The organism is bacterium, from assembly GCA_019912885.1.
In the GTDB taxonomy this organism is placed as follows: Bacteria; Lernaellota; Lernaellaia; order JACKCT01; family JACKCT01; genus JAIOHV01.
This window is the reverse complement of record JAIOHV010000102.1, coordinates 1-41176: the sequence shown is the minus strand read 5'-3', so window position 1 is coordinate 41176 and position 41176 is coordinate 1. Positions and strand designations below refer to the sequence as shown.

34 protein-coding genes and 1 tRNA gene are annotated in these 41176 nt (G+C 64.1%); 17 read left to right on the top strand and 18 right to left on the bottom strand.

Features of this window, described 5'->3' with window-relative positions; genetic code table 11:
- Positions 1 to 196 precede the first annotated feature (196 nt).
- On the bottom strand, positions 197 to 1705 hold the full coding sequence (locus K8I61_08795; protein ID MBZ0272121.1) for an MFS transporter: 1509 nt from the start codon (positions 1703 to 1705) through the stop codon (positions 197 to 199).
- Between the two features lie 338 nt (positions 1706 to 2043).
- Positions 2044 to 3312 (bottom strand): 6-phospho-beta-glucosidase, encoded by a 1269-nt coding sequence (locus K8I61_08790; GenBank protein ID MBZ0272120.1) that lies wholly within the window; start codon positions 3310 to 3312, stop codon positions 2044 to 2046.
- A 264-nt stretch (positions 3313 to 3576) separates the two neighbouring features.
- On the opposite strand from K8I61_08790, the gene K8I61_08785 reads away from it, so the two are divergent.
- Positions 3577 to 4680, top strand: coding sequence for a saccharopine dehydrogenase NADP-binding domain-containing protein (locus K8I61_08785; GenBank protein ID MBZ0272119.1), 1104 nt, complete (start codon positions 3577 to 3579; stop codon positions 4678 to 4680).
- 320 nt (positions 4681 to 5000) lie between these two features.
- Entirely contained in the window at positions 5001 to 5219 is a 219-nt protein-coding gene (locus tag K8I61_08780; protein ID MBZ0272118.1) for a hypothetical protein, read from the top strand.
- A 304-nt stretch (positions 5220 to 5523) separates the two neighbouring features.
- On the opposite strand, the gene glmS is transcribed toward K8I61_08780, so the two are convergent.
- The 12 genes from glmS to K8I61_08720 form a co-directional block, all read right to left on the bottom strand.
- Entirely contained in the window at positions 5524 to 7350 is a 1827-nt protein-coding gene (glmS, locus tag K8I61_08775; GenBank protein MBZ0272117.1) for a glutamine--fructose-6-phosphate transaminase (isomerizing), read from the bottom strand.
- Positions 7351 to 7628: 278 nt separating this feature from the next.
- On the bottom strand, positions 7629 to 8228 hold the full coding sequence (locus tag K8I61_08770) for a four helix bundle suffix domain-containing protein (GenBank protein ID MBZ0272116.1): 600 nt from the start codon (positions 8226 to 8228) through the stop codon (positions 7629 to 7631).
- Positions 8229 to 8278: 50 nt separating this feature from the next.
- The gene (gene thyX, locus K8I61_08765) at positions 8279 to 9130 is read right to left on the bottom strand and encodes an FAD-dependent thymidylate synthase (protein ID MBZ0272115.1); all 852 of its coding nucleotides are present in this window, start codon (positions 9128 to 9130) and stop codon (positions 8279 to 8281) included.
- Positions 9131 to 9533: 403 nt separating this feature from the next.
- Positions 9534 to 11216: a hypothetical protein gene (locus tag K8I61_08760; GenBank protein ID MBZ0272114.1), complete on the bottom strand. Its 1683-nt coding sequence runs from the start codon at positions 11214 to 11216 to the stop codon at positions 9534 to 9536.
- 162 nt (positions 11217 to 11378) lie between these two features.
- Positions 11379 to 11771, bottom strand: coding sequence for a hypothetical protein (locus K8I61_08755; protein ID MBZ0272113.1), 393 nt, complete (start codon positions 11769 to 11771; stop codon positions 11379 to 11381).
- Positions 11772 to 12105: 334 nt separating this feature from the next.
- A complete protein-coding gene (locus tag K8I61_08750) occupies positions 12106 to 13368 on the bottom strand; it encodes a hypothetical protein (GenBank protein ID MBZ0272112.1) in 1263 nt (420 codons plus the stop codon).
- Positions 13369 to 13370: 2 nt separating this feature from the next.
- Complete coding sequence (locus tag K8I61_08745; protein ID MBZ0272111.1) at positions 13371 to 13961, bottom strand: FMN-binding protein; 591 nt, start codon at positions 13959 to 13961, stop codon at positions 13371 to 13373.
- Positions 13958 to 14512 carry a hypothetical protein gene (locus K8I61_08740; protein ID MBZ0272110.1) on the bottom strand — a complete coding sequence of 185 codons (555 nt, stop codon included), beginning with the start codon at positions 14510 to 14512 and terminating at the stop codon, positions 13958 to 13960. Before K8I61_08740 ends, K8I61_08745 begins: the two co-directional genes overlap by 4 nt.
- Positions 14513 to 14708: 196 nt before the next feature.
- Positions 14709 to 14879, bottom strand: a complete 171-nt coding sequence (locus K8I61_08735; protein ID MBZ0272109.1) for a FeoB-associated Cys-rich membrane protein — start codon at positions 14877 to 14879, stop codon at positions 14709 to 14711.
- Positions 14880 to 15051: 172 nt separating this feature from the next.
- Entirely contained in the window at positions 15052 to 17259 is a 2208-nt protein-coding gene (feoB, locus tag K8I61_08730; GenBank protein ID MBZ0272108.1) for a ferrous iron transport protein B, read from the bottom strand.
- An 11-nt stretch (positions 17260 to 17270) separates the two neighbouring features.
- Positions 17271 to 17534, bottom strand: a complete 264-nt coding sequence (locus K8I61_08725; GenBank protein MBZ0272107.1) for a ferrous iron transport protein A — start codon at positions 17532 to 17534, stop codon at positions 17271 to 17273.
- Between the two features lie 220 nt (positions 17535 to 17754).
- Positions 17755 to 18270, bottom strand: a complete 516-nt coding sequence (locus K8I61_08720; protein ID MBZ0272106.1) for a transcriptional repressor — start codon at positions 18268 to 18270, stop codon at positions 17755 to 17757.
- Between the two features lie 176 nt (positions 18271 to 18446).
- Here K8I61_08720 and K8I61_08715 point away from each other — a divergent pair, with 176 nt between their 5' ends.
- The 8 genes from K8I61_08715 (at position 18447) to K8I61_08680 (ending at position 23038) form a co-directional block, all read left to right on the top strand.
- A complete protein-coding gene (locus K8I61_08715) occupies positions 18447 to 18716 on the top strand; it encodes a hypothetical protein (GenBank protein ID MBZ0272105.1) in 270 nt (89 codons plus the stop codon).
- A gap of 83 nt (positions 18717 to 18799) precedes the next feature.
- A complete protein-coding gene (locus tag K8I61_08710) occupies positions 18800 to 19741 on the top strand; it encodes a hypothetical protein (protein MBZ0272104.1) in 942 nt (313 codons plus the stop codon).
- A gap of 100 nt (positions 19742 to 19841) precedes the next feature.
- On the top strand, positions 19842 to 20204 hold the full coding sequence (locus K8I61_08705; GenBank protein ID MBZ0272103.1) for a four helix bundle protein: 363 nt from the start codon (positions 19842 to 19844) through the stop codon (positions 20202 to 20204).
- A 112-nt stretch (positions 20205 to 20316) separates the two neighbouring features.
- Positions 20317 to 20389, top strand: a tRNA-Cys gene (locus K8I61_08700).
- 102 nt (positions 20390 to 20491) lie between these two features.
- Positions 20492 to 21253 carry a hypothetical protein gene (locus tag K8I61_08695; GenBank protein ID MBZ0272102.1) on the top strand — a complete coding sequence of 254 codons (762 nt, stop codon included), beginning with the start codon at positions 20492 to 20494 and terminating at the stop codon, positions 21251 to 21253.
- A gap of 26 nt (positions 21254 to 21279) precedes the next feature.
- Positions 21280 to 22260 carry an SGNH/GDSL hydrolase family protein gene (locus K8I61_08690; protein ID MBZ0272101.1) on the top strand — a complete coding sequence of 327 codons (981 nt, stop codon included), beginning with the start codon at positions 21280 to 21282 and terminating at the stop codon, positions 22258 to 22260.
- Between the two features lie 173 nt (positions 22261 to 22433).
- Complete coding sequence (locus tag K8I61_08685; GenBank protein ID MBZ0272100.1) at positions 22434 to 22721, top strand: helix-turn-helix domain-containing protein; 288 nt, start codon at positions 22434 to 22436, stop codon at positions 22719 to 22721.
- The gene (locus K8I61_08680) at positions 22718 to 23038 is read left to right on the top strand and encodes a hypothetical protein (protein MBZ0272099.1); all 321 of its coding nucleotides are present in this window, start codon (positions 22718 to 22720) and stop codon (positions 23036 to 23038) included. The genes K8I61_08685 and K8I61_08680 overlap by 4 nt, the downstream gene beginning before the upstream one ends.
- A 111-nt stretch (positions 23039 to 23149) precedes the next feature.
- Here the strand turns inward: K8I61_08680 and K8I61_08675 are convergent, their stop codons facing one another.
- The 3 genes from K8I61_08675 to K8I61_08665 all read right to left on the bottom strand — a co-directional run bounded on the left by K8I61_08675 (position 23150) and on the right by K8I61_08665 (position 27696).
- On the bottom strand, positions 23150 to 25525 hold the full coding sequence (locus tag K8I61_08675) for an integrin alpha (protein MBZ0272098.1): 2376 nt from the start codon (positions 25523 to 25525) through the stop codon (positions 23150 to 23152).
- Positions 25526 to 25734: 209 nt separating this feature from the next.
- On the bottom strand, positions 25735 to 26400 hold the full coding sequence (locus K8I61_08670) for a dihydrofolate reductase family protein (GenBank protein ID MBZ0272097.1): 666 nt from the start codon (positions 26398 to 26400) through the stop codon (positions 25735 to 25737).
- A 126-nt stretch (positions 26401 to 26526) separates the two neighbouring features.
- Positions 26527 to 27696 (bottom strand): transglutaminase-like domain-containing protein, encoded by a 1170-nt coding sequence (locus K8I61_08665; protein ID MBZ0272096.1) that lies wholly within the window; start codon positions 27694 to 27696, stop codon positions 26527 to 26529.
- Positions 27697 to 27988: 292 nt separating this feature from the next.
- Here K8I61_08665 and K8I61_08660 point away from each other — a divergent pair, with 292 nt between their 5' ends.
- A complete protein-coding gene (locus tag K8I61_08660) occupies positions 27989 to 28426 on the top strand; it encodes a hypothetical protein (GenBank protein MBZ0272095.1) in 438 nt (145 codons plus the stop codon).
- Positions 28423 to 28860, top strand: a complete 438-nt coding sequence (locus K8I61_08655; protein ID MBZ0272094.1) for a type II toxin-antitoxin system VapC family toxin — start codon at positions 28423 to 28425, stop codon at positions 28858 to 28860. Before K8I61_08660 ends, K8I61_08655 begins: the two co-directional genes overlap by 4 nt.
- Positions 28861 to 29274: 414 nt before the next feature.
- Here K8I61_08655 and lon read toward each other — a convergent pair whose 3' ends face one another.
- The gene (gene lon / locus K8I61_08650) at positions 29275 to 31662 is read right to left on the bottom strand and encodes an endopeptidase La (GenBank protein ID MBZ0272093.1); all 2388 of its coding nucleotides are present in this window, start codon (positions 31660 to 31662) and stop codon (positions 29275 to 29277) included.
- Positions 31663 to 32057: 395 nt separating this feature from the next.
- Between lon and K8I61_08645 the strand changes: the two genes are divergently transcribed.
- The 5 genes from K8I61_08645 to K8I61_08625 form a co-directional block, all read left to right on the top strand.
- Entirely contained in the window at positions 32058 to 33131 is a 1074-nt protein-coding gene (locus K8I61_08645) for a fatty acid desaturase (protein MBZ0272092.1), read from the top strand.
- Between the two features lie 7 nt (positions 33132 to 33138).
- The gene (locus K8I61_08640) at positions 33139 to 34986 is read left to right on the top strand and encodes a hypothetical protein (protein ID MBZ0272091.1); all 1848 of its coding nucleotides are present in this window, start codon (positions 33139 to 33141) and stop codon (positions 34984 to 34986) included.
- 419 nt (positions 34987 to 35405) lie between these two features.
- The gene (locus K8I61_08635; protein MBZ0272090.1) at positions 35406 to 38072 is read left to right on the top strand and encodes a hypothetical protein; all 2667 of its coding nucleotides are present in this window, start codon (positions 35406 to 35408) and stop codon (positions 38070 to 38072) included.
- A gap of 178 nt (positions 38073 to 38250) precedes the next feature.
- The gene (locus tag K8I61_08630) at positions 38251 to 40701 is read left to right on the top strand and encodes a GH92 family glycosyl hydrolase (GenBank protein MBZ0272089.1); all 2451 of its coding nucleotides are present in this window, start codon (positions 38251 to 38253) and stop codon (positions 40699 to 40701) included.
- 194 nt (positions 40702 to 40895) lie between these two features.
- Positions 40896 to 41176 (top strand): DUF2723 domain-containing protein (locus K8I61_08625; GenBank protein MBZ0272088.1); only part of this gene is annotated, 281 nt, incomplete at its 3' end.

The following is a 41176-nucleotide window of genomic DNA, read 5'->3' as shown; positions in this document are numbered from 1 at the left end:
CGGAGCGGGGGCCTGCGTTTGCGGCCCTGACATCGCGAACGCGGTGCCGACCGCGCACTCCGGCCCCGCTCGGAGCGGGGGCCTGCGTTTGCGGCCCTGACATCGCAAATGCGGTGCCGACCGCGCACTCCGGCCCCGCTCGGGGCGGGGGCCTGCGTTTGCGGGCCTGACATCGCAAATGCGGTGCGCCTCTCGACTACGTCTCGATCCGGTAATATTTGAACGCCCACCACGCGAGAAACAGCATGACGCCGCCGATGAGACCGCCGGCGACGCCGCCCCACGGGCGCTCGGCGGTGATGCCGAGGTATTGGTTGAGCAGCGGCACGATGAAGGCGGCCATTCCCGCGGCGAACTTGGTGATCAGCCCTTCCATGCCGTTGTACATGGCCTCGCGCCGGTAGCCGGTGAGCTTCTCGTCGTGGTCCATGACGTCGGCATAGATCGGGCGCGGCAAAACGAGCGCGGTCGCGATGGGGAACGAGATGAGGAACATGACGCCCAGGCAATGCGCGAACATGATCCATGAATTCGAGAGCGGAGCGCCGAACAGGCTCGCCACGAAGGACACGATCCAGCCGATGAACGGCGCGTGATAAAACGACGAGAGCATCACGAGCCCGAACCCGAAGCCGGCGAGGCCGATGGAGAAGATCTTCTTTTTTCCGTGCCTGGCCGCGAGTTTCGAGACAAGCGGAAACAGAACGGCCGCGGCGATGACGATGACGCCCTGCAACCCGCCCGCGAGGCCCTCGCCGAATCCCATGACGTTGATGACCATGAACGGGATCAGCGCGACGACGATGTCGATCCCCAGGCGCAGGAACGAGACGGAGATGACGTAGGGCGGAAACGCCGGGTTCTTGATCGATTCGATCATCGCCTGAAGGAACTTGAACGGCACCGCCTTCGACGCGCTCCACTCCGTTTCGCGCACCAGCGAGATGGAAATGAAAAAGCAAAGCGTGAAGATGACGGCCAGGATAATGCCCGCGACCTCGTAGCCGTTGTCGAGCGTGATCGGGCCGATCGTCAGCCCCGCGCCGAACGCCTCGAGGATCGCGCCGAGCCCGATCGTGCCGATGACCATCGCCACGACGTCCTGATACGCCATCGCCTCCGAGACGCGGATACGCTCGCGGTTAAACGGCGTGATCTCCGGCAGCAGCGCGAGGTACGGCGCGACGACCACCGTGTAGAAAAACCAGAAGCCCGACAGCATGAACGCGATCCACAAAAAGTTCGGCGTCACCGCGAGCGGTCCGACATTGAACCACACCGTGCCGATTCCGCCGGACTCCGGCGGCATCCAGATGAGGATTGAAAACAGCGCGAGAAGCGGCGTGCCCCAGAGCACCCAGGGTATGCGCCGGCCGCGCTTGAAGCGCCACTTGTCGGAGTAGTAGCCGACCAGCGGATCGGCAATCGAGTCGACAAGCCGCCCGAACAGGCCGAGGAACGCGATTCCCCACGCGGAGACGAGGAACATCGGCGCCTGTTGCGTCAGGACGATGCCGGTCATTGGCACGGCCGCGGAGCCGGCGTCGGCCATGCGGCCGGTGTAGAAATAGATCAGCCAGCCCGCGACGATCGCCGGCGACAACGATACGCCAAGCTCGCCGAACGAGTACGTGAACATCTCCGCGAACGAGAGCTTGCGCCCGTTCTCGTGATCAAGCTCCGGCCGCACGTCGCCGTCGGTCATGGTTGCCCCTGGGTATGCACGCGAAATCGGGGAACGCTAGCACAAGGGACGCAAAGAGTTGATAGCCGCCCCGCGTGCGTCGTGGGCCGGCTGTTGGGAAACGCGACATCGCATTCGAAGCAGGTGAGGACACCTGCGGTCCCAGGGAGTCGCCGCGCGGTGTCGACGGGGGGCGTGGTATTTGGGGGCGTGTCGGGATGGCGGAACTTTTTTACGAAGCAGGTGAGGACACCTGCGGTCCCAGGGAGTCGCGCTCGAAGCAGGCGGGACGCCTGCGCTCCCAGGCTTGTTGCGATGATTTTTCAGACTTCCAGACTTCCAGACTTCCAGACTATTTCTCAGACGTACTCCAACCCGTTCGTCGCGAGAATGTCGTCCAGCACCGCCTTCGCGTTTTCCGCCTTCGGCCCCAGCGGGTTCGTGATCAGCGCGCGGAACGCGGCGCCGTACGACTTGTTCAGCGCCGCCTCGATCGTCAGCTCCTCGTACGCCTTCACCGACTGCACGAGCGCGCGGATGTGCGGCTCCATCGGCGCGGTGGGAATCGTGTGCGCGCCGTTCGCGTCGATCTTCGCCAGCACCTCAACCACGCTCGCGTCGGGCAGGTCCGGCATCGCGCCGCCGTTGTGCGTGTTGACGGTGTGCTCCGCGCCGGTGTCGTGCACGATCGCGTCGATCAGTTCCACGGCGATCTTGGAATAGTACGCGCCGCCCCGCTGGTCGAGCTCCGCGGGCTTCGTGACGACCGACTCGTCGCGGTACTTCGCAAGAAGCGCGTTTTCGATCTCCATCACCTCCTCGGCGCGCGTTTTCGTTTTCGACTTCAACTCCGCGATGACGGAATCCGTGTTGTAGAAATAGCGGCAGTACCAAAGCGGCAGCGCGCCAAGCGAATGCAGCAGCTCCGGCGCGATCTGCAGGTCGGGGATGTTTTTGGGTCCATCGGCGCCTGCGAGCACCTCCATGACGCGCGGCAGGATGTTCTCGCCGTCCACATCCACGCGGCGCACCCACCCCAGGTGGTTCAGGCCGACGGACTCCATGCGCACGCGCGACTCCTCGATGCCGAGGTATTTGGCGATATTCATCTTCATTTCGATCGGCACGTTGCAAAGCCCGACGCACCGCTCGGCGTCGGTGTGGTTCAGGATCATCTCGGTGATGAGGCCCGACGGGTTCGTGAAATTGATGATCCACGCGTCCCGGGCGACCTTGGTGACGTCGCGGCAGATGTCGAGAATGACGGGGATCGTGCGAAGCGCCTTGGCCATGCCGCCGACGCCGGTCGTCTCCTGGCCGACAAGCCCGTGACGCAGACCGAGCTTGATATCTTCGTGTCGCGCCTTCTGCCCGCCGACGCGAAACTGCGTCAGCACGAACGCGGCGCCGTCGATCGCGGCGCGCCGGTCGTTTGTCGTCGTGACCGCGAATTTGCCGCCCGCGTGACGCACCATCCGCCGCGAAAACTCACCGACGACGTCAAGCCGCGTGTTGTCGATATCCTGCAGGACGATTTCGGAAAGACCGAGCGCGCCCGCGCGCCCGATCAGGCCGTCGATGACCTCCGGCGTGTATGTGCTGCCGCCGCCGATGATGCAGATTTTCATGCTCTCCCCCTGAGACCGCCGAGCACCAGCTCGGCATGCGTCCGCGCGCGCGCATTATGAGGTTTCACCGCGAAGACGCAAAGGGCGGAAAGGAGCCGGGAGCGCCGAACGCCGGTACGATCCTGGGACCGCGGGCGGCTCGCCCGCTTATGCCGCAAACGGCAAACGACCCGGCATGCATTTTCAATCGGCGAAATCGGCGTAATCTGCGGATACAAAAAAGTTGCGAAGCGGGCGAGCCGCCCGCGGTCCCGGGGGTGACGCATGCGAATCCTGTTTCTTGGCGGGGCGGGCGAGATGGCCGTCGCGATGCGGCGGCTGATGGCGGCGGACGCCGGCATCGAGCACGTCTCCATTGCCGACATCGATCGCACGCGCGCCGAGGCGGCGGCCAGGGAGCACACGAAGTTCGCGCCGCGCGTCGTCGACGTGACGGATCGCGCCGCGCTCGCCGGCGCGATGCGCGAGTACGACGCCGCGATCAGCTTCGTCGGGCCGGCGTATCGCTTCGAGCGCCTCGTCGCGCAAGCGGCGATCGACGCGCGCAAGCCCGTCGTGACGATCGCGGACGATTACGACGCATTCCTTTCCGTGTACGAGCTCGACGGCGCCGCGCGCGAGGCGGGCGTGTTGATGCTGACCGGATTCGGGAACTCCCCCGGGCTGACGCAGGCGCTCGCGAAGGCCGGCTGCAATACGATGGACGCGCCGCGCGATGTCGACATCTTCTGGGCCGCGGGCGCGAACGAAAACGTCGGCCCGGCGAACATCCTGCACGTGATGCACCTGATGACCGGCGACACGCTGCAATGGCGGGACGGCCGCGAGGTGCGCGTTCGGTGCGGAACCGGCACGAAGATGGCGCGCATGCCCGAACCGCTCGGCGACGTGCCGTGCGTTTATACGGGGCACGCCGAGTCGGTGACGCTGCCGCGATTCATCCCCGGCCTGCAAAACGTGTGGCTTCGCGGCGGGTGCGTTCCCAGGTGGATATTTCCGTTTGTCGCGCGGCTGGCGCGGCTCGGGCTGACGAAAACGGAGCGCCGGCGCAAGGTTCTGCTTTCAATCTTCAACCCGATCATCCCGCTGTTCGCAAGCAAGAGCGATCCGGACATCTCCGCCGGGCGGGTCGAGGTGCGCGGAACGCGAAACGGCGCGGAAGCGAGTTGGACCGCGCTGTACTCCGGGCACATCGCGCACATCACGAGCGCGCCGTGCCTGGTGGCCGCGAAGATGGCGGCGGCCGGCGAATTCGCGGATTTGCCGGGGGGCGTTTATCCTCCGGAGCGCCTCTTGTCCGACCCGCGCGACTTCCTTAAGCGCGTTCGGGCGCTCGATGTACAGATCATCGAAGATATAAAAGAATAACGTCAGGGAGTCCGCGCGTTTGCGCGTAGTTATTTCGGTGTCGTTGTGAGCCGTCCCACCAACGCAAAAAAAATAGCGCCCACCTGAAAAAAATCGGGACATTCGGATCGATTTGCGCTATATTCACTTTTGGTGCAGCAGCGCCGTTAAGAGCAGGCGTTTTAGAAGTATTAGAAGCGAGTTTCGTTGCCATCTTGCCGCCGGTTTTTTTGGCGGTTTATGTTGGAGTTTGTAAAATGCGGAAAAAAGAATTCATCGTTTCGGCGGTCCGTTATGACGCAACGCGTCATCAAGTAAAAAGACTGAAACTTCACGAGCGGATGGGCGCGGTTCTCGGCGCGGAGTACGTTCTGGACAAGCTGTCCGTGCTGGCGCTTTTGACGGGCGGATACCCGGTTTACACGGCGTTTTCCGACGCGGCCGGCACGGTCAAAAAGGGCGATCCCCTCCACCGCGTGTTCAGCGACGAGAACATTTTTCTGTCGCGCAATCCGCGCGAACGCGCGCGGGACGACGTGGGGATGCTGCCGGAGTTTTAGGACGGGTCGCGGATCGCCCGCGATACCCGCGCACTCCCGCCACGCCTTTGGCGTGGCGTCCGTTTGTGGCTTCGACGCCGCACGACGCGTGCGTTGCTCCGGGGAACGCCGAACCCCCGTTCGGCATGATCCCGGTGGCGCCGAACCCCCCGGCGGCGTCGCGTTATTGCCGATGCGATCCAGCCCGCTCCCTGACGGTCGCGGCTCTGACGGAAGCGGCCCCTCCTGAGCGCGTGCCAATGATGGGTCCGAGGCTATTCAGATTGCTGACGGCTGATGGCTGATTGCTGACGGCCTTCCACCCTCACTCCACCGTCACGCTCTTGGCCAGGTTTCTGGGCTGGTCCACGTCCGTGCCTTGCAGGTCGGCGATGTGATACGCGAGCAGTTGCAGGGGCAGGACGGTCAAAAGCGGCGAGACGATCGCGGGGCAGGTCGGGATTTCGATGACGTGGTCGCTGCGGCGCGCGACGGCCGTGTCGCCCTTGGTGACGATCGACAGCACGCGCCCTCCGCGGGCCTTGGTTTCCTCCACGTTCGACAGCATCTTCTCGTAGGTCGGCGCTTTGGGCGCGATGGCGACGACGAGCATCTCCTCGTCGATCAGTGCGATCGGGCCGTGCTTCATTTCCCCCGCGGCATAGCCCTCCGCGTGCAGGTAGCTGATCTCCTTGAGCTTCAGCGCGCCCTCGAGCGCGATGTAGTGCTGCACGTGCCGGCCCAGGTACAGGTAACCTTTCGCGTTGCGCGCCGTGCGCGCGATCTCGCGGATCTTTTCCTCGCCCGCGAGGATCTGCTGCATGCGCACCGGCATGCGCGCCAGTTCCGAAAGGTGCGTCGCCGCGTCCTTTTCCGACAAAAATCCGTTGCGCCGGCCAAGCCAGATCGCCACCAGCATCAGCACCGCGAGCTGCGTCGTGAAAGCCTTGGTCGAGGCGACGCCGATCTCCGGGCCGGCGTGCGTGTAGCAGACCGCGTCGGCCGTGCGCGCGATGGACGACTCCTGCACGTTGCAGACCGCGATCGACCTTGCGCCGCGCGATTTGGCTTCGCGAAGGCTCGCGAGCGTGTCGGCGGTCTCGCCGGACTGCGAAACGACGACGCACAGCGCGCCGTTTTGCACGATGGGATCGCGGTAGCGGTATTCGCTGCCGAGATCGACCTCGCAGGGGATGCCGGCGAGCGTTTCGATGAAAAAGCGGCCGATCTGCGCGGCATGCCAGGCGGTTCCGCAGGCCAGCAGGGTGACGCGCTGGACGTCCGCGGCGTTGATGGCCTCGAGGCCGCCGCCGTCGAAATAGACGTTTCCCTCGGGCAGGGTGAAGCGTCCCTCCAGGCTCGAGATGATCGCCTGCGGCTGCTCGAAAATCTCCTTGTGCATGAAGTGCTTGTGGCCCTCTTTTTCCGCGGCCACGGGATTCCACGCGATGACGCGGGACGGGCGCTCGACTTCGGCGTCGCCGTGGAACACGCGGACGCCGTCGCGCTTCACAATCGCGATATCGTCGTCCTCCAGGTACACGATCTTGTTGGCGTGATTGAGGATCGCCGGGACGTCCGAGGCGACGAAGTTTTCGCCGTCGCCGAGCGCGACGATCAGCGGGCTCGCCTTGCGCGCGACGATCATGCGGTCGGGCTCGTGCCTGCTGACGACCAAAAGCGCGTACACGCCCTCAACGTGCGTGAGGGCTTCCTTGACCGAGTCGAACAGGTTCAGGCCGCGATCGTGCGCGAGCCGGATCAGATGCGCGACGATCTCGGTGTCGGTGTCGCTCGAAAAGACGCACCCTTTTTTCGCCAGCTCGTCGCGCAGGTCGGTGTGGTTTTCGATGATGCCGTTATGGACGATGGCGATGCCGTCGACGACGTGCGGATGGGCGTTTTGCTCGGTGGGGCGGCCGTGCGTGGCCCAACGGGTGTGCCCGATGCCGAGCGTGCCGTCGATCGGCACCTCGGCGAGGCTGGATTCCAGGTTGATGAGCTTGCCGACGGAGCGGCGAAGGCGAAGCTCGCCGTCATGGACCAGCGCGACGCCGGCCGAGTCGTAGCCGCGGTATTCGAGCTTTTTGAGCCCGTCGATCAGGATGTCCCGCGCGTCCTTGCCGCCGATGTAGCCAATAATTCCGCACATTTTAAAAAAACTCCGTTTTTTCAAAAAACCATGTCGGTCATCGTTATCTATCGGCGTTTTGGCGTAAAGCTGGAATATCCTGAAAGGGAAGGAAGGCTACAGGGTGGACGAAATGGACCGAATGGACTGAATGGACATGATGGACGGGTTATTGGAAGTGCGTCGCGGGCAGGACGGATTTTGAGCGGGGGTAGGCGGCGCGCGTCAGGTTTGCGCGTCGTCCATTCAGTCCATTTTGTCCATGGTGTCCATGGGCGTTCGGCGAGCCTTGCGCGCGTTCAGGGTCCGTCGCGGCGGTCCTTGCGCGTGCGATACAGGCGCTCGGTGAAGCCGCCTTCGCTTACGAACGCGTCCGCCTGCGCGGCAAGCTGCTTGCCCAAAAGGTGTATCGCCACGCCGGTCAAAACGAGCGCGGCGTTGGCGGCCGTTTCCGCAAAGGCGGATCGCGCCGGCGCATTTTCCTTCACCCACGCGGCGACGTCGTCCGCGGTCGAACAACGCCGTTCGATCAGGGGCGTTCGTCGCGGATCGTCCGCCGGCCAAGGCGAATAATTCCGCTGACGAAGAAAATCCTCGTAATCAAGGCGCAACTCTTCAAGGCTCGCGCGCGCCACGTTCGTCAATTTCATCTCGCTCTTTTTCGACGTACCGCTTGCGACGCTGCCTTCGGCGATGTTCTGCACGCCCGAGCGCGCGGCCTGCACCATCTGATCGCGCGTGCGGCTTTTCTTGTCGATGTAGCGTTCGCAAAAACGAACCGTCACATCAAAAACAAGTTGTGCAATCCGGAAGCTTTTCAGGTTGCGATAGCCACCGTGTTTGACGATGATTCCGCCGTCGCGGTTTGCGGTTGCCGGCCTTTTGTTCGTTTTGTCCATGTCCATTCAGTCCATTTTGTCCATCATGTCCATGGCAGCGGTTTCCACGCTCAACTCTCCGGTTCGTCCTCTTCCTCCGCCATCCCCAGCTTCGCCAAAAACTCCGCCATCCGCCGCTTGGGCAGGTCCGGCTTTTCGCCCTTGATCATCGCGCGGATCGCGTCGATCTCGTCGGACGCAAAACGCCGGCCGTTAAGGATGTGGCGCTCGAAAGACTCGTACGCGAACGGACACACCACCTTCACGATATCGGCAATGGCGCGCGAAAACAGGCGGATTTCGAGCTGTGCGTGCGCGTCCAGGCGCAGACTGAGGAAATGAAACAGGTTGTGCAGGTCCATCTGCCAGTAAAACTCCGTGTAAAGCGATAACGGCAGATTGATGCGCGACAGCTCGCGCGAAACGCCCTCGGCCAGCAGCGCCTCATAGTGCTCGTAGGTCTCGCGATTCATCCGCACGAGATCGTCGCGGAACTTCGCGGCGATCGCCTCGGGCGCGGCCTGGTCCGCGCGCCCCTGCCGGTTCGTCTCGCTCTGGAAATTCACGTGCTCGATCTCGGGCACATAGAACTCGTCGCGCATCACGGAATAACGGCCGCTGATTTCGTTCATGCGCGCGGTGCGGTGCCTGACCCATTGACGCGCCACGAAGATCGGCATTTTCACGTGGAACGTGAAGTTCACCTGCTCGAACGGCGACGTATGCCGGTGACGCATCAGGTAGTCGATCAGCCCCTTGTCCTCGCGCACCGTTTTGGTGCCCGCGCCATACGACACGCGCGCCGACTGCACGATGCGCGCGTCCGAGCCGAGGTAATCGACAAGGCGCACGAAGCCCTTGTCCAGGACGGGAAATTCCTTGTCGAGAAGCGCGTCGGCTTCGGGATTGTCTGCGTGGGCCATGATCTCGCGGGGGAAAGGGGTTGACGGATTCTTGCCGTCCGTCCGGGCAGCGTCAAGGCGGCGGCGCGACGCGCATGGACATCATGGACAAAATGGACCTCATGGACGAAACGCAAACCTGACGCGCGCGCCGCCTACCCCCATCCAAAATTCGTCCTACCCGCCGCGCGCTTCCAGCAGCGTCAAGGCGGCGGCGCAAGGCGCATGGACATCATGGACAAAATGGACCTCATGGACGAAACGCAAACCTGACGCGCGCGCCGCCTGCCCCCGATCAAAATCCGTCCGACCCGCCGCGCGCTTCCAGCAACCTGTCCATCCTGTCCATTCGGTCCATTCGGTCCATTTTGTCCATTCGTTCGGGCGTCCGCCGTTGCGTTCCCGCCCCGTGCCGCGCGGCCGGTCAGCAGCCGCAACCTCCACAGCCGTCGTCGTCGTCGTCATCGTCGCCTTTGTCATCGTCGTCATCGTCGTCGTTCCCGTCGTCGTTCGCGTCGTCGTCGTCGGCCGTGTCGTCATCGTCGACGGCATCGTCATCGTCCGCGTCGTCGTCATCGTCGCCCGGCGGGCAGTCGAGGGAGAGCAAGAAGAGCTGGATGTCGAAAAAGGCCGAATCCGGCCCCTTGAACCGGATCGCGCCGGCCAGGTATTCGATGGGATCCATGTCGTCGTCGCCGGCATCGTCGTCATCGGCATCGTCGTCGTCGTCGTCGCCGATTCCCGAAAGATCGGGCGTGTACTGGACGAACACCGTGGTGTCGAAGGTGTTCTGCGTGTCGGTGATCTTGCCCGACACTTCGAGAAAGTGCGGTAAGACGAAGGTGCGCTTGGCCTGGTCCCAATCCGTGTGATCGAAATAAAGCAGCGCCGCCCGCGTCGTGCCGTCGCCGTCGATCGTGTGCCCGCCGGCGAAAAGCACGTCGCCGTTGTCGTCGAACGTGTTGATGACGCCAAGCAACCCCTGGTCGGACGGGTCCCAAGTCCCATACCACGCGGACGTGCCCGATGCGTCGTACGCCTCAACGAGCGTCTCCTGGTCCGGTCCCTTGGCCGGGGCGGTCACGTCCGGGGGGTTGAAGGCGAACGTCGCCAGATCCATCGTGGGGACCGAGCCGTCGGCGAAACTCTCCAGGACCGTTTGTTCGAGCGCGCCCGGGGACAAGTCCGGGTTGAAGGAGCCCGCCGCGCGCGATGCGTCGATCGTTTGGGCGTCGGACGAGATGAAGGCGTCGTTGGCGCCGTGGTAGTTTCCGCCGATGAGAATCGTTTCGTCCACCACCACGATGTTCGTCACCACCGTGCGCGTCGTGCCGACGGGCGGCTGCAAAACGCCGCTGCGCACGACGTTTCCGCCGCTATTCCATTGCACGCCCGTCAGACGCGGCCCGGTCGGCCCCCACGTCTCGCCGCCCACGATAATGCCGCCTTCGCCATCGGGCGCGACCTTGCGGGCGACGTCGTGGCCCGCGGTTTCGCCCGCGTACGTGCGTTCCCACAGGCGATTGCCCGAGAGATCGTATTTGATGACAAGCCAGTCCACGTGCGCCTGTCCGCCGGGCGTTCCGTATCCCACCGCGTAGAGCGCGTCGCCAGACCGCGTCACCGCGAACGCGCAGTCCTCGCCGGACGCGCCCGCGTCGAACAGATCTTCCTTCACGGGCGTGCCGTCCTCGTCGAAAATCACGAGCGTGAAATCGCCGCCGGTGCCCGTGTTCGACGAATACCCCGCGGCGGCAAATGGGCCGGCGGGCAGCGTCGGGTCGAGCCAGGCGTCGTTGAAGGAGTCGAACCCGGCGGCGGGGCCGTCCCACTCCGTCGAAATCTTCGTTTCCTTGGAAAACGGCCGCCACAGCGAAACAAAGCCGTCGGCGTCCGAAGCCGCGTCGTTCTTCGCCGTCCACCCGGCCATCGCGAGCGTGTCGCCTGCGTGGCGAAACGCGGTCGGCGTGTCGTCGAAGTGCGACGAACCGTCGTACTCAAACGTCCCCATCAGCGTGTGGCAGTCCTTGCTTTCCTCCGCATGGGCGAAGGCGAACACGCCGACGGCCAGCACAATCGTCCAGAATAACTTCATGAAACGTAACATGCGGCGCTCCCATGGATGATGTGAACTCGATGACAATACCGGTCGTGCATGGTTTTTTCAAACCATCCAAAAAAAACGCGCCCCTTCAAGGGCGCGTTTCCTGTCAGGTGATTTTACGGATTTCCTCGAATGGGTTCGCCTGGGCAGGCCGGTTTGGGGCCGTCATTCCTCCCAGCAGGCGCTGACGCACGGTTCCAGGCAGGCCTCGGTTTCTTCGCAGGTTGTCGCATTGGCGGTGCACTCGCACATGCAATCGACGATCCGCTCACTCCCTTCGGTATCCAGGCAATCGGAAACGATGGCCTGGGCGCAGAACTGAACGTCGTCGTAAACGTCGCAAGCGACCAGCTCGCCGCAAGCGTCTTCCGCGGTGCACTCGTCGTCATCGTCGTCATCGTCCGCGTCATCGTCGTCGTCGTCCGCGTCGTCGTCATTGTCGTCGTCGTCATCGTCATCGTCATCGTCGTCGTCGCCGCAGGCGGCGGAAAGGCCGACGGCCGCGATCAAAAACAGAAACGCAAAAAGGGCGTAGACGAATGAATTCGGATTCCTCATGGCCAAAGCCTCCTTGTTGTGAACCCGATCGCGGCGCACATGGCCGCCGCTTGCCGGTCCCTATGAGCAACTTGCGTGCCGCGAATGTCAAGCGCGGCGAATTCGCGAGCGAATATCGATCGTTGCGCCCTGGACCCGGCCGGGCGCCCGTCGCCGTCGCGTCGCCGGATGCGAGATGCGCGCGCCGAAAATTCGTGGGACGCCACGGCTTTTTGTTGTGATGCTTTCAAAAAAAACGCGCCCTCTCGGACGCGTTTCCGCAACGTGCGGATGGGCTGTTGGTCTTGAATGCCCAGGGGGGGGCGCGATCGCTCGCGCGCCCCCGAACGAAGGCTCAGAACATGTAACCGACGCCCGCGTGGAACGCCTTGAGGGCTTCGGCGTCTTTTTCGTCGGTGGTGGTCCACTGCTGGTCGACCTTGAAGGCGATGTTGGAGATCGGCTTGTACGTCAGTCCCGCGGTGACGACCGAATAACGCAGCGCGTCGGATTCCTCGAACGGGTCCGGGACGCTCGCGTTCAGGTCGATGCGCTCGTAACGGCCGAAGATGTTGAGGACGTGCGTCGTGTCGAAGAACGTCAGGGTGTCGAATCCGAGTTCGGCCAGGAAGCCGTAATAGGACTCGGGCACGCCCGGCGCTCCGCCCGCGGCGGCGGCGGCCGCCGCCTCGCCGAATTTGAACGGAAGCGCGTCGGGATCCGCGAAGGCGGCGGACTTCCCTTCCGCTTCGGCCGCGGCTGCCGCGGCGGCGGCGTCGGCGATCGCGTCGTTGATCTCCTCAGCCTCGGGAATCTGCACGAGCGCGCCCTCGGCGCGCAATTCGAATCCGAGCGCCTTCGCGGTCAGGTCGCCGGCGAGGATCGTAACCGGCCAGCCGAACCCGCCGATCTGATCGGTGCCGCCGTGGAACGCGGCGAGGCCCAGGTTCAGGTCGGTGAACGGATGGATATCGACGCGGCCGGTGACGGCCATCGACTCGGCCTTGGCCTCGGCGACCTTCTGCCGCCCGCCGCGCACGCCGGAAGCCGGCGAAAAGCCCATGGCGTCAAACGACGATGTGCCGAGCACCTGCCAGCTCATCCAGTGACCGACATCGCCGTACAGGCGTCCGCCGCCCTCCCACCAGGTCGTGGGGATGATGACGCGGTGGTATTCCGGGCGCTCGACGCCGTTGAACGTCGGCGGCTCGTGACGCTGATTGATGATGCCAAGCGGGATCAGCATGACACCCGCGGACAGGCCAAGCTCCGGAAAAAAGCGCGCGTCGACGAACGCCTGCTCCATCTCGACCTCGCCCGGCTCGTCGCCGCCGGTGACGGCGTGTTCGACCTCGAGCTCCGAGTGGAAGGTCCAGATGTCGTCGTAGCGGTAGCCGAAGTAGAGCACGAAGCGGTGCAGGTCGAGCTCCGCGACTTCCTTCTCCGCGTTCGTGTAGTGCAACTCGCCGTAGCCGCCGATACGCACCTTCGACAGGTCCAGCCCCACCTCGGGCGGCGCCTCCTCCGGTGGCAGGTCCATCGTCGGCTGGGCGACCGCCACCGACGCGAAAATCAGTATCGCGGCCAGGGCGACCGCACTCCTCACAAGCACTCCCATGTTTATCTCTCCTCGGTTGGGTAAAACGTGTTGATGAGCCACAACGCGCGTCGGATGCCGCGCGCGATGGATCGACTGGAAACGGTCGCGCCGGAAATGCCGTTCACGTCGCGGCCGAGGCGAAGGGGCGCATCGGTCCCCTTGCCCTTGAACTGTTCGAGGAACATCGGCTCCTTCACCTGGTGGCCGATTTCCTCGCGATACACCATCACCGCGCTGTCGGCGACGCGCCCGTCGGTTCCGGCGGCGACGGCAAAGGTGATCATCTCGTATTTGCCAAGCTCGTTATCGATCAGCGCGTATCCCGCGCGCTTGCCGTTTTTGGTCGCGATATACACGACGTAATCCAGGCGCGGCGGGGCGTAGCCCAGATCCTTCCGGAATTGGGCAGCCTGCGCGCCGGTGAGCGTCTTGCGCTCGTAGCCGATTTTTTCGGCATCCGGAAAAAACCCGGCGAGCGCCTTTTCGCGCGTGAGGTAAACGTGTTCGCTGGCCGGCGGGCGCTTTTCGTCGGCCGGCTCGTCTTTCGCGCGCGCCGAGGCGGGCGCGAAAAGCGCCAGGGCCAGGACAAACGCGGCGAGGCGGCGGTTCATGATTCCTCCCCCGGCGCGTGCCAGATGGCGATGAGCGCCGCGCCGATCATGAACAGGAACGATCCCGTCATCGCGATGCCGCCCACCATCACCAGCGGCGCGAACGCGGTGGAGACGTAGCGCACGAGTCCGATCGACGACAGGTCGATCGCCACGGCGAGGTTGGCGATGACGATCGTCATGACGTTCAGCGACGAGGCGAGCCCCGCGCGTAAAAAAATCAGGGTGACCAGATACAGAACGGCCGGGATCATGAAGGCGTGCACGTGCGCGACGACGATCATCTCGCCCTTTGAGCGCGCGGGGCGGGCGATCATCGCGGGATCGTCGGGCAGGTCCAGCGTGGGACCGGCGGCCGGCGTCTCGTTCGATTCCAGGTCGATCGGCTCGGCGCCGTAGGTCGCGCCGATGCCGCGCGCGGTCGCGGTTCCGGCATCCGTGACGCGCCAGACCGAAAACGCGAGCGCGGCGAGCGTGAAGACGAGAAAAAACGTCCACGCAATTTTCGTCGCGAGCGGCGCGTCGTACAGAGTGTTTTTCTGGTCGGACAAATTCGACTCCAAAATGGCGGAAGCCCGAATGCCGCGTGTCGGCGTCCGGGCTCCGGGTTCAAGACCTCCGGCCTCGTTGATTGCTTTTCGTTCTCACCCGCTCCCTGATCCTTCGCTTGCGCTCAGGACAAGCTCTCGCGGCTCTGTTTCATGCGGCGCGAACACGCGAATCGATAGCGCGTAACCGCCCGCTCCCTTACGGTCGCGGCTCTGTTCCGGGCTCCTTCCCGGCCACCGGGCAGCCCGTGCAACCGGAGCCGCACGCGCTTTCCGGCTTTTCCGTCAGTTCGCGGCGCACCTGGCGGACGACCAGCAAGAGCGCGCCCGCGACGATGACGATGCCGGTCAGGACTTCATGGTCGATCATGCGAATACCCGCTCCCTGATCCTTCGCTCGCGCTCAGGACAAGCTCTCGCGGTTCCGGCCTGGGAACGCCGAACCCCAGTTCGGCATACCCGCTCCCTCACGGTCGCGGTTCGTAAGCGTACGGTTCGTAGGCGCGAAACCCGCTCCCTGACGGTCGCGGTTCGTATCAAGTTCATGCAAACCCCAGCAGCCGGCCGCCGTGGACGATCGTGAACGCGACGGCATACGCGAGCAGCATTGAATAGCCGATGGAAAACAGCGTCCATTTCCAGGACTGCGTTTCGCGGCGGATCGCCGCCATCGTGCCCAGGCACGGCGTGTAGATGAGGACAAACGCCATGAGCGCGAGCGCCGTCAACGGCGTGAGCGCGCTCGATGACGCCAGCTTGTTGCGCAGCGCCTGGCTCGTTTCGTCCACCTCGTCGCCGACCTGGTAGATGACGCCGTAGGTCGACACCACGATCTCTTTCGCGACAAAGCCGGTCAGGATCGCGACGTTCGTCTGCCAGTCGAAGCCGAGCGGCGCGAAGATCGGATCGAGCGCGCGGCCGATGCCCGCCAGATAGCTCTCTCCCATGTCGCGCTCCGTCTCGGCGACCGGTTCGGCGGCGCCGGCATCGGCGAGATCGTCCGTTTCGCCGACCGCCGCGGCGGCGTTGACCGCGACGAATCCGGCATCGGCGACGGCCGTTTCATCCGCGTGGCGCGGGAAATAGGAGAGCGTCCAGACGGTCACCGATCCGATGAGGATGACGGTGCTCATCTTCTTGAGGAAGATCTTGCCGCGATCCCACATCTGGATCGCGCAGCCGCGAAGCGTGGGGACGCGATACGGGGGCAGCTCCATGACGAACGGCGACGACTCGCCGCGAAGGATCGTGCGCGAAAACAGCAGCGCGATGAAGATCGCCAAGCCGATGCCAAGCGCGTACATGCTGAAGATGACGGTGCCGGCCCATTCGGCGGCGAAGAACGTTCCCGCGAGCAGGATATAAACGGGAAGGCGCGCGGAGCAGGACATCAGCGGATTGACCATCATGGTGAGCAGGCGGTCGCGCTCGGTCGGCAGCACGCGCGTTCCCATGATCGCGGGAACATTGCAGCCGAATCCCATCAGCATCGGGATGAACGATTTCCCCTGCAAACCCACCGAACGCATCACGCGGTCCATCAGGAACGCGGCGCGCGCCATGTAGCCGGTGTCCTCGATCAGGCTGATGCAGAAAAACAGGATGAGGATGTTTGGCAGGAACACGATGACGAAGCCGACGCCGTTCAGCGCGCCCTCCACGATGAGATCGCGATAGAAGCCCGCGCCCATGATTGTCGTGATGCCCTCGCCAAGCCACGCGACGCCCGCGTCGATCCAGTCCTGCGGATACGAGCCGACCGTAAAGGTGAGTTGGAACATCGCCCAGATCACGAAGAAGAAAAACGGCAGGCCGAACAGCCGGTGCGTCAGGACGGCGTCGATCCGGTCGGTGATGCGGCGGGGCTGATCGACGGGTGCCTCGTACACCTCGTCGAGCACGCGGCCGATGAACGCGTAGCGCCGTTGCGCAAGCACCATCTGCGGCTCGTCCTGGAACTCGTCGGCGACAAACCGGCGCGCGGCCTCGGCGGCGCCCGCGATGTCCTTCCACTCTCCGTTGGCCGTCGTGGAAAGGCGATTTTCGACATCGGTGTCGTTTTCGAGCAGCTTCACGGCCGTCCAGCGCGTGGGGCGATCGAAACCGCTCTCCTGCAATCCCGCGAGACTCGCGGAATCCTCGATGCTCTTGATCTGCACCTCGAGGTCGAGGCCGTAGTCAACCGACGCGGGACGGGGGGCGTCCCTGGCCTCGGCCCGTTTCACGCACGCCGCGAGCAATTCCTTGATCCCCTTGCCGCGGATGCCGACCGTCGTGACGACCGGGACCGAAAGCCGCGCGGCCAGGAGCGCAAGATCAAGCCGAGCGCCCGATTTTTCGAACTCGTCGTACACGTTCATCGCCAGGACGAGCGGCATGCCGAGTTCGAGAAGCTGCGTCGTGTAGTAGAGGTTCCGCTCCAGGTTCGTGGAGTCGACGACCTGCACGATCACGTCCGGGCGGTCGTCGAGCAAATGATTGCGCGCGACGATCTCCTCGATCGTGTACGGCGACAGGCTGTACGTGCCGGGCAGATCGACCACGTGGATCGCTCGACCTTCGAATGTGCACCGGCCTTCCTTCTTCTCCACGGTGACGCCCGGCCAGTTCCCGACCTTCTGCCAGGATCCCGTCATCGCGTTGAAGACGGTCGTCTTGCCGGAGTTCGGATTGCCGCACAGGGCGATGCGCAGCGGTTTGGCCGCGGTGGCCGCGCTCGCGGGGGCGGGGGTCACGAGAGGAGAAGCCATCGCGCGCGCGCCTAGTTGGCGAACCGCTCCACGGTGATCATCTCGGCTTCGGCCTTGCGCAGCGACACGTGGCTTGCGCGCAGGACGAACTCGATCGGATCGGCCAGCGGCGCGAAGCGGCGGACCTCGACGGTGGCGCCGGGCAGGAAGCCCATCTCCATCAGGCGGCGGCGGATCGGGCCGGCGCCGGCCAGGCCGACGATGCGCACGCGCTCGCCGCGCTTGCACTGGCGGAGGGTCAAGGTGGATGTCGCGGCGGTGATGAGAGCTTGCATGGTTAACTCCAGGGCCCCTGGCCCGTGTTCCGCCCGCGCGCGCTCGCGCCCGGGACGGCCGAAGAGCGCGGATTTTTTCCGCGCGTTGATTCCGTCGTAATGGCGAGCCGGATTTCCGACTTGCACCGGGCGCACCGGACGACGACGCAGTCGCCGTCGAGGCGCGCAATGAGCTTGTGGCAATCGCGGCAGCGCAGGTCGGTATCGGCGTCGCGGCGCGTCACGATTCCATCTCCTCGGGCGAGAGCCCCTCCTGGCAGCGCGCGCAGATGCCGCGCAGGTGCAGGACGTGGCGCCGCAGCATGTAGCCGTATTTGCGGGCGACGTGCTCGCGCATCTCGTGGATCGCCTCGTTGTCGAACTCGATCACCTCGCCGCACTTCTCGCAGGTCAGGTGGTCGTGGTGGCGCGGCACGAGCGTGTTTTCGTAGACCTGCTCCTCGTTGCCGCTTTTCAGCGACACCTCGAAGATGAGGCCCGCGTCCAGAAGGTGCGGGATGGCGCGGTAAACCGTCGAACGGCTCGCCCCGCGCAAGCCCGCGGCGACCAGGCGCTCGCATAGATCGGATACCGTGAAATGGTGCTGGCCGTTGAAAATCTCTTCCACGAGGATGCGCCGCTCGCGCGTCATGCGCAGGCTGCGTTTGGCGAGGTATTCCTTGAAACGATCGATTGGATCGACGCTCCCCGGCGCGATCACGTTGTCGATCGAATCAAAGGTTTCCTGGGCGCTCACGCACATCCTCCGGGTTCAGGAACAGGTGTCATTATCGAAACTTGATCCCGATAAGAAGTCAGAAAAATAGAGGGGTCGCCGGTCAAGATCACGGCTTGGGCCAGGAATTTCGCGATTATTGAAACTCTGTCGCGACAAGAGCGCGAAATAATATTGCGACTTAGTCTCGATAGAACATGCCGAAAAAGAACGCCGGCGGCGGTCAAAACCGATGCCGCGCGCCGGGGCTGCTTGTTGCGAATAAATCCCGACAAGCGAGTCAAAAAAATGGGCGTCGAGCCGGGGGCGCGAACATGCGCCGTCGTGCCGGGCGTTTCGTGCTGATTGAAAGCGGTCATGTTTTGCCGCTGACCCCGATTCCCGCCGGATGCGCGAAGTGCGCGCTTGACGAACGGCGGAAGAATTCCCCCAATGGATCGACCGATCTTCGACGCTGTTTTTTGTAGCATTCAAATCAGGACCCGTCAAGTCCAAATATGATCTAGCGCAGCCTCGAAACGCACCCTACAAAAAGTTCCGGAGGGCGTCTATGGAAAAATGGATGAAAAGGTCAGGTAATTGTCACGGAGCGTCCGATAAACGCGCGCGCGCCTTTGGCGCAGCGTGCGTCCTTGCCGGGTTGGCCGCGCTTTTGGCGGCGCCGGATGCGCGGGCGGCGGACGGATACGACGCGTGGCAAGCCGCGGCCGATTCGAAGTTCGCGCTCGCGGCCGGACGCAAAGCGCCGGTGCCGGATATCGCGTTCACCGCGTCGGAAATGGCCGATCTCGCGGCGGGCAAGCCCGTGACGCGGCTTCTCGACGGCGGCGAATCCACCAAGCGCGGCTACCTGCGCGTCATCGTCGACAAGGAGCCGCCGACGGTGTGGCGCATCGTCACGGACATCGACCACTTCGATCAGGTTTCGCCGGAATACCCGGAGAACAAGGGACGGCGCACCTTCATGCCCTACGTCTTTGACGGCGCGTCCTGCCGCGAGGGCGGCAAACAATATCTCTACCACCTGCTCGTGCTGCCGCTCGTGTCGCCGCGTCACTTCACGATCGAGCGCGCGGCCGATCGCGAGGCGTTTCCGTGGTACGTCCACTGGAAGGACGCGCCCGCGATGAAGTGCCAGGACAAGCTTGACCCCGAAATGGACGCGCATCGCGCGGACGCGGTCGTGCCGGCAAAAAACCTCGGCGCGTGGGTGGTCAACCCGCTTCCGGAATCGATGGTGACGCGCCCGGGCGACCGGCTGAAGTCGGACGTCACCTATTACGTCGACAGCAACCCCGGCGGCGACATCGGCAAGATCGCGTTCGCGGTCAACATGGCGACGAAAACCGCGCTGCCCGCGGTGGCCGACAGCCTGAAATTCCACGCCGGGCGCTGGGAGGCCCACATGAAGAACACGCATCCGGGGTTGTACGAGGCGTGGAAGGCGGAGATCGAGGCGTACCGGACGTGGGTGTCGGGGAAGGCGAAGTAGAATTCGAAGTGCGGAGTGCGGAGTGCGGAGTGCGGAGTGAAACCGGCGCGCGATTTCGTTTGACGACGGAATCGTTTTGGGGCTACGAATCGACCCGCGAATGAAACACGACAACCTTCGGATTCGCACGTCTGAATTCGCCTTGCGAATTCTTCGTCTAACGGAATCCTTGCCGAAATCTCGTGCGGCGGACACGATCGCGAGGCAGCTATTGCGCGCCGGCACCTCCGTTGCCGCGAATTACCGGGCAGCCTGTCGCGCCAAATCGAAAAAGGACTTTGTATTCAAGCTCGGGATCGTCGAGGAGGAATGCGACGAGTCGTTATTCTGGATGGAGTTGCTGGTAAAAAGCGAAATCGTAAAGGAACAGCGCTTGGCGGATCTGATGCGCGAAACGTCGGAAATTCTGAAAATAGTAGTGGCATCCGCGAAAACAGCCAAATCCAGGCAAAGTCTCTCGTGATGGCATTCCGCACTCCGCACTCCGCACTCCACACTTTGCAGTTTCCTTGACACGCCCCAGCCCCTGCGATATTGCCATCTCCGCCCGGCAGGCGCCCTGCCGGCGATAAAATGGCGGCGTAGCCAAGTGGTTAAGGCGAAGGTCTGCAAAACCTTTATGCACCGGTTCGACTCCGGTCGCCGCCTACGCGAATCCGAATGATGAATCGAACGACGAAACCCGCCGCGAACCCGGCCAGGACCCGGTGCGAGGGCGCGCCTTGCGGTCCGCGTCGCGCGGGCGTTCGCATGGCGGTAGCCGGCGCGGCGATCGCGCTGGCGTTGATTTTCGCCGCGCCCGGCGCGCGCGCGAAGGTCGTGACGGTCGATAAAATCCTCTGCGAGATCGGCAACGACATCATCACCATGCAGCAGGTGCGTCAGGAGGGGAGCATTCTGCGCCGCGCGCATGACTCGCTGCTGTTTCCGGGGCAAGAGGATTCGCTGAACGATCGGCAGGTCTTTCTGGAACTCGTCGTTCGCCGGCTGCTGATGAACACCGCCGTCAAGATGGGCCTTTCGACGATCACCACCGAAGAGGTCGACAACATGACCGTGCCGTTCCGCGCGCTCTTCGGCGGCGCGGGCGATTACGTCGTCTTCCTGAATGAGATGGAACTCAAGGACGGCACGCTGCCGGACGACGCCGATCAGACCGCCGAATACGGCATCGACATCAATTACCGATTCCGCAACGTTTTCGTCGTCAAACGGTTCGTCGACAAGAAGCTCGACTTGCAGGTTCGCCTGGCGATGGATCAGCAACGGATGGAAAACGCGGGTCCCGAAGCGGCCGCGCCGGCGGGCGGGGAGACCGCGTCCGAGGCGCTGTCGCCCGAAGACAAGACGCGCCGCCAGGAGCTTTATCTGAAGCTCCTCAAGGAGTGGGTCCGCGACATCGCGTCCCGCGAACGCATTACGGTGCTCGACCGCCGTTACCGCGCGGTGCTGATCGATTATCTCGGTTTCGATCCGATCCGCGAGGGCGCGGTGACGGAGGCCGAGTCTTGAAAACGTCCGGCTGAATCGGGAGAGGCATGGGCGCGAAACCGCGTCTCGCGACACCGCCGCCCCGGCGCTCGTGGAGCCTCAGGCGCTCGCTGGTCCGCCTGTATCGGAAAACGCGCGCCGTCATCCTCGCGATCGCGGTGACGATTCTCGGCGCGCATTTCGCCAGTTATCTCGTCCTGCCGGATTTGCACGACTTGCTGGAGTTGGACGACGTTCTGCGCTATCGGGTGCGGGCGCTCACGCGCGTTTACGACTTTCACTATTTGCCGAAAGACCATCGCGTGCTGAGCTACGTCACGGGACCATACGGGGAACGCATCGCCGATTCGGGCACGCCGCGGGAATACGCTCCCCCATACATCATCTGCGTCGGCGACTCGGTGACGTTCGGCATGGGCGTCAACGGGGACGAAACCTATGCTTACCGGCTTGGCCAACGGCTCGCGGGCCGCGCGAACGTCCTGAACTTCGGTGTCCTCGGATATACCGGGTATCAGAGTTCCATGATGGCCGAGGATATGGCGGGGCGATTTGACGCGGCGCTCGTCATTTTTCAAATCAATGCGAACGACGACGATCCCGTCGTGGCCTTGAATCCCCTCTACGAGGACAACCTCGTCGCCAACACGCGGCTCGGGCGCATTGCATTGTTCTTTTTGTGGGTAAAAGAGATCGGCGACCGGCATCAGACGCGGGTGCCGGATTCGCTCGCGTCCGTTCGGAATCTTCTGCACGTCCTCGAGAAACGCGACACCCCGATCCTGTTCACCTTCAAGGCGATCGTGGATCGCCAATATCGGGAAAGCCTTCCGCCGTCGCTTTTAAACGGCGAGTTGCAAAAACTGCGCGAGTCGTCGAACGCCCGCTCGAGCGCCTTTCCCATTCGCTACTTCAAGTCCCATGTGCTGCGTTCAAGTCACCACCTGAACCCCGAAGGGCACGAGAAACTGGCCGCGGACCTCGAACGCGTCATCCTCCGCGATTTTCCGGACGTCCTGAAAAACTAGCGTCGGGCGTTTCGCGCGGAATGTTGGCGTTGTCGCGACACGTCGCGCGATGGCGTCGCCCGCCGGCCAACGCGAAAGCCCATCGTGTCGCGCGGGTCTTTTTTTTCGCGGCCGATACCCGGTCAATTCGCGATAGGTGAAGGCGCGCGCCCCCGCACCCTCGGAGGAATACGATGATCGGGCGATGTGAAGAACTGTTGTCGGGATGGAAGGAGATCGCGGCGTATCTGGACCGCAGCGTGCGTACGGTGCAGCGCTGGGCGCGGCACAAGGGCTTGCCGGTCACGTGGCCGGCGGGCACGCGGAGCACGCCGTGCGCGAGCAAGGCGGCGTTGCGGGCCTGGGCTTTGGGCGAGGAAGCTTTTCACTCCCCGGCAAACATGCGCGAGCGGCAAGAAAGCCCGCGGGCCGTCGCATGCGGCTCCGATTCCCTTTTGCATTCGCCGGAGGCGATGCCATGAACGCAACCGAAACGGCGGCGCGCCGGGCGCCGGAGAACATCGGCGATCACGGGTTCTGGCTGTATCGCGAACTGTCGCGCATCCACGAGGACAACCGCGCGCAGATCGAGCGGCTGGCGCGGCTGGAGGAGTCCGTGCACGCGATCGCCGTCCAGGTGGCGGTCAAGCTCGACAAGGACGATTTTTTCGATCGCCTGGACGAACTGCGTCACGACGAGACGCGCCGGGACTCGACGCGAAACGAGGTGCTGAAGATTCTCGCCGCGGCGCTCGCCGCGGCGATCTCGGCGCTGACGGGGATCAAGCTGTTGGGGTAAGGCGAATTTACCGCAAAGGCGCGAAGTCAACGGCAAGAACGCAAAGCCGATGAAACTCAAAATCCTTTGCGACCTTTGCGCATGCTTCGCGCCTTCGCGGTAAACGTTGGTTCAGCCGCCGCAGCAGCCTCCGCCATCGTCGTCATCGCCGGATCGGTCATCGTCGTCGTCTGAAGCGTCGTCGTCCGAAGCGTCGTCGTCAACCGCGTCGTCGTCGTCGTCCGCGCCCGTGTCATCGTCATCCGCAGCGTCATCGTCCGCGTCGTCATCCGCGTCGTCATCGGAATCATCGTCGTCCGCGTCATCGTCATCGGCATCATCGTCATCGCCGGGGATGGTGGTCGTGGTCGTCGAACCTCCGGTGGTCGTGGTGCTTCCCGCCGTGGATGTCGTTGTCGCGCCCGTCGATGTGGTGGTCGCACCCGTCGTCGTGGTCGCGCCGGTGCTCGTTGTGGTTCCACCCGTCGAGGTCGTCGTCGAACCGCCGGTCGAAGTCGTCGTGCCGCCGGTGGAGGTGGTCGTTGCTCCCGTCGTCGTCGTCGTACCGCCGGTGGTGGTTGTCGTCGATGGCGCGGTGGTCGTGGTGGTGGGCGCGGTGGTCGTGGTGGTGGTCGGGGTCGTTGTGGTCGTGGTGCCGGTGACGTTGATCGTCAGCGTGTAGTCGCCGAACGACGCGGCGGACCAACCGTCTACCCAGATGTAGAATGTCCCCGTCACCGGCGCGGTGAACGTCACCTGAGATTGCGTCAATCCTCCAAAATCGTCGTTGCAGCCCATCGACGTGCCCGTGCAGGTGTCGTAGGTGACGACGAGCATCGTGTTGTAGTCGGCCGTGACGTTGACGACGTACTCCACGCCGAACGTGCCGGTGAAACTGTAGACGACGTCGAATCCGGCGCCGGACCCGCCGCAGGCGGGGGTGTAGTCGTCGCTGGCCTTGTCGGTCTCGCCCGTTCGAACGGCCGGAACGGACGCAATGTGTTCGACGAACTCGCAGGTGTCGTTGAACGGGTACGGGGAGAAGGCGAACACGGCGCCTTCGCCGTTTTGACCATTTGAATAGTTGTGCGTGCCTACGAGGATATCGTCGCGGCCGTCGCCGTCGGCGTCTCGTGCCCATGCGAGCGATTCACCCAACTGGGTCTGGGCGATATTTGATTCGGCGCGCCAAACCGGCGTCGTATCGACGGCGCTCGTCACCGCGGAGCCGCCCAGGTAAATCCAGGCCGCCCCTTCGGTGGTCTGACCGCCGCTGAATCGCGGATGGCCGACGACCACGTCATCGTAGCCGTCCGCGTTCACATCGCCCGCGCTGGAAACGGCGACGCCGAAGTATCCCTTGAGTTCGCCCAACGTGAGTGTCGCGGCCGGGGAGGAAACGAGGCCCGCACCCGCGCCCGTGAACACGTACGCGTAGTCCGGAGTCGTCGCGTTTGCGCCATGTCCGGGCGCGCCGACGATCACGTCGTCGTAGCCGTCCGCGTTGACGTCGCCCGCAGCCGCGACGGAATACCCGAGCCGCTGGCTTGCCGTATTGCTTTCATACGACCAGGGTGAACCAACATTCAGGCCGGCGTTACTACCGTAGTAAACAAAAGCCGCTCCTTCGGCATTTTGCGTCACTCCATTGGTCCAATTGTAGGAACCGAGGATGACATCATCGTACCCATCGGCGTCGACGTCGCCCGCGCACGCGACATTCCAGCCGAAATAGGCGACGTCGCGATTGCCCTCGATGATCGCGTCGGTACTCGTCGACGGTCCACCAGAAGCGCCGTGAAAGACATAAATGGCGCCTTCGTTGTTCTGATCGTTGTCGTAGTTCTGGATCCCGACCAGGACGTCGTCGTATCCGTCACCGTTAACGTCGCAATTTCCCGCAAGCGACGTACCAAGACCAAAATTGGTGACGTTCGACTCGACCTGCCAGGTAGCACTGCCATCCAGCCCGCTTGCGCTACCGCGATAAATCCACGCTTTCCCTTCCGCGTTCTGGCCGTTTGAATAGACCGTGGCCGAGACGATTACATCGTTGTAATCATCGTTATTCGTGCGGCCGGCGCACGCGACGACGCCAAATCCAGCGTCTTCCTGATCGGGCGTTTCCGTCCAATCGGGCGTCGCCGAAAACCCGGACGCGTTACCGAGGAACAGATCGACGCGCCCGAGATCGGAGTTCCCGTAATTACGAGATCCAACGATCACGTCGTCGTAACCGTCGTTGTTCACGTCGCAAACGGCGAGATGATTCCGTTCACCCATGAGCGCATTGATATCGTCGCTCTCGACGTGCCAGAACGGCTCGTTCGCCGCGATCGCGCCGCCGGCCGCGGCGTCGAATTCCGCGTCGTCGTCGCTCCACGAATCGTCGGCGGATTGCGCGGCGGTGAACGATGCGGTTTCTGGTTTGTCAAAATCGCCCTCGCAGCCGACCCACGTCACGGCGACAAGAATTGCCAACATGCACACGATGGGAACAAAACGCATGGTGAACCCTCCCCAGGCAGTCATGAATCCATGATTACAATGATTGCATACGCCCATTCACGCGGGCGCGCAAGTTGACCGGGATCAAATGTATGAAAATCTGGAAGTCTGAAAGACTGGAAGTCCGAAAGTCTGGAAGGTCGTCACAATTTTCACCACCCTTCGGCGTCGCTCGGGGCAACAAGAAGGATGGCATCGCGCTCCCGGTATCACTTTGTCAGGACAAAATGCGTGGCCATGCTCGTGGAGACGTGCTGGGCGCACTTGTACCCGAGGCTCACCATATCGATGCCGGCGAGGAGGTTTTCGCCCCGGCCCAGAAGCACCGGAGAGAGCGCGAGGTGCATCTCGTCGATCCGTCCCGCGATGAGGTACTGGCGAATGGTGGCCACGCCGCCGCCGAGCCGGACGTCCTTTCCCCCGGCCGCAGCCATCGCCCGTTCGAGCGCGGCGTGAATGCCGCTGGTCACGAAGTGGAACGTCGTGCCCCCTTCCATCGCGATGGGCGCGCGGGCGTGGTGCGTGAGAACGAAGACCGGCACGTGGTAGGGGGGATTGTCGCCCCACCATCCCTTCCAGCTTTCGTCGGGCCAGGGGCCGCGCACCGGCCCGAACATGTTGCGGCCGATGATCCAGGCGCCGACGTTCTCGAAACCGCGTGCGGCGAAGTCGTCATCGGCGTCTTGGCGGGCCGGTTCGTCGCCGAACAACGATGCGGCGAAATCGGCATGCATGTCCCGAAACGTCTTCGTTCCGAGGACCCACTTGTGCAGCGCCATCCCTCCGACGCCCATCGGATTGTCCAGGTCCTGGCCGGGACCGGCGCCGAAGCCGTCAATGGAGATGGAGAAGGCATTGACCCGGAGCCTGGACATGTGCGTCGTCCTTTCCTTCGGCGAACGCGGCCGAATTGATCATCGGCGGCTTGAACGCCTCGCGATGCACGTTATTGATGCGTGCAGCGGACTCCGGAGCCGAACCGTGGTTCGGCGTTCCCAGGGTCAGTATGAGCCCGGGTCGTCGTCCGGTTCGCCCTCGCCGTCGAGGGGTTCGAGGTCGAGTTCCATCGACGGGGCTCGGCGCAAGACTTCCTGCACCTTCCAGTCCGAGGAGATGACGCCGTAATAATCAAGCTTGCCGGCGCCGCTCGGGGCGTACGTCGCGACGTTGTTGCGCGGATCGAGGCTCGTCTCCTCCCGTTCCGGCTCGTAGATGACATTGAAGAGCTTGCCGGACGACGTGGCGAAAAGCCGGCTCGTGAGATCGACGCCGTACACGCCGTCGCCGCGCGAGGATTCCATCGTCACCCAGCCGTGATTCGGGATGTACGCCTGGGCCACCTTGTGAAACGCGAGGTCGTACGCCGTGACGCGGTGCGGGCGGTTGCGCGCCACGGTGCCGGAGACGTAGCGCGCGGGGATGCCGGCGGCGCGGCAAAGCGCGATCATCGAGAACGAATATTCCGTGCACGAGCCGTGACCCAAAAGCAGGGTGCGCGGCGCGGGGAGCTTGCGTCCGTCGCCCTTGTAAAAAAGCCGGCCGCGCACGTAATTCCAGACGCGCTGGGTGGCGGCGAGCGCGTTCGTCTCGCCGGCGACGGCCTCGGCCGCGGCGTTGCGGATGATGGGCTTGTCGAGCCGGTAATACGGTCCGTCGGCGAGGTAGTCGCGGCGGATGTCCTCGGGGATCGCGTCGAGCGTCCCGACGGTGGTCGGGTCGATCTCGTAGCGGACCTTCCGCAGCTCGACGTTCGCCTCGTATTTGACGGCGAGGCGCTCGCCGGGATAGCCGGGGCCAAGCTCCCACTGCGCGTATCGGTATCCGTAGCGCGTCGTCCACTCGCGCGCCGGCGGCGGCGAGGCGCGCCAGACCTGCACCTTTTGCGAATCGGTGTCGGCGGGAAGCGGCATGGTGACGATGAGCGTCTCGTTGTCCGGATTGTCGCGGACGTGAAACTCGGCGTTGACCTCGACGTTGTAGATCACGGGGTCCGCGGCGAGGATCGGCTGCGCCGGGAGATGGTCCATGTCGGCGGTGTATCCAAGCGCCCAGGGGGTCCAGTCGGCGGCGAGGGCGGGGGACGGTAACGCGAGCGACAAGGCAAGTGCGAGAAGGCGAAAATTGAAGATTGAAGAACGACGATTGGAGATTGGCCGCGTGCGCGTGGTCATGGGAGCACCGTCGCAAATCGCGAGGGGGAAGGTCAAGCAAAACCGAACGGACAGCAATGGACATTATGGACTGGATGGACTTGATGGACCCGCCGGGCGCGTCCGGCCGGCTCGATGGGCTGTCGGTTCCTTCCGACGTCCATCCTGTCCGTTGAGTCCATTCTGTCCATCGGACACGGGTACGATCGAGGCAAGCGGGCCGCCCGCAGCCCCGGGGCTATCAGGGGCGAGGCCGGTGGTTTGCCGTGCGGGCGGGTGATATACAATGGGCGGCAAGAAAGGGAGCGCGATCGTGACGGCTCAGCGAATCAACGAGAAGCGCGATCGACCCCCGGACCGGCAGGTCCGCGTGGCGGGAACGCTGGGGTCGGTCCACGCCGGCGACAGAACGTTTGTACTCGTGCTGGAAAGCGGCGAGAGGCTGCCGGGTGTTGCGATCGATATGCCCGGCGACGACCTCGCCGCGCTTTTGGGCACGATCGTCATTGTCTCGGGGCGCGCGATTTTTTCGTCCGCGGGCGAGGCGGTGCTGATCGAAGCCGTGCGGGTTGCCGCCGCCACGGAGAACACGAGCCCGTGGCGCAAGATGCCGCGTCCGCTTGCCGGCGGCCCCAAGCGCGATTACCGCGAGCCGCAGACGGCGACGACGGGCATCAACGCGATTTTCGGCAAGTGGCCCGGTGACGAGACGGACGAGGAGATTGAGGATTTGCTCAGGCGCCGGAAGTGATTCCCGCGTTCGCGAATATCCAATACGACACGAGCGTGCTGGTTCATTTGCTGCGAGGCAAAAGAACGGGCGTGCAAATCTTTAACGATTACCAACTTGGTACGCGCGTTGAGAAGGCATTCATTTCCATCGTCACCGCTGGAGAAATCCTGTCGTTCGCGGCGCAATCGAAATGGGGCGCGCAAAGGATCAACGACATGTACGCGTACCTTCATGAGCTTGCGATTGTCGGTCTCGATGATTTCGAAATCGCCGAAATCTATTCCGATTTGGATACATCCACTCGCCGGTGCGGACTGACCGTTAGCCACAACGACCTTTGGATCGCCGCGACGGCGCTCAATATAAACGCGTATCTTCTGACCAGCGATCGCGATTTCTTACCTCTTGCGGATCTTGGCGTTCGCGTCGAATGGGTCGATCCCGCGCGCTGATCGGGCTTTCGTGGCAAACCGCGCCCGACGCGGGCGTGGTGGGGTGTTTGCGGGCGCGTCGGGGAACGGTGCGCTTTTTCGAAGCAGGTGAGGACACCTGCGGTCCCAGGGAGCGGCCGTGGCGGGGAGACGGGTCGTGCGGGATTTGCGGGCGCGTCGGGTAGAGACGGGATTTGCGGGCGCGTCGGGTTGAGACGAATTTCCTCCGGGCACAGGCACGGTACAACCGTGTGCCGGCATGCGGCGCCGAGCCTCCCGCCAACGCAAAACCGCCCCGCCCCGCTCTGAGCGGGGCGGGGCGGATGACGTTTTCGCGTCCGGTTTTCGCGCGCTTCGGCGCGGCACCCCTATCGTGCGTTCGCGCGTCTTTTATGTCCGCGCGCCGCCTTTATCGTGCGTATGGTTGTCTCGCGTTCAGTTCGCTCCGGGCGCCGGGGGCGGCGGGGCGACGGCCTCGAGGGCGCTGGCGAGCGCCTCGTCGATGTTGTTGATGAAGTGGAACTCCACACCCGCGCGCAGCCTTTCGGGAATCTCAAGCAGGTCCTTGCGGTTTTTCTCGGGCAGGAGGATTCGCTTGATGCCCGCGCGTTTGGCGGCGAGGATTTTTTCCTTGATGCCGCCGACCTGGAGAACCTGGCCGCGCAGCGTGACCTCTCCGGTCATCGCCATGTCGGCGTTGACCTTGCGTCCGGTGAGAAGCGACGCAAGCGCCGCGAGCAGGGTGATGCCGGCGCTCGGTCCGTCCTTGCCGATGGCGCCGGCGGGGATGTGGATGTGGATGTCGTAATCCTGGAAGACCTGCGGATCGATGTTGAAATCCTCGGCCTTGCTTCGGATGTAGGACAGCGCGGCCTTGGCGGACTCCTGCATGACCTCTCCGAGCTTGCCGGTGAGGATGAGGTTGCCCTTGCCTTTCATCATGCTGGCCTCGATGAACAGGATGTCGCCGCCGGCGGGCGTCCAGGCCATGCCGGTCGCGACGCCTGTGACGCTCGTGCGTTCGGCGACCTCGGGGTAATAACGCTCGGCGCCCAGGATATCGCCGACCTTCTCGCCGGTTACCTGCACGTGTTCGGCCTCGCCGCCGGCGATGATGCGCGCGCCGGCGCGGCAGATCGAAGCGATGTTGCGCTTGAGCTCGCGAACACCGGCCTCGTGCGTGTAGTGATCGATGAGCCGGGCGAGCGCGTCGTCGGTGATCTCGATCTGCTCGGCAGTCAGGCCGTGGTTTTCGAGTTCCTGCTTGATGAGGTGCTGGCGCGCGATGATCATCTTTTCCTCGGTGGTGTAACCGGGGATCTCGATGACCTCCAGGCGGTCGCGCAGCGCGGGCGGGACGGTATCCATGCGGTTGGCCGTTCCGATGAACAGCACCTTCGACAGGTCAAACGGGATTTGCAGGTAGTTGTCGGAGAACGCGAAGTTCTGCTCCGGGTCCAGGACTTCGAGAAGCGCGCTTGAAGGATCGCCCCGGAAGTCCGCGCCGACCTTGTCGAGTTCGTCGAGGACGAAAACGGGATTGCGTACGCCGACCTTTTTCATCGTCTGCAGGATGCGGCCGGGCATGGAGCCGATGTAGGTGCGCCGATGGCCGCGGATTTCGGCCTCGTCGTGCAGGCCACCGAGGCTCATGCGATAGAACTTGCGTCCCATGGATCGGGCGACGCTGCTTCCGAGCGAGGTCTTGCCGACGCCCGGAGGGCCGACGAGGCACAGGATCGGTCCCTTCATGCCGGGCTTGAGCTTGCGTACCGCGAGATATTCGAGGATGCGCCGCTTCACTTTCTCCAGGCCGTAGGAATCCTCGTCGAGGATCTTCTCGGCCTCCTTGAGGTCGATGTGGTCTTCCGTCTCCTCGTTCCACGGGAGGTCGAGAATCCACTCGAGATAGGTGTGGCTGACCGTGTGCTCGGGGCTCGAGGGAGGAATGCGTTGCAGGCGCTTCAGCTCGCGTTCGGCGACGTCGAGGGCGTCCTTGGGCAGTTCGGCCTCGTCGATGCGCTTTCGGAAATCGTCGATGTCGGATTCCGCGCCGTCGTCGTCGCCGAGTTCCTTGCGGATCGCGTCCATCTGCTTGCGCAGGTAGAACTCTTTCTGGTTGCGGTCGAGCTCGCCGCGGATTTCCTCGTCGATGCGTTTTTTGACGCGCAGCATCTCAAGCTCGGTATTGAGCAGGCGGATGATGCGTCGGCAGCGCGCCTTGATGTCGAGCGTTTCGAGGATGGCGATGCGTTCGTCGACGGGGATCGACATGTTGGCGGCGATGAGGTCGCAAAGCGGTCCGATCTCCTGCATCTCGTCCACGAACTGGCGCGCCTCGCCGGGGATGTTCGGCGAAAGCTGGATGACCTGGAGCGCCAGCTCCTTGGTCTTTTTGGCGAGCGCCTCGACCTCGGCATCGATCACGGGCGTTTCGAGGGGATAATCCACGTCCACGCGCATGTGCGGCGTGTACGCGGAAAACTCGGTGCCCTGGATGCGGGCGAGGCCCTGCAAAAGGACGGTCTGCGTCGAACTGGAACGCTCGTCCATGACCTTCAGGATCTTGGCGAGCGTTCCGAAGGCGTGCAGATCTTCGCCCGCGGGATTTTCGACCTTCGGATCGCGTTGCGTGAAGATGGCAATGAAGCCGTCGGCTTCCTGCGCCGCTTCGATCGCGGCGAGCGAAAATTTCCGTCCGACGGCCATCGGCGCGATCGCGTTCGGGAACAGGACCGCATTCCGAAGCGCCAGAACGGGCAGGTTTTTCGGGTGTTTGTTTTCGTCGAAGAACATCTTGCTCCCTTTCGTCCCCCGGCTCATGGCCGGATCGGCCGTTTTTTTGCGGCCACAACGCAATGTAACCACCGGCTCCGCTTTGTCAGGATCGCCAGGAATTTCGTCAAAAATTCAATAAAATTCGTCGTTTCCCTCGCAATACCAACCTTTCGACCCGGCGGGCGGGTTGTTCGTCATAAGCCGCCGGAAAGAACGGCGGGATTAGCACCTCGTCCCTCGGCGCGCCGGGCGGCGAGCCAACACCTATCTATCGGCCATTATCGCTCAAAAGGCGATACGGGGGAGGCAATCGCTCCAATTCGATTGATAACGCACAGAGAACGCAAAATCCGCGCGCGTGGGGCGCCTTTTCGTAAGCGGGCGCGTTCCTTATAATAAAAGGTTGGTCGTCGAACCAGGACCGTTGGAACGGGGATTTGATGGAAGCCACGACAAAAGACACCAACGCCGCCGAAAACCTCGCGGCGGCGCCGAAGAATTACGAGAAGGAAAAGACCTGGTTTGCGCACTCCGGTGACGTGCTTGCGCGCATTCGCGAGCACGTGCCGCCCGAGCGCGTGCGCGCGTTGCAGAAGATCCGCCCGTGGCGGCACTTTCTGACCGTCGGGCGGCTTTACGCGCAGATGTTCCTGCTTGGCTGGGTGTGCTGGACGTTCACGAACCCGCTCATCTGGATCCCCGCGGCGGCGCTTCAGGGATTCACCGTGCTGGGGTTCATCATCCTATTGCACGAGCAGCTTCACAACGCGATCTTCGTGAAGCCGCACCCGAAGGCCAAGCGGTTCCTGGGGCTGCTGTATTCGTTTCCGAGCGCGATTTCCGCTTCGCAGTTCACGCGGTGGCACCTGGATCACCACGCGAATCTCGGCAGCGAGATCGACGATCCCAAGCGCGCGCACCTGTCTCCGAAGCTCAACGCGCGCTGGTACAAGGCGCTCTATTTTACGATCGCGCTCATCGTCATCTACGCGAAGGCGGCGGCGACGGAGACGGCGATTTATCCGCAGGAGCTTCGCCGGCGTATCCGGCGCGAACGCATCGCGAACTTCTCGCTGCATTTCGCGATCGCGGCGCTGCTTGTCGTTGCCGGCGGGTGGGGCGTGATGGCGCGCGCGTATCTCGTGCCGATGACGGTGTTTTTTCCCATCGCCTTCATCCTGAATCGCCTGGGGCAGCATTACGAGATCGATCCGGCCGACCCGGCCAAGTGGGGCACGCGCGTGGACGGCAACCCGGTGTGGCACTTCCTGTTCGTGTGGTCGAACTTCCACCTGGAGCACCACTACTTCCCCACGGTGCCGATGTACAACCTGAAAAAGCTCAACCGCGAACTGCGCCCGTTCTTCGACGCGATCGGCCTTCCGAGCGTCGGCTACGGGCATCTGCTGTGGGGCTGGCTCGTGAAAAATTTCCCGGCGCACACGAAGTGGGACGCGGGTCCATCCGAAGGCATCGCCGAAAACCCCGCACCGGCGCCGGCCGCGCACCGCTGATCGACGCGTGAGGCGTTTCCTTGGCATCGCCGCGATCGCCCTTGCGTTGATCGTTCCTTGCGGCGCGCGGGCGAGCGATTTCGGACAACTGAAGGGCCAAGTCGTCACCATCGATCACGACGCCGCGCCGCGCGGCACGGGCGTTTTTCGCGCCGGAGCGGCCGAGGCCGACATCACCCCGCGCATCAGGACTTTCGTGGACGCCAACGGCAACGGCGTGCACGACGGGGGCGATCCGAAAAAGGCGTACGACATCGGCGAGCGGGTCGTCGAGTTCGAGGAAGGCACGATCTTTGTCGGCAATGGCAACGGCGCGGCGACGCACGTGCACGCGCCGCTTTATGCGTCGGCGCTCGTCGTCGAGGACCCGGACACGGGCGTGCGCGTGGGGTACGTGTCGAGCGATCTGTATCTGCTGCTGCAACACGACACGGACGCGATTCGCGCAATGATCGGCCCGAGCGCGCGCGTCGACCATGTGGTCGTCGCGCCGACGCACAACCACATGGGCCCCGACACGCTCGGCATCGCGTCACTCGGCGTGGTGGGCGCGGGGCCGATCCTCGCGGCGCTGTTCGAGGGCGCGTCGATCGAAAGCGGCGTCAACGCGGTGTGGTTCGACCGCATGGCGAAAACGACGGCGATGCTCGTCGAGCAAGCGGCGGCGAATCTGAAGCCGGCGACGCTGCGCGTCGGCAAGTCGCATTTTTCGTTCGGCATGACCGACGAGCGCGAGCCGAAGATCATTGACGACGAGCTGTTGACGATCGCGCTGGACGGCGCGGACGGGAAGCCGATCGCCACGCTGATCCAGGGCAACTGCCACCCGGAGTCGGTGCTGCTTTTCGCCGATCCGAAATACACGCTGATCGACGACCTGGACGCGATCCCGGCCGAGACGCGGGCGGCGTGGGGGCACATCATCACGCCGGGGTTTCCGGGTTGGGTGCGAAACCACGTGCGCGAAAAACGTGGCGGCGTGCCGCTTTATTTTTCCGGCGCGCTCGGCGCGATGGTGACGAACATCAGCACGAAGATCTGGGATCCGGAGGCGCATCCGGAATATCCCGCGAGCGCCGACCCGGCGAGCGTGCCCGAGGCGATCAAGATCCCGCCGGATTTCCGCATGGCGCCGATCCAGGGGCGCGAGATGGCGAAGGCGGCGCTGGCGTCGCTCGCGGATGCGCGCGCGGCGGATCGGCCGGACGTGTCGTTTCGCCGCAAGGACGTGCTGCTGCCGCTCGATAATCCGCTGTTCCGCCTGGTGGCGGGGCTCGGCATCCTGGGGCGGCATCGCGGCACGATGTACGACGATAAGGGGCGGCCGGACGCGCGCACGGGGCATTGCGCGAAGGGCGTGTGCGTTCCGGGGGTGGACATCCCGAAGGGGCGGAATCTCCGGACGGAGGTCAGCGTCGTCAACATCGGCCCGGCGCAGCTCATCAACATCCCCGCGGAGGTGGTCGGCGAGATCTCGCTTGGCAAACCCGCGGATTTCGATACGAACGTGCCGCGCTATTTCCCGAATGACGCAAAACATCACGCGGCGGGCGCGGACTACAAGCTGATGTACCCGCCGCTGAAAAAGCTCGCGACGCGGCGGTATCCCGCCGTCATTGGCCTGGCGCAAAGCGATATGGGGTACGTGATCCCGGCGTCGGATTTCGACCCGCCGCACGACTTGTGGGTCCCGCCGTTTTCGGCGTGGTGGATCTGCTTCGATTCGTCGTCGAACCCGCACTACGAGGAAAGCAACACGGCAAGCCGCCTCATGGAAGAGCGCCTCGTCGGCGGGCTGGTGGAGTTGTTGAAGGCGGAGCGCGACCGGCCAGCGGATCAGAGCCGCGACCGTTAGGGAGCGGGCGGAGGCGCGCCGGGGAAGGGTGTGTTTTTTCGAAGCAGGTGAGGACACCTGCGGTCCCAGGGAGCGGCCGCGTCGGGGAGACTAGTCGCAGGGGATTTGGGGGCGCGTCGGGATGGCGGAGCGTTGTGCGAACGTTCTTCCGGGGCGCGAACGAAGCGGGCGAGCCGCCCGCGGTCCCAGGGGCATAACGCGTTGTAAGCGGCGGCGCGCTCGCGTAAAATCCGCCCCCTCGCGAGTCCGGTTCAGGGGGAGGGGAGCGGCTGACGGGCCGCGGGGATTTTCGTCGCGCCATTGCGCGTTTTCGGCCGCGCCGTAAAAGAGCAACCATGAAGACAAGCGAATTGCCGGCAGGACGTGACCGCTCGCTGGCGCTCGCGGCTCTGACCGCAAGGAAGACACGCGGAATGCCGATGCCAACCACCCGCTCCCTGACGGTCGCGGCTCTGACCGCGCGGAAGACGCGCGGAGGGGCGGGGACACGTGACCGCTCGCTGGCGCTCGCGGCACTGATATTTGCGATGGCGTTTGCGTTCGCGGGCTGTTCGTGCGGCGGGGCCGATGAGCAAGACACCGCGAGCGCCGGTTACAACGTGCCGCGGGGCGGCGCGGGCGACGATGATGGCATCGATGACGACGACGCGGCCGACGACGATGCGGCCGACGACGATACGTTGGCCGACGATGACGCGGATGATGACGACGCGGCGGACGACGACGACGACGATGATGCCGCCGATGACGATTCCGCGGATGACGACAGCGCCGACGACGATGCCGACGACGACGATACGGACCCGGTGCTGTGCGTCGCGCCGGGAGGCGGCGCGCGCGCGCCCTTGAAGGCGGGCGTTGCGGTCGGCGATTTCTATTCGCCGATCGGCATCAGCCTCGCGGGCTACGGGGCGCGCGGCGGGGAGAAGCATCCGCTGCAGCAGGTGCTCGGCGGCTCGTCGGGATACCTCGAGCGGCCGAACGTGAAGGCCGTCGCGCTCGACAACGGGCAGGAGCGCGTGGTGTTCGCGCGGCTGCCCACGGTGTTCGTCTCCGAGGTGCTGCACACCGCCGTCACCGATCAGGTTTGCGAACGCACGGGCATCGACCTGTCCGAGCGGTTCCTGCTTTCCGGCACGCACACGCACAGCGGGCCGGGGCATTTCTATCCGCTGCCCGCGCCATTTTCGATCGCCGGCGCGGATCTGTACGACGAGCCGATCACGCAGCTCATGGCCGCGAGCGTCGCCGACGCGGTGATCGCCGCGATGGACGATCTTGCGCCGGCGAAGATCGGCGCGGCCGTCATCGAGGGGTGGGATCCCGGCAACGGATTTTCGCGCGATCGCCGCTGCGAAAACGGGCCGCCGAGCTACAAGGAAGATTTCCTGTTCCTTTCGCGCATCGAGCGCGCGAACGGCGAGCCGCTCGCGGCGCTCGTGAATTACGCCATGCACGGGACTTTCGTCGGCGGGACGATCCTTCACAACGACGCGCCGGGCGCGCTCGAGCGCGGGCTCGAACGCACGTTCGACACGTACGTGCCGGTCATCTTTTTGAACGGACCGGCGGGCGATGTTTCGCCGACGCCGCCGTGGGGCTACGGCGATTTCGCGCAGTTCGACTCGTATTCGCGTCGCATCGGCCCGCCGCTTCGCGAGGTGTGGGACGGGCTTGTCACGACGGACGACATCCCGCTCGAGATGATCACCGAGCGCGTCGAGGTGAACCGCGACACGATCGCCTACGCGGACGACGAGTTCGGGCACGTCTCGCGCTTCACGGGGAACTGGGAGCCGTTCGACAACGGCGGTTTTATGTGCGGCGAATTTCTGACGGACTACGAGGCGCAGCACGGCTCGATCAGCGACTGCAACAACCTGGAGACGCAGCTTCTCGAGGGCTACTACGGGTGCCTGATTCCGGTGTTCGATTTCCTTGAGCCTTTGACGTGGTTCATGAAATCGACGCAGATCGGGCACGTGCGACTCGGCTCGACGGTGCTTTCGTTCATGCCGGGCGAGCTTGGCAGTTTTTTGTCGAAGAAGATGCGCGAGGACATGGCGCCGATCCTTGCGGCGGACGCGACGATCGAAGGGCACGCGACATTCGGCTACGCGAACGGCTATCAGATGTATCTGCTCACGGAGTGGGACTGGCTGCAGGGCGGGTACGAAACGTCGATGAGCGCGTGGGGTCCGAAATACGGCGATTTCCTCGCCGGCCGCAGCACGGCGCTCGTCGGCCAGTTGCTCACGCCCACGCGCGAGGACAACGCGACGGGCGCGCCGGATCAACAACGGCATCCGTGGCCGCCGTCCATCGTGCCGCTGGATCCGGAGCCGGGGACAAGCCCGGGCACGATCGTGACGGACGTCGCAGCGTCGTACGCGCGATTCGACACGGTCGAGTTCGGCTTCCGCGGGGGCTACACCACGGTCGATCCGCACCGCGTCGCCGTCGAGCGATGGGACGGCGGCGCGTGGATCGCCGCGACGATCGCGACCGGCGAGGCGATCACGGACGCCACGACGGATACGTTCCTGCACTACACGCCCGTGCCGGATTACAATGCGACGAAATATCCGAACGAGCGCGAACACCGCTACCGCTTCGTTTGGGAGACGCTCGCCGACACACCGGCGGGGACGTATCGCATCCGCGCGAACGGCCGCTCGTTCGACGGCGCGCAATACGAGCCGTATGAAGTCATTTCCTCCGGATTTGAAATCGAGTCCGCGGGAAACCTCATCGCGGGTGCGCTCGCCGCGACGCCGGACGGCAACGCGGTGACGATCGCGGCGGGGCTATTCTGGCCGCCCGCGACGGGATACCGCGTTCGTAACGCGGCCGTGGCTGCGAACGAAAACGCCCCGGTGACGGGCGGCGAGATCGTCGCGACGGTCGTATTCGCCGACGAAAGCGAGCAGGAGGTGACGCTCGACTTTGTCTCCGACGGGCACTTTGAAGGATCGTTCCTTGCGGATTCGTACGCGGACGCGACGGTCGAGATTCGCGCCGGCGACGCGACGGACGCGGACGGCAACGCCAACGCGAACGCGCTTGCGCCGATCGCGCTGGACTGATGTCCGAGCCGCAAACGCAGCGCAGCGGAGTGCGCGGTCGGCAACGCCGAACGTGGAGCTTCTTTTCAGGGCCGCAAGTCCCGAGCGGCCGCCGAGGGAAGCGCAGCGGAGTGCGCGGTCGATACCGCCCCATGCCGGGGTTCCGTCAATCCAAAGCGCGACAGAGGAATTGTCCATAATGTCCATCAAGTCCATTCGGTCCATCGTGTTCCTCGCGCTGCTCGCGTTCGCGCTCGCGTTTTCCGGCGGCTGCTCGTGCGGCGACGACGATGACGACGACACGTCCGCGGATGACGACGACACCGCCGCCGACGACGACGCGGACGACGACACCGGCGACGACGATGACGACGACGACGACGATGACGACACATCCGCCGATGACGACGATACGAGCGATGACGACGATTTCGACGACGACCTGGACGACGACCTGCCCGTCGACAATCCCGCACAGTACGTCGATCCGCTGATCGGCACGGGCGGATGGATCTACGGCATGGGCGCGTTGAATCCTGGGCCGATGCTGCCGAACGCACCGGTGAAACTCGGACCGGACACGTCGATCAACGACCTCATCATCACGAAGATGCACGCCGGCGGGTATTACTATTACGACGGCTGGATTCGCGGCTTCTCGCACACGCACCTGCCGGGCACCGGCGTCACGGACCTGGCGAACGTGAACCTCATGCCCGTTCTCGGCATTTCCGACGAACGCATCACCGACGCGGGCTATCGCTCGAAATACGACCACGCCACGGAGGTCGCGCGGCCGGGCTACTATAAGGTGACGCTCGAACGGTTCGGCATCGACGTCGAGTTGACGAGCACGATTAACGCGGGCGTGCACCGCTACACGTTCCCCACCGGCGGCGGCGATCCGCACGTCGTCATCGACGCGACCTTCGCGAACGACCCGTCCGCGACCGGCGAGGCGGAGATCACCATCGACACCGGCGCGGGCGAGGTTTTCGGCATGACCGACATGCGCCAGGGATTCACCGGGCGCACCGACGGGCTGCCGACGTATTTCGTCGTGCGTTTCTCGGAGACGATCGCAAGCCACGGCACGTTCGCCAATGATGTGCGCGATCCGGGCGGCACGACGGAATCCGGCGCGGACTGCGGCGCGTACGTCGGATTCGCTCCGGGCACGACGAGCGTGACCGCGAAGGTCGGCATCTCGTTTATCAGCGTCGAAAAGGCGCGCGAAAACCTTAACGCGCAGATGACTCTTTTCGATTTCGACGGCACGGAGAGTGACGCGGTCGATGCGTGGAACGACATCCTTTCCGACGTCATCGTGTACGGCGGCGACGACGTGACGCGCACGGTCTTCTACACCGCGCTCTACCATCTCTACGTGCTGCCGACATCGTTCACGGAAGAGGGCGGCGAATATCGCGGCTTCGATCGCGCGGTGCACACCGCGACGGGCTTTACGTACTACACCGACTTCTCGCTGTGGGACACGTACCGCACGCTGCATCCGGCGATGGCGCTTTTGCGCCCGGAGATCGCGCTCGATTTCGTGCACTCGCTCATGGCGATGAACGACGAGGGCGGCTCGTATCCGCGCTGGGCCGCGGGCCTTGGCGACGCGGGCAGCATGATCGGAACGCACTCCGATTCGGTCATCGCGGAGGCGCTCGTGAAGGGCATCGACGGTTTCGATGTGCAGGAGGCGTACGACGGCCTGCGCTTGCACGCGGTCGGCGATGTGCCGTACGGCGGGCGCAGCGGGCTTGACGAATACATGCTGCTTGGCTGGGTGCCGTCGGATGTGACGAGCGGCTCCGTATCGAAGACGCAGGAGTACGCCTACGACGATTTCTGCCTCGCGCAAATGGCCGATCATCTCGGCGAAACCGCCGATCGCGACCTGTTCATGGATCGCGCGGGGAACTACGCGAATCTGTGGGATCCGGCGACGAAACATTTTCGCGGGCGCGATTCGATCGGAGATTTCACGCCCGAGCCGTTTGCCGAATGGTGGCTGTGGTATGAGGAATACACGGAGGGCAACGCACGGCACTGGCGCTGGTACGCGCCGCACGACGTGCCGGGGCTTGTCGATCTGTTCGGCGGCGTGGACGATTTCGTCAGCGAACTCGACGCCTTCTTCACGGCGACGCTCGACGAGGTGTGGATGATCCTGCCGGATCTGCACTACTACCACGGCAACGAGCCGGACATTCACGCGGCGTATCTTTTCAGCGCGGCCGGCCGGCCCGATCTCGCGGCGAAGTGGGCGCGCTGGATCATGACGACGCACTACGACGAAACGCCCGACGGCATCTACGGCAACGACGACGGCGGCACGCTCTCGGCGTGGTACGTGTTTTCCGCGCTCGGGCTGTATCCGATCGCGCCGTGTTCGCCGTATTACTTCATCGGCTCGCCGATCTTCCCGCGCGCGGACGTGCGCGTTGGCCCGGGCAAGACGCTGTCGATCGTCGCGGAGAACACGTCGGACACCAACATCTACGTGCAGTCCGCGACGCTGAACGACGAGCCGCTGACCGAGCCGTGGATCGCACACGCGGATGTCGCGGCGGGCGGCGAGCTGCGTTTCGTGATGGGCGCGTCGCCGTCGAGCTGGGGCCAGGGGGAGATGTTCGAATAATGCGGAGTGCGGAGTGCGGAATGCGGAATGGAATCGCAATGTGAATTGGGAGTGGGGAATTGCGAATTGGGAATGGAATCGCAGAATTGTTTTTCCACGGATAATGTCATCCTGACGGACGACGTCATCCTGAGCGAAGCGAAGGATCTGGCCGCGCGCCGGCGGACGCTCGTTCTCATGGCCGCGCCCGCCGCGTGACGCGCCGGGGCAACATCGTCCTTGCCGCGTCGGTCTTCGTGCCGGCGTTCGCGGTTTATGCGATCACCGCGCCGCGCACGGTGGGCTGGCAGGACTCCGGCCTGTTCCTCGCGGCGATCCGCGACCTGGGTGTGCCGTACGAGCCGGGTTTTCCCGTTTACATCGTCGCGGCCAAACTGTTCACGTACCTCACCGCGTTTCTCGATTTCACCCTGCGTGTGCATCTGTTTTCCGCGGCGTGCGGCGCCGGCGCGGCGGCCGTCGTCGCGCTTCTTGC

Coding starts and splice junctions, on each gene's coding strand:
- K8I61_08795 (MBZ0272121.1), bottom strand. CDS start 1,705: ATGACCGACGGCGACGTGCGGCCGGAGCTTGATCACGAGAACGGGCGC.
- K8I61_08790 (MBZ0272120.1), bottom strand. CDS start 3,312: ATGAAAATCTGCATCATCGGCGGCGGCAGCACATACACGCCGGAGGTC.
- K8I61_08785 (MBZ0272119.1), top strand. CDS start 3,577: ATGCGAATCCTGTTTCTTGGCGGGGCGGGCGAGATGGCCGTCGCGATG.
- K8I61_08780 (MBZ0272118.1), top strand. CDS start 5,001: ATGGGCGCGGTTCTCGGCGCGGAGTACGTTCTGGACAAGCTGTCCGTG.
- glmS (MBZ0272117.1), bottom strand. CDS start 7,350: ATGTGCGGAATTATTGGCTACATCGGCGGCAAGGACGCGCGGGACATC.
- K8I61_08770 (MBZ0272116.1), bottom strand. CDS start 8,228: ATGGACAAAACGAACAAAAGGCCGGCAACCGCAAACCGCGACGGCGGA.
- thyX (MBZ0272115.1), bottom strand. CDS start 9,130: ATGGCCCACGCAGACAATCCCGAAGCCGACGCGCTTCTCGACAAGGAA.
- K8I61_08760 (MBZ0272114.1), bottom strand. CDS start 11,216: ATGTTACGTTTCATGAAGTTATTCTGGACGATTGTGCTGGCCGTCGGC.
- K8I61_08755 (MBZ0272113.1), bottom strand. CDS start 11,771: ATGAGGAATCCGAATTCATTCGTCTACGCCCTTTTTGCGTTTCTGTTT.
- K8I61_08750 (MBZ0272112.1), bottom strand. CDS start 13,368: ATGGGAGTGCTTGTGAGGAGTGCGGTCGCCCTGGCCGCGATACTGATT.
- K8I61_08745 (MBZ0272111.1), bottom strand. CDS start 13,961: ATGAACCGCCGCCTCGCCGCGTTTGTCCTGGCCCTGGCGCTTTTCGCG.
- K8I61_08735 (MBZ0272109.1), bottom strand. CDS start 14,879: ATGATCGACCATGAAGTCCTGACCGGCATCGTCATCGTCGCGGGCGCG.
- feoB (MBZ0272108.1), bottom strand. CDS start 17,259: ATGGCTTCTCCTCTCGTGACCCCCGCCCCCGCGAGCGCGGCCACCGCG.
- K8I61_08725 (MBZ0272107.1), bottom strand. CDS start 17,534: ATGCAAGCTCTCATCACCGCCGCGACATCCACCTTGACCCTCCGCCAG.
- K8I61_08715 (MBZ0272105.1), top strand. CDS start 18,447: ATGCCGAAAAAGAACGCCGGCGGCGGTCAAAACCGATGCCGCGCGCCG.
- K8I61_08710 (MBZ0272104.1), top strand. CDS start 18,800: ATGGAAAAATGGATGAAAAGGTCAGGTAATTGTCACGGAGCGTCCGAT.
- K8I61_08705 (MBZ0272103.1), top strand. CDS start 19,842: ATGAAACACGACAACCTTCGGATTCGCACGTCTGAATTCGCCTTGCGA.
- K8I61_08695 (MBZ0272102.1), top strand. CDS start 20,492: ATGGCGGTAGCCGGCGCGGCGATCGCGCTGGCGTTGATTTTCGCCGCG.
- K8I61_08690 (MBZ0272101.1), top strand. CDS start 21,280: ATGGGCGCGAAACCGCGTCTCGCGACACCGCCGCCCCGGCGCTCGTGG.
- K8I61_08685 (MBZ0272100.1), top strand. CDS start 22,434: ATGATCGGGCGATGTGAAGAACTGTTGTCGGGATGGAAGGAGATCGCG.
- K8I61_08680 (MBZ0272099.1), top strand. CDS start 22,718: ATGAACGCAACCGAAACGGCGGCGCGCCGGGCGCCGGAGAACATCGGC.
- K8I61_08675 (MBZ0272098.1), bottom strand. CDS start 25,525: ATGCGTTTTGTTCCCATCGTGTGCATGTTGGCAATTCTTGTCGCCGTG.
- K8I61_08670 (MBZ0272097.1), bottom strand. CDS start 26,400: ATGTCCAGGCTCCGGGTCAATGCCTTCTCCATCTCCATTGACGGCTTC.
- K8I61_08665 (MBZ0272096.1), bottom strand. CDS start 27,696: ATGACCACGCGCACGCGGCCAATCTCCAATCGTCGTTCTTCAATCTTC.
- lon (MBZ0272093.1), bottom strand. CDS start 31,662: ATGAGCCGGGGGACGAAAGGGAGCAAGATGTTCTTCGACGAAAACAAA.
- K8I61_08645 (MBZ0272092.1), top strand. CDS start 32,058: ATGGAAGCCACGACAAAAGACACCAACGCCGCCGAAAACCTCGCGGCG.
- K8I61_08635 (MBZ0272090.1), top strand. CDS start 35,406: ATGCCAACCACCCGCTCCCTGACGGTCGCGGCTCTGACCGCGCGGAAG.
- K8I61_08630 (MBZ0272089.1), top strand. CDS start 38,251: ATGTCCATCAAGTCCATTCGGTCCATCGTGTTCCTCGCGCTGCTCGCG.